Here is a 57671-nt window from a genome sequence, read left to right as displayed (position 1 = left end):
CCTGTGCTGGTTCGTCGGCATCGGCGCCATCCTCGGCGGCGAGATCGGCTGGCATAGCGGGCGCTGGCTCGGCACCCGCGTGACCCTGCCGCGGTCGGGGGCGTTCCTTAGGGCGCAGGAGCTGATCCGCAGGCGCGGTGGCATGGCGCTGGTGTTGGGCCGGTTCCTCGGGCCGGTAGCAGGGTTCGTGCCTCTGGCTGCCGCGCTGGCGGGGATGGAGCGGGGCCGCTTCCTCCGCTGGAACATCGCGAGCGGCGTGGTCTATGCGCTGAGCCATGTGGCGATGGGCTATGTGGCGGGGGACGTGCTGGCGCGGATCTCGCCCTGGCTGCCGAGCCTGCTGCTGCCGCTGGGCCTGCTCGCGGCGCTGGCCGCGCTCACTTGGATCGTCACCCACCACCTGCGGCGCGGCTGGCCGGTGCTGAGCGGCTGGGCGGCAGCCGTGCGCGGGAGGCTTGCCACCTGGCCGCCGGTGCTGCGCCATCCGCGCCTTGCCGCCTTCGTCGCTGCGCGGCTTGCGCCGGGCAAGGCGCTGCTGACCACGGCGGCGGTGGTCCTTGTCCTCTACCTCGCGGGGGTCTTCGTCGATGGGGCGCTGGACCTGGCCTTCGTGCCGGGCACCGCGCTGCTCGACCAGCGATTTGCGAACCTGATGCACATGCTCTGGACACCGGGCGGGCTGTCGCTTGCCGCCTGGGCGACGCAGGCCGGTCACGTCCCGGTGGCGGCGCTGGTCGCGCTCGGTGCCGTGCTGGGCCTTGCGCTCTGGGGCAGACGCGCCAGCGCCATCGGCCTTGCGGTCGCCGTGCTGGGCAATGCCGCGACGGTCACGGTGCTGAAGCTGGCCTTCGGACGTGCGCGCCCGCCGCTGGCCTATATCCTCGAAAGTTCGAACAGCTTCCCCTCGGGCCACGCGGCGATCTCGGTGGCGCTTTACGGCACGCTGGCAGCGATGCTCTGGCGCGAGAAGGTGATCGGGCCGACCGTGGCCGTGACCTTCGGCGTAGCAATGGCTGCGGGGATCGGCTTCACCCGGCTTTTCCTCATCGAGCATTACCTGTCGGACGTGCTGAACGGCTGGGTGATCGGCAGCATCTGGCTGGTCATCGGCACCGCCTTTGCCGCGACAAGGCCCAAGCGCGGCAGTGCTCGCCCGATGGTTGCGGGGCTTGTCACGGCGGCCTGCCTCGCCGGGGCGCTAGGGTTTGCGATCCACGATCACCCCGCCGCCGCTCCGCGTCCCCCTGTGCCGCCGGTCACCATCGCCGACAGCGCCGCTGCCCTCGCCGATGGCACGCTGCCCAAGGCGGTCGTCACGCTGGACGGTGCGCTGCTGCCGCCGGTGAGCATCGTCTCCGAGGGGCCTTCCGTCCCCGACATCTCCCGCCGCCTCGTGTCGGCTGGTTGGACCGGGATCGCCCAGCCGGGCCTCGGCTCGGGTCTCGCAGCGCTGCGGCAGGAACTGACCGACGCGCCCCGACCGGACGCCATGCTGCCCCCAGCCTTCCTTGGCGCACGTCCCGCCGGGGCGACGCTGCGCAGCCCTTCGCCCGCCAGCACGCTGCGGCTCTGGAACATCGGGCAAAGCCCCGACGGTGCGCCGTTGACCGCCTGGGCCTTCGAAGGCACCGCGCCGCAGGGCATCCCCGCGCTTGCCGGGCTGTCGAACCTCACCTCCGCGCCGGGCACCGACGTGCTCATCGCGCGCCCCTGATCACAGGACAAAAAGATGAAGAAACGCACCCTGATCGCCGCCCTGGTCGCGCCGCTGCTGCTGGTGACCGCGCTTGAATCGCAATGGATCGGCTACGCGGGCCTCCTCGTCCGCAGCGCCACCGCGAGCGGCCCCGAGGGCGACAGCCCGATGCAGCAGACCATCGACCGTGCCTTTGACCCGGCGACCGGCAGGCTCGAGCTGCTCGCCATGGGCGACATCGCCAACTGCCCCGAAGCGCCCGGCCTTTCGAGCGCCTTCCCCGTGACTTCGCGTTTGCTCGGGCTTCCCAGCCCCTTTGACCCCGAAGGCGCCGCTGCCGTTCCGGCGGTGGCCCTGGCAAAGGCCGACACCGCGCCGGTGCTGGCACTCGGCGACCTGGTCTACAGCTCCGGCAAGCCCGGCGAGTTCGCGGATTGCTTCGATCCGCTCTGGTCGCAGCTTTATAACCGCACCCTGCCGACGCTGGGAAACCACGAATACAACACGCCCGGCGCATTCGGGTACTACGACTACTGGCAGGACCGCGCAGGCCCGGACGCGCGGGGATATTACGCGGTGACGGCGGGCAACTGGCTGATCCTGTCGCTGAATTCCGAGGTCGATGCCTCTGCGGGCTCGGCACAGGCAAGGTGGCTCGAGGCCGCGCTTGCGGAACGCCCCGATGCCTGCCTCATGGCCTTCTATCACCGCCCGGCCCATTCGCTCGACCCACGCAAGGGGCGCGGCAATGCCGAGGCGCTGTTCGCAAGGCTGCAACGCGCCGGGGCCAGCTTCGTGCTGAACGGGCACAATCATTTCTACGAACGGACGGTGCCGCTCGACGCCGAGGGCAACGCCGCACCGGATGGCACGACGAGTTTCATCGTCGGAACGGGAGGAAAGACATCCGGGGCGCATCCGCTGTCGGCAACAACTGCGGCCGCTGCTTTCGGACAGCGGGGGCTTCTGCGCCTGAGTCTCAATGCGACCGGCTATGACTGGCGCTACGAGGATGCCGGCAACGGTGCGATCCTCGACGAGGGACAGGCAAGCTGCCGGGACCGTCAGATCTGAAGCGGGCCGCTGCTGATGCGTTTGTGCAGCTGGAAATCGCGAAGGCGGCAGCTCAATCCCAGAAAGGTCAGAGCCCGCGCACAGATTGAGCAGACCAGCCTTGACGAGGGGCAGAAACGACTTGCGCAGACATAAAAACCGTCATTCAGGCGTAGCGGTCCTTCATGTGATGCGCGGCGAATGACGGTTCTCCGCCGGTGGTGTGGAGCCCGGTCTGACGCCGCGCGCGGGCCACGAATGTCGTGAAGGGCTGCGACCGGACGAATGCACCTGCAGCGAAGCCCCCGCGCGAAACCGGTCACTTTGGGCTCGAAGCGGACCTGCGGCGGCGCGGCAAGCCCCTCGCCCTGGTCCGCCAGGCCTGCGGACGCTGACGGCCCTGAGCGGCCGTTCACCCATCCTCGGTCACGCCGCGGTGCGGCGCGTCAGAGTGGCCATTCGCTGCAACTGCAAAATCTGCGAGGGGCGAACTCACAGACTGCGAAACTTTACTGCCGTTCGCTGTAAATGCATCGTTCGTCACGAGCAGCGGCAGCAATGCACAAATAGCGGATGCCGATCTTAACACGTTGCTTCCCACGAAGTCGTGAGCTTCCAGCAACTGGAAGGCTCTTTCCGACTTGACGACTGACCCCCCGGAAGTGTTTATCGTCGGTGGACTAAAGGAAACTGTGTGCTCGGTCGGGTCTTCATCGTTCTTATTGCATTGCAGCTCGTTGTGACGAGTGCATTTGCGCATGTGATGCCGATGGCCGAACATTGTGCAGAGCCTGCGGTTCAGCATGTGCATAGTGACGAAATATCCGTTCTTCAGGATCAGATGGTCGACACTGCCTTCGAGACTGAGCAGCAGCCCAAGCCAATGGGACTGCTTCATTGTGCCAGCGTTGCTTGCACAGATCAGTATGGCAATACGTCTGCTGTCGACCTGCACACAGATTTCCGGATCGCGGACCTGAATCCAGCCGAACCGAGCATTGCTCTGCAGTCCGTTCTTCTCTCCTTCCTTCGGCCTCCTCTGGCCTGAGCGCGCCTGTACGGCGTTGATTGCGGCGTGCCCGAGCGGCTACGTCCGGCAATCCGATCATTTGCGGTCTTCTTCAGGTTCGATCCTCTGGCCCAGATGATCCTTCTCCCTCCCTTCACTGCTCGGCAGTGATCTCCTCTTTGCGAGGCCATCTTTTTGGTCCGCGCTCACGGAAAACAGATGAAACACATGAATCTCCTGCGGCCTCTCGCCGTAGTGCTGGGGCTTGCCCTCGGCCTGCCCGCGCAGGCTGGCACCTATGACATCACCGTCGACAAGGTCCGGATCGACACCGGAACCTTCAAGAAGAACGGCATTGGCTACAATGGCAGCCAGACCCCGACCATCCTGCACTTCCAGGAAGGCGAAGACGTCGTCATCCGCGTGAAGAACAACCTGCGCGAAAGCACGTCCATCCACTGGCATGGCCTGATCCTGCCGTTCCAGCAGGACGGCGTGCCGGGCATCAGTTTTAACGGCATCAAGCCGGGCGAGACCTTCACCTACCGCTTTCCGATCGAACAGGCCGGCACCTACTGGTTCCACAGCCATTCGGGTTTCCAGGAGCCTGACGGTGCCTATGGTGCCATCGTGATCTCTCCGAAGGGCGGCGAGGCCGTGCCGACGGACCGCGACCACGTGGTGCAGTTCACGGACAAGCATCCGCACAGCGGATCGCGTATCTTCCGCAACCTGAAAGCCTCGGCAGACTACTACAACCGCGCGCAACGCACGGCGCAGGACCTGATCGAAGACGCGGGTGCCGAGGGCTTGAAAGCCGCCCTTCAGGATCGGAAGATGTGGGGGGCCATGCGCATGATGCCCACGGACATCGAGGATGTTCAGGGATTCACGCCACTGATCAACGGGGCCAGCACCCAGCAGAACTGGACCGGCATCTTCAAGCCCGGCGAGAAGGTGCGCCTGCGCCTGATAAACTCTTCCGCGACGACCTATTTCGACGTGCGCGTGCCCGGTCTGAAAATGACGGTGGTGCAGGCCGACGGCAATGACGTGAAGCCGGTCGTGGTAAACGAGCTGCGCATCGCCGTCGCGGAAACCTATGACGTGATCGTCCAGCCGCGCGAGGCCAAAGCCTATTCGATCATCGGCGAAAGTGCGGGCCGCACCGCGATGGTGCGGGGCACGCTGGCACCGTCCGCAGGCATGGTCGGCCCCTACTACAAGATGCGACCTCAGCCGCTGCTGACCATGGCAGACATGGGCGGCATGATGTCCGGGATGGATCATTCGGGAATGGACATGGGCGGCATGGACATGTCCGCTGGCATGCCCGTCGTTCCTTCTGAAGGCGCACCGGGCGCTGCCTTCTATGTGCCGGGCAGCGGGCTGATCCCGACGGCGGCCAATGGCGGTAAGTTCCTTGGCTACGAAGACCTCGCGGCGCGCAAACCGCTCTACCGTGATCGCCCTGCCACCCGCGAGATCGAGATCCGGCTCACCGGCAACATGGAACGCTACATCTGGTCCATCGACGGCGTCAAATACGAGGATGCCGACCCGATCCGCCTGAAGTATGGCGAGCGCGTCCGCTTCAAGTTCGTGAACGAGACTATGATGGCGCATCCGATGCACCTGCACGGGATGTGGACGATCATCGACACTGGCAAAGGGGCACACGATCCCGTGAAGCATACGGTCAGCGTCGCACCCGGCACGACGCTCTACACCGAGACCGAAGTCGACGCTCCCGGCCAGTGGGCCTTCCATTGCCACCTCTCCTACCACATGGCCGGCGGCATGTTTCGCAAGGTCATCGTCGAAGGCGGCCCGTCCTGATGGGCGCGTATTCCAAGGAAACCAATCACATGAAAAAACTGCTGCTTGGAACGGCCCTCGGGCTTCCGCTTGCGCTGACTTTCACCTCAGTCGCGATGGCCGAGGTGGGCGTTTCCCCGACAGTCTGGGGCGTGCGGATCGACAAGCTCGAATACCGGATGGGCGATGAAGAAAACTCCTTTGCTTGGGGGTTCGAGGCCTGGACGGGCAATGACGAGCTGCGGCTCGTCTGGAAGAGCGAAGGCGCGAAGATCGAAGGTGGCGATTTCGAAGAGATGGACAACCAGATCCGCCTCCAGAAGCCGATTACCGATTTCTTCGATGGCTTCATCGGGATCGCCGCCTCCACGCCGGACGGCGCGCCCGAGCGTTACTATGGCGCTTTCGGCGTCACCGGCCTCGCGCCGCAATGGTTCGAAGTCGAAGCGGCGCTCTACGTTTCCGAATACCCCTACCTCGGGGCGGAGGTGGAGTATGAAGGCCTGCTGACCAACCGGCTGATCCTGACACCGTCCATCGAAGCCAGCCTGCCGCTGGCGGATGATCCCGAGCGCGAAATCGTGGCAGGCGGCGGCTCTGTCGAGCTGGGGCTGCGTCTGAGCTACGACCTGATCGGTCGCAGCGTCTCTCCTTATATCGGCGTGAACTACGAACGCGCCTTTGGCGGAACAGCCGACATCCTGCGCGATCATGGCGATGAGCTCGACGAACTGACCGGCGTGGTCGGCATCAACTTCATGTTCTGATTTTCCTGCGCCCCTCTCGGTATCTGCTTTTGAAAAGCGATGCACATCCGCAGGGGCGCAACTTTTCAACCTGAACCAACCAAGGGAGCACCCCAATGAAACTGCGTACCATACTCACTGCCGCCGCTTTGTCGGTCGGCCTCGCGCTGAGCGCAGGCGCTGCATCGGCACATGGCAAGGGCATGATGACCATGCCGAGCAACGGCCAGACCATCGGCGCAAACACCAAGGTTATTCACCTGATGTTCAAAGACCCGATGCAGATCACTACGGTCACGATGAAAGCGCCGGACGGTAAGACCTACAAGATTAACGGTCCTGCTGCGAATGAGTCCGTGAAAACCTGGGAAGGCAAGCTGCCCAAGCTCGCACCGGGAAATTATAAGGTCGACTGGCGCGGCATGTCGCCGGACGGCCACCCGATGAATGGCAGCTTCGCGTTCAAGGTCGCGAACTGATCATGGGCGGAGTTCTTGCCGCACTGGAGCCGGTGCAGATCGCCTCGATCCTCGTCAAGGCGGGGATGTACGTCAGTGTCCTGCTTGCGGCGGGCTCCGTCATCAATCTCTGGCTCCTGACGGAGCTGGATGCCGCTGCAGGCCGTCGCCTCAGGCGGCTTGCAGCATGGTCAGCCGTCGTTGGGATTGTGTTCAGCGCGCTGAACATTCCGCTGCGGGCGGCTTTCTTCTACGGGGGCTTCGGCGGCGCGCTTGATCCGATGATGCTCCAGATCGCCCTATTCAGCCCACTTGGGCTGTCGGTTGAGGCCGACATTCTTGGCCTGCTCGGCATCGCGACCATCGCGATCAATCGCAGTTGGACACGACCTGTGGCGGCCCTTGGTGTTGTTCTTGTCGCCATCAGTTTCGCGCTGCGTGGACATGCAACCGGAGATCCGAGGTTGGCGCTTTCGACGCTTTTCGTCATCCACATCCTTGCCGCGAGCTTCTGGATCGGGGGCTTCTATCCGCTCTATGACATGGCAGAGCGCGGCAACGAGGCAACCGTGCGCACTGTCGAACGGTTCGGTCAGGCGGCGCTTGTCATGGTCGGGCTGCTTGTTGCAGCAGGCGTCGTGATCCTGGTGATCCTGGCGGGCGATCCGATCGCAGTCCTGACCCAACCCTGGGGGCAGTTCCTGACGCTGAAGCTGGCGGTCGTGGCCCTGCTTCTCGGCCTCGCCGGGTTGAACAAGCTTCGGCTGACCCCGGCCCTGGCCGAGACCGGAAACGCCGGCCCGCTGAGGGCGTCGATCCGGTGGGAGGTCGCGGCCTTCCTCGTGATCCTGCTGGTCACCGCCACCTTCACGTCAACGGTCGCGCCGGAGCACGTCGGCTAAGCCATAATCACGATGGGCAGGTCGGCTAAAAACCGGGGCGTCACGACGACGCCCCCGTTTATCATCTTATACCCCGAGCGCGCGCAGGCCCATCCAGAGCCCCATCACGATCATCATCAGGTTCTCGGTCAGGGAAATGAAGCCGAGCGGCACGTTGGAGTTCCCGCCGACGCAGGCACATTTCAATTCACGCTTGTCGATGTAGACGGCCTTGAACACGCTGACCGCTCCGATGGTCCCGATGACCAGTGCAACGGGCGCGGAAATCCATGTCAGGACGCCTGCAGTCATCAGGATGCCAGCCAGTGCCTCGCCGTAGGGATAGACCTTGCCGTAGGGCACCCAGCGTTTCGCCAGCAGGTCGTAATTCAGGAACATGGTCGAGAACTGCTCGACGTCCTGAAGCTTCTGGATCGCAAGCACGGTCATGGACAGCGAGATGAACCACTGGAAGCTCTGCCAGGTCAGGATCGTCCCGTACTGATGCCACGCCAGCCCGAGCGCCAGCAGGGCACAGACCGAAAAGATCGCGATGACAGGTCGATACGTCGTGTCGCTCTGTTCTTCCTTGGGTGGGTCGATCCCGAGGAAAATGCGGAGATCGTCATGACCTCCAATCCGTTCCCCGTCGATGAAGGTCTGCGGCGTGGTCTTGACGTCATGCTCGCGCTTGAAGGCCTCGGTCTCGTCCTTGGTCTTCAGGTGGTGATCTTCGACGACGTAGCCCTTGCGCTCCAGCAAATCTTTGGATTTCAGACCAAAGGGGCATGTGTGCTCGGGCATGACCATGCGGTAGAGAACGGCGGTTTTCGTGGTATCCTTTGGCATGATCATCTTCCTCAATTCGCGCAGCGGTACTGGCCGCGGAAACCGGCCTCGTAGTCGGGACCCGCGCTGATGACAAAGTCCTGAAGGCCATCATCTTCCGTGTCGCGCACCTCAATCGTGATCGGGTCAGCCGCGAAGCTTTCTCCGCCGCCCTCAAGCTGGACAAGATCCCCGCTGATCTTGACCAGAGCAGTGTCGCTCCCCGACACGAACACGGGCGGGCTCGTTTCAGTGTAGGTGAAGCTGCACGCGGCCCCATCCGGGAAGACCTGGGCGATATCTGCCTGCGTCAGGAACTCCGGATCGACCATGGAAACGACCTCGCTGGACAGGGCGTCCTGAGCGGGTTTCAGCTCGGCAGCCGGTTCCTCCCCGGCAGGTGTTGCCTCTCCATTCGCCGATATATCCGCGATCAGATAGCGCATTTCCGCGATTTCCTTATCCTGGGCGTAGATGATGTCATCGGCCAAAGTGCGTACCCTGGGATCGGTGATTTCCGCACGGGACGACGTCATGATGGCGATTGAATGGTGCGGGATCATCGCCCGCATGTAAGCCCGGTCCTGCACCGTCACCTGGCTGCGCACCAGCCAGAGCGCCCCTGCGAAAACGATGATGGAGCCCGCGAATATCGCGATATTGAGCGTGCGGTTCTTGTACATGCCGAGCATGAAGGTCAGCATGACGAAGGCCATAACCGCCCCCATGACGATGGCCATATAGGCGCGTGTTTCTGACCAGAAGATATGGCTGATCAGATACGTGTTCAGGTACATCAACCCGAACATCAGGACCGTAGACACGGCAATCATCAGGAAAAAGCGGGAATAGGCCATCGTCACCTCCAAGTGCGTTTAAGGGAACAACAACCTTCCAGTGGGTGGATGTTCCCTAGGGTCAGGATGCATTGATTTTGGTCGCGCAGCGTGATTCACGGCTCGGAAAACGGAGCAGTGACATGAGCGATCTCTTCTGGCTGACCGACGCGCAAATGGCCCGTCTGACGCCTTTCTTCCCCAAGTCCCATGGTAAGCCTCGGGTCGATGACAGACGCGTGCTGAGTGGGATTATCTTCATCAATCGCAATGGCTTGCGGTGGCGCGATGCCCCTGCCGCCTATGGCCCTCACAAAACGCTCTACAGCCGGTGGAAGCGGTGGAGCGAAAAAGGGATTTTTGCGCGGATGATGGTCGGGCTGGCGGCGGAACACGGCGAGAAGACGACAGTGATGATCGATGCGACATACCTGAAGGCGCACCGAACGGCGACCAGCATGGCCGCCAAAAAGGGGGGCGTGGTCGCCTGATTGGTCGCACCAAGGGTGGCATGAATACCAAACTACACGCCATCTGCGACAGCCAGGGCAGGCCAATCGATCTGTTCGTCACCGCCGGACAAGTGAGCGATTATATCGGCGCACGCGCGCTGCTCAGCGGCTTGCCAAACGTCAAATGGATTCTCGCGGATCGTGGCTATGACGCTGACTGGTTCAGAGAAGCATTGCAGGACAAGGGGATACGCGCCTGCATCCCTGGTCGGAAGAAACGCAAGAAGGCGGTCAAATACGACAAGCGTCGCTACAAACGGCGAAACCGCATCGAGATCATGTTCGGCAGACTGAAGGATTGGAGGCGCGTCGCCACGCGCTACGATCAATGCCCAAAGGTGTTCCTTTCAGCCATCGCCCTCGCTGCGGTCGTCATCTATTGGTTGTGAATCCTGACCCTAGTTCATGAGGTGGGCTGACTGCAGAACCCTTGCCGGGCCTACTAGGGTCTCTGACCTCGAATTGTTGGCGAGGTGTGCCTACGTAGAGGCGCCCCCGATTTCGCTTACTGGATGAAGGCGACCATGATTTGTTCAGACGCCTTCGGGTAGCGTCCGGGCCCATGTCGACCCTGAACGGGTTAAGAGGTTTGTGGAAAGTGCGCCGCTGCATCTCCTCGAGGAGTTGAAGGCGAAGCGCCCGGTCTGTCAGTGCTGCGGTGCGCCACTCAGGCTGCAAGGTGAGCAATCGTGAAGGTTCTTCCTGTCTGGCCAGGCGAGGTATCAATGGCATCGCTGATCAATCATTCATGGGCGCCATGCCGAACGGCCGCTACGGGACCTACAGCCTCGGTCAAGTTTGCAGTAGCGCGGCAATAAAAATTGGCGGGCCGCATGGCTCATGCTCTTGGCGAAGTGCGGGCGCCGCCCAGGACACCTACCAGTCAGCCGGCCTCGCTTTTGCGAAAAACCAAATCCACTTTTTCGCAATAATATCATAACATTAGAATCACTTGCGGTGGTTCGGGCGCTATGGCATGGGCTCGCCGAGTAATCGTCCACTCCCAATGGAATGGTGCGTCCTTCCCATGTCTGTCCTCTGCGAGTGCCCGATGATACCTTCGCCACATACCCTTAGCTGACACTGAATTCTTCCTGGCCGGCCAGCCTCCGGCTCAGAGAGATGTTCGACGCATAGCGAATTCAGCCTTCCCTCCAATCCGAGGCTCTGCCCGCATGTCCGCCATCATGGCGGCTGGCGGAGCTATGACGAAAGCCCCCATCCATGCCCAAAATCCGCTTCATCCCGAGCAAACAGCCCGATCCGGCACTCGACGAGGCCGCCATCATCAAGCGTCTCAAGGAATTCTACACCGCCTTGCAGGACAAGCGGCAGATTTCCGATGGCATCCCCCAGGACGAGCGCGCTGCCCACAACGAACTATGGCGCTACGCGCAGAATGAGCTCCCGAAAGCGCTCGAGATCCGGATCCGGCGATGGGCGCAGAAGATCCACCGCCACCATCTGAAGGAAGTCGAGCCAACGCGCCTGTCGCGAGAAGACCGTGCCATGCTGCAGGGCTGTCGCGATGGCGCCGAAATCTTCGACCTGCGCTCTGCGCATCATGTCGACGAGATCGCAGCAGCACTTCATGCCGAGTTTCCCTGGGTCTCGGAAGCGACAACCCATATTTGGCGCAGCCTTCATCATAATCGTTCAAGTGGCAGCCCTGGCGCCCGATTTGCGCCAATTCTTCTCGATGGCCCGCCGGGCATTGGCAAAAGCGCCTGGGCAAGGCGTCTTGCGCAGCTGCTGGGAACGCCGGATATGACCCTGGATGCCACTGGCGAGAATGCCAGCTTCGGGCTCGTAGGAAGCCAACGCGGCTGGGCAAACGCCGGCCCCGGTCGGCTCGTGAGCCTGATGCTGATGCTGATGCGGCAGGTTGCAAATCCCCTTGTCATTATTGACGAAATAGAAAAATCCGGCACGCCCAAATCCGACAAGGGACGGGCTTTCAGTCTTCCCAATGCCCTCCTGCCGCTGCTCGAAGACCTGACGGCAAGCCGGTGGACCTGCCCCTATTTCCAGAACCAGTTCGACATGTCGTTCATCAACTGGGTCTTTACCTCGAATAGCTTGCGTGGCCTGCCGGAACCGCTTTTGTCACGGATCCGCGTCGTCAGCGTGCCCTCTCCCACGCAGGGGCAGATCAATGACCTCGTCCTGCGCGAGGCCGCGAAGCGGCAGCTTTCCCCGATCATCACCGCGGCCATCACGACCGCGCTGGCTGAGGCGTTCGAGGCAGGCCATCAGATCAACATCCGGACTGTCAAACGGATGCTGGAGCTGGGCTCGGACCAACAGGGCCGGCCGATGCTCCATTGACTAGGTCGGCCCAGATTATCTTTATGAATCAGATGTTTACATGAGTTTTCCACATTCATGAAGGCTTGGCGACCCGTTTTCAATTGGGATTTTCGCCGACTTCGCGGAAAATGAGCGCATGGCCCACCCAAGCACTACCGGGTGGGGCAGGACGGAATTTCGCCCAAGAAGCAGAGGTACTGCCGCATCATCACATCTGTCACGCTACCGATAGCGGTTGAGCGTGGCAAGAGTGGCATGTCCTCTTGAAAGGAAACAAAAATGCACCCGGCGCAACGCTGTTCCGGGAACGGAGAAGTCATGTCTGCCGATCACACTATTGATCATGACAGCTGGAACTATTCGCCGGCGAAGCTGCCCAGGCAGTCCAAGATCGAACTCGGGCGGATCCACGGTGTCCTGCCTTTCACCAGCGTTCGCAATCCCGGCTTCCGGAGCTCGAGCTCGCATCGGGTGTGGATGACCTACCGGACCGCGGCCAATGATTACCGGCCTGAGGTCGGCATCGCTGAAAGCGCGGCCGAGGCCGCCGTCGCCCACGAGCTGCTGCTCTCGCCTCTCCTCTATGATCTGCAATTCCAGCCGCTGAAGGTCTATCTGCGTCCTGGTGACCGCAAAGGTCCCAGCTATACGCATGACCTGCTTGCCACTTTCGTGGATGGACGGCGCACGCTCATCTTCGTTCGCAACTCCGACAGCCTGCAAAAGCCTCGGACGCGGCGCGATATCGAAGCGATCCAAGCGGCGACACCCTCGCGCGCTGCAGACAGCATGATCATCGTCGATGCTGGCCGCTATTCGCGGCAGCGACGGGAGAACCTGTTCCGGCTGCATGAGGCCATCCAGACACCCGATCCGGAAATCGACGACATCGTGCTCTGGACCGCCTGCAACCATCGTTCGCTCTGGCTGATGCGTGATCTTTTTCCGCTGCTCGATTTGCCGCAGAAGACGGTCTTCAAATCTTGCCATCGCCTGATCGCACGCGGCGCCTTGACCGCAAACCTTGACCATGTGGTCGCGGAATGGTCGCGCATCGAGGTTGCGTCATGACGATCGCGCCTCGCTACAACTTCGAAGCCGGAACCGAAATCGTCGTCCAGGGGCGCGACCTCCTGCTCCGCAAGGTCGGTTCGCAAGGCTATGAGCTGGCGGACCCGATGGGCGGCCAGATGAGTATTCTTGGGTTTTCGTCCTTCGTCGAATTGATGAAATCCGGCGTCGTGACTTTCGCCCCTTCGCAGCTGTTGCCGGAGGGCAGTGCCAAGCTCAGGCTGGGTGGTCTGAGCGTCGCGGCCCAACTCTCCGATGAGCAACAGACTTATGGCCGCTTCCACTACGCGGTATGCAGGGCGATCGACGAGCTCCATCGGCACCGGACCATTGTCGAGGGCAATGAGGACTTCCGGATTTCCATCGGCGCCTTGAACGACCCCGCGAACAGGAAGTTCTTGCGTCCGCTCGTCGAAGCCTTTTTTGGCGAGCGCGTGCATCTGGGTGCAGCCACCTTGAAGGGCGGTCGACAGAGGAGCTGGTTTCTCTACAAAGGGCGGACGCTGAAGAAATACTACGGGATCTATCAGGGTCTCCAGGACGGTGATGATGTCATCGCTGGGCTGGCAACACTTGACCACCTCAAAGGCAACGAGACACCGCGTCTGCCCTTGCGTCTGAAAGAACTCATGACAGAGGCGTGGGAGGAGATCGGCCTGGATCTCAAGGGCCCGTCCGTGGCGAACGTGCATGGCTACCTTGCAGCGCTGATCAACAGGGAAAACCTGCAGCGGGCGATCAACGACCTCCCCACGCTCCCGGTCCCATCCCATCAATCCGTTCTTCGTCACCGCAAGGAGCTGCTCACGCCGACCGAATACATGGTCGCGACGAAGGGCGAGCGCCACGCGCGCAACAAGCGGGGCCGCGGCAGTTCTGACGTGCGGGCGCTCATGATCGGCGAATTCTGCGAGATGGACGAATGTCGGGCGTCCCTGATTACCTCGGCCAAGGCCAAAGGCTATTGGCATACGCTGTCTGAAGATATGAAGAAGGCTATGGAATGGGCGGATGACGAGATCCGCAGCCGCCTCAGCATCCTTGTCATGATCGATGTCGCAACACGCATGCCGTTGGCCTGGGTTGTCAGCGACCAGCCCAAAGCGGAAGCCACGATGCAGCTGCTGCGGATGGCAACACGCGACAAGACCCGCGAGAGGCGCATCTATGGTTGCGAAGGCGATCCGATGCCGGCCATGGGGCTCGGCATGGTGCGCAACGACAACGGTACCGGCCTGCGGAACGCCGAGGTCAAGTCCGCGCTCATGGGGATCGCATCGGCGAATACTGACGTGCGTACCCACGCCTCCGCCGACAAACCCTATGTCGAGCGCATGTTCGGCACCACCGAATCCGTCTTGCTGAAACTGCTCCACGGCTACACGGGTCGCAAAGCAGGAGAGCTGCCCGGATATGACGCCAAGGCATCAGGCGTCCTTGACATCGATCTCCTCTATGAAATCCTGACCAAGTTTTTCATCGACGAGTACCCGTCCCTGAAACATATGGGCGTCGGTATGAGCGGGCGCCGCCCAGCAGAGGTCTATCAAGAACTGAATGAGACCAGGGAGACATTTCGTCTTTTGGATGAAGATCTCCGCCGCGTCCACTTGGGCTGGCCATTCAAGTTGCAGCCCAACGATGAGGGTGTGCGGGTGCTTGAAGGCCTCTTCTATGCGTCAGACGAATTCCAGGCCGCCCGCGAACACCACAAGGGCAAGGTCACCGTTTATATCGATCCGGACGATCTGAGCTTTGCGACCGCAGTGATCCCGCGTGATCGAAAGACATACAGGCTGGCACTCCAGACGACGGTCTTCGCCGATCTGACCGCATCCGAATTCCTGGAGCTGATGACGCACTACCGGCGTGAAAACCCCGAGGTGACAACACTCTACGAAGACCGGATCGCAAAGGTTCGCCTCGAGAGGCATGATCAGCTCAAGAAAATCGGCGTCGAGCGGCGTTTGCCGAGGAGCTATGTCACTCAGGCCGAAACCTGCAAGAAGGCCAAGAGCCTGTTTGCCGCATCTCGGCTGGTCACCACGCACGTGCCGCTCGATACGGTCGCCCCAGGTACCCTGGCCACCGCGACCTCGGGGCCGGGGATCCTGCCACTCGGCGGAGCAAGCCTCATCGATCACGCGCCTGCGAAGCCGACCTCTACGCCAGCAATACCAACCACGAAATCGAAGCCCAAGGCAGATAACCCGCCTTCGGAGCCCCCTGTCAGGCTCGGCCGCCCCGCCCAGAAGGGCGAGCTCTCGTAACTACCGCCACCTCAACGACGTCCAGCAATTCAAGGATACCCATGGGTTTCATCGACCAGAACCGCGTCAACGCATCGGTTGCTCTGCAGCGCGGCCATTATACCTTTCCGCGCGCGGCAAAGCTCCGCGAAGCTTTCGAAAACTGCCTGCACGACTACTACGTCAAAGCCGCCATCGGCGGGCACTTCGAAGTGCGCGGCATGCTGGTCACCGGCGAATCCCGGGTCGGCAAGACTTCCGAGACAGTCAGGCTCATAGAGGAATTCAACGCCAGCATGACGGAAATGCCCAACGGGAAGGTTGGCAAGATTATCTACTGCAAGCTGGATGGGTCGATCACTTGGAAGGATCTGGGTCACAAGACGCTCGAATCTCTCGGTTACCCCGCGAACCCCCGGCGCACCCAGGGTGAACTCTGGAACATGGTTCGCCACCAATGCCGCGAACAGGGCGTCATCGGCCTCTACTACGACGAATGTCAGCACGCCTTTACTTCTGGCGAAATTTCCAATGCAAAGCTCCTCGACCGCTTCAAGGCGCTGATGAAGGAACCGGAATGGCAGCTGATGCTCATCTTGTCAGGCGTCCCGGTTCTGGCCAGTCATGTGAACTCTGAAGAGCAGATCGCCCATCTCCTCTCCCACATCCATTTCGATGAGATCCACCTGGGCAAGTTCGCTGATCCGACAAGGGATCCGGACATGATCGAACTGAACAAGCTCGTCTACACCTATGCCGAACGCGCCGATATCGATGTCGAAGACCTTGTCGACGTCGATTTTCTGCAGCGCCTCGATTTTGCCTGCGCTTCCAGGTGGGGCCTCGTCATCGAGCTGCTGATCCGCGCCTTCGGCTTGTGCAAACTTCATGGCCAGAAGAGCGCCACAATCAAAATGTTCTCCAAGGCCTATGCCCAGAACTCCCGCCTGCCTCAAGGCCTGTGCCCCTTCACCGCACCCGGTTATCGCGACATGATCGACGGCGACAAACTCATGGAGATGGTGCTGGACGAATAGCAGCTGGCCAATACCGGTATGAACGTTTCAGGGCAAGCATTGCGGGCCCTTTTTTTGACCGCAGCCGTGCATGCTTATGTGTCTACTGTGCATGCTTATGCCTTGCGGGGGGAAAGAGCCTCATGGCAAGCATCTGAAATAAATAAGAAAATTTTACACCACGCAGTCGCGGAATCATCTCGGTGTGCAAGCTTATGGTACATTGGCAATCGTGACGAAAAGCGCGAATTAAACCGCCAGCTTTACGAGTGGTTGGGGACGTAGACCCGTGACCGTCCAATCAGGAAGTTGCGGGTTCGTGTCCTCCCGGGATCGCAAATTCTATAAATTATTCCCGAAATCTAGTGAGTTTTCGCCAGTCAATGATGATCACTCGGGATCAGCGACCAACATGCCAAACTGTATTTTGAGCGCGTCTCTACCAGTCTTGCGCAAAGAGACGGAAAGGCTGCTACGGATTTGAGACTGCGTTGCACCGACAAGATGTTCCTGCAAAACCCCAACCAGAATAGCCAGGCAAATAGGCTACTCCCCCTCTCTTGGACAGGATCTGGCGTGATTCAGGCTACTGTACTGCCCCTGCTGGTCAGTTTCGATCTGGTTGAAGCAGACCACGGCGGACGGCTGTCCGCCATGGGCGGCATGAGGCCGCTGGTGATGGTAGAAAGTGATCCATCGGCCAACGCCGGCCCTGGCCTGTGAACCGGTCTCCCAGGCGTGCAGCTAGACGCACTTATACTTCAGGGGTCGCCGGAAACGCTCGATGAAGATGTTGTCGAGGCAGCGCCCTGTTCCGTCCATCGCGATCCGTGTGCCGATCCGTTTCAGCCGGTCGGTCCAAACAAAGGACGTGAACTGCGAACCCTGATCGGTGTTCAATATCTCGGGCGGCCGAAGCCGTGGTCCGCCTCGTTCAACGCCTCAACGCAGAAATCCGCCGCCAGCGTGTTCGAGATGCGCCAGGCCAGGACCTTGCGGGTGAACCAGTCCATGACCAAGGGGAAGACGCCCCGCCGCATCGGCAGAGAGGTTGTGTTGGCGCACCGGACCTGATGAAGCCGATCAACCCGCAGTCCGCCCGGAAGACAGGGGTCGGTCTTGTGTGAACCGCCCCGAGTTTGTCGGAGACCTATTGCTTCAATTCGCGCGACCATATCCAGCACGTCGCGCTGTGCATAGACGTTCTCTTCAGCCTCTGCTGGCGGGATGTTTCCGATGGGCCCAAGCAGCCGGCGGTTGTTGAACCAATCGACCCAGCCAAGGGTGGCCCGACAGACCCCGGGGCGGTTCATGGCCCTGTCGCGACCGGGGTCGGACGGTCGATGACCGGGCGCCGCAGGACATCGCCGTTTTCGCCCGCGCCATCGCGCCCGATCACGCGCCCGATCACGCGCCCGATCACGCGCCCGATCACGCGCCTGTCGGGCGCCCCCCGGCGGGGCCCCGACCTGACGCAAAACGGATGCGCCCCCGCCCGGCAAAGCGTGCGCGGGGCGCGGAAATCCCTTGCGCCCTGACGCGCGGCTCGCCATTCAGGTCTTTGTGAACCATGCAACAGACCCCGTCTCGCCCGTGTTGACCTCCCTCGGCTGGGGGCCGTTCTTCGACGCCCAGCTTGCCCCGGACGACTCCGCACTTGCACCCATGCGCATCGCCACCGTGCACCGGTCGCGGCTGACCGCCCAATCGGTCACCGGGGCGGTGCGCCTGTCCCTGCCCGCCCACGCCAGGACCACCGACTTCGCCGTCGGAGACTGGGCGCTGGTCGACCCCGCGACCCAGATGCTGTCGCGGCGGCTGGACCGGCGAACCCTGCTGCGGCGCCGCACCGAAGGCGGGCGCCCCGACCAGCTGATCGCCGCGAATGTGGACACGCTGTTCATCGTCACCTCCTGCAACGACGATTTCAACCCGGCCCGGCTGGAACGCTACCTGACCCTTGCGAACGAGGCGACCACAAGGCCCCTGATCGTGCTCACCAAGATCGACAAGGCGGGCGATACCGCGCCCTATGTGGCGCAGGCCGCAGCCCTTCAGCGTGGGCTGGAGGTCGTGCAGATCAACGCCAGGACGCCGGAGGCGGCGCAGACACTTGCCCCCTGGTGCGGCCCCGGCCAGACCGTCGCGCTGATCGGCTCGTCCGGTGTGGGCAAGTCAACCCTGCTGAACACGTTGACCGACAAGCAGGGCGACGACGCCCAGGCGACCGGCGCCATCCGCGAAGACGATGCCAAGGGGCGCCACACCACCACCGCCCGCTCGCTGCACCCGATCAGCGGCGGAGGTCTGGTGATCGACACCCCCGGCATGCGCACGCTGCACGTCAGCAATATCTCGGACGGGCTGGACATGGTGTTCGCCGAGATCGCCGAGCTGGCCCCCGCCTGCCGGTTCAACGACTGCACCCATGACCACGAACCGGGCTGCGCGATTCAGGCCGCCATCGCCGACGGCACGGTCGATGCGGGGCGGCTGGACCGCTGGCGCAAGCTGCTGGATGAAAACCGGTCCAACACGCCGGTCGAGACCGGCCCGCGCAACAACAAGATCCGCAAGACTCCGGGCAAGCGGCGCTAGTCAGTCCCAGCCGCGCGCCTGCGCGATGGCCGCGCCGATACGCTGCGCCAGCCCGCTCGGCACGCCGTGATCGCGCGCCAGATCGGGCCAGGTGGCCAGCGCCGCGTCGATGTCGCCAATGATGGCGTCGCGCTGGCGCGGCTTGATCCCCGCAAGGCGCGCCACCTCGGCCAGGGCGGCGCGTCCGGGCGCCCTGCCCTCGCCCGCGATGGCCAGGGAATGCTCGCCCCCGGGACCGTCGGAAAACGACACGTCATAGGCGGGCGCAAGCCGCCACTGCCCCGCCCGGCCCATCAGGAACGCATGGTTGCGCACATGATCGTCGCGGTTGAAGGCGCGCACGTTGAACACCATCCGGCGAAACACCTGTTCGACGGCGCGCGCGTCGCGGCACAGGTGCTTGGCCAGCTTCACAAGGTCGGTGTAATCCACCGCGCCATGCACCATGCCGCAATCCAGCAGCCCGGCAACGGTCGCCATATGCAGCCGTTCCGCGCCGGGCCGGTCAAAGCGGTCGGTGGCAAAGAAGGGCTCGCGCGCGCCATCCATCCGGGCCATGGGGCTGGTCTCGATGCCGGCGCGGCGCATCGCGGTGCCATAGGCCAGTTCGGCCTGTATGCTGCCCGGCGGATCGGACGCGGCGCGCGCCTTGATCAACACCTGCCGCCAGCCGGGGTCAAGCGGCGCACGATGGCTGCGCAAGGCCCCGGTGGCATTCATCTGCGCCACGAATTTCGGCCGCGCGCCCTGACTGCCGCCCGAAATCGCGCGCAGCCGGGTCAGATCGTCGGCGCTGGCCCCGTCTTCGATCCGGGGAATGATGTCTTCGAACCAGCCAAGGTCGATGGCCCCGCTGGCCTGATCGCCGGTTTCGGGGGTGTATGACAGCGCGCCGGTGCCGTGACGCCCGACAAAGGCCAGCCGTTCCAGATCGCCGATGGTTGCGCGCGAAATGCCCCGCGCGGCCATTTCACGATCCAGCAACAGGCGGCCCCACCCGTCGGGCAGGCTGTCCTCGAACAGCCCCGGCAGGCTGGCGCGGCGCGTGGCATCGGGGCGCAGCAACCCGTCATGGCGGTGCCCCAGGGGCAGGATCGGCAGCGGTGCGCGCGCGAAATCGCCATCCCATTCCAGCACCGTCGTCCGCGTCGCCGGATCGCGCCCAAGCCGGCCAACACGCACCGCGGGGCCGCCGTCGGCGAAATCCAGCCGCACGTCCAGCCGCCGCGTCATTGCGCCCGCCGCCCGCTTGCACGCCGGCGGGGGGCGGGCGCGTCCAGATCATCCAGCGTTTGCGCTTCGGGCAACGGAAACAGCGCGCCGAACCCATCGAGCGCGCCAAGCGCCTCGGCAAGCGCAAGCACCGTTTCCAGGCTGGCGGGGCCGCCGCCCTCGAACCGGCGCAGAGTGGCGATGGACACGCCCGACCGGTCGCTCAGCGCCTTTTGCGTGAGGTTCAGGGCAAGGCGGCGATCCCGCGCGGCGGCGGCGATCTGCTGGCGCAGATCCTCGGCCGTCTTCAGATTGTCGAGCAGCGGCATGGGGCGAACATCCGGGTGGCGCAATGATGCGCCCATTATATGCGATCAAATATGATATTGAAACTGCGATATTCGCCGACAACATATCAAAAATGATCGTTTAACAGCCCAGGCCCCGCCAAACGGATGCGCGGGAATTACCCGCCAATGCCAGCGGCCCAGCGCCCCCAGGGCGACATGCGCCGCGCCCGGTCGCGGCTCCGGGCGCGCGGGCCACGCCGCCCGGGCCGGACCGCGAATTGCCCCGCGTCATACGACTGCGACCCGCCCCCATCAGCCCCAGGGGCCGCGCGACACCTGCCGTGCCGGGCGCGGCGCGGGCCGCGCCGTCGCTCCGGCCAGTTTACGCAGTTCCGCGATGCGGTTTTCGGTCGCCGGGTGGGTCGCGAACAGGCTGTCGCGCGCGTGGGCGTGCAGCGGGTTGATGATGAACATGTGGGCCGTGGCGGGGTTGGCCTCGGCCGCGTTGTTGTCGATCCGCGCCGCACCCTGCTGAATGCGCGCCAGCGCCGAGGCAAGCCACAGCGGATGCCCGCAGATCTCGGCCCCTGCCTTGTCGGCGGCATATTCGCGGGTGCGCGAAATCGCCATCTGCACCAGCCCCGCCGCCATCGGCGCAAGGATCATCATCGCCAGCGTGCCGATGATGCCCATGCCGCCCTCGCGCCGCCCGCCAAAGAACATGCCGAAGTTGGCCAGCATGGTGATCGCGCCCGCAAAGGTCGCGGTGACGGTCATGATAAGCGTGTCGCGGTTGCGGATATGTGCCAGCTCATGCGCGATCACCCCGGCCAGTTCCTCGGGAGAGAGGCTGCGCATCAGGCCGGTGGTCACGGCCACGGCGGCATTGGCGGGGCTGCGCCCGGTGGCAAAGGCGTTGGGCTGCGCCTCGTCGATCACATAAACCGCAGGCATCGGAAGCCCCGCGCGCTGCGACAGATCGGCCACCAGCGCCGACAGCCCTTCGGGGTCGCGGTGCGGCACGGGGCGGGCGTTGTGCATGCGCAGCACCATGCGGTCCGATCCCCACCAGGCGAACAGGTTCATCCCCGCCGCCACCACCAGCGCGATCAGCGCGCCGCCGCTGCCACCCAGCAAATACCCCACGCCCATGAACAGCGCGGTCATCGCTGCCATCAGAACCGTCGTCTTGATGTATCCCATCGCGGTGCACCTCTTGATTGGACACGCAGCCCTATCGCGAAGATATGGGCATGGTTGCGCCCGATGCAAATGCCACGCCGGTCAGGTGGCGGCGGCGCGCAGGCGGGCCGCTTCGGCGGCGATCTGTTGGGGGCTGCTGGGTTTGGCCACGAACCCCGCCGACGGGCAATGCGCGCCAAGCGTATCGGGGTCGCCGTGCCCGGTGTGAAAGATCACCAGCGTGCCGGTCGCCTCCAGCCGGGACGCCAGCGCTTCGGAACTGCCGTCGGGCAGGTTCACGTCCAGAATGGCGATATCGAAACGCCCCGCATCCACCGCATCGCGCGCCTCGCGCAGCGAAAAGGCGCAAACCGTGCGGGCAGCGCCCAGATCCTGCGCCGTCAGCTCAAGATCGAAGCTGATGATCGCCTCGTCCTCAAGAATAAGCACAGTCGCTCCGTCAAAGGCATTGTTCATTCGGTGCGGTCCCTGTGTTTCGTCGCGTGTCGTCGCGTAACTGTCGCATTGCGAACCCGGCACGCAAGCAGGCGGTTCCCTGCCCCGGCACAAAAATCCGGCGCCGTGCGCAACCGGTCACAACGACAGGGCGGCGGATCATCCGGCGCGGATCAGCACAAGCTCGGCGGTGATCGACACCCGTCCCTGTCCGGGGACAAGCGCGCCCGCATACTCCGCCCCGGCGCTGTCGATCACGGCGATGTCGATGTCGGCGCGGGTCGGGCCGACCGTGCCCGCGCGCACCACAAATTCGCTGGCGTGGTCGCGCATCACCGCCCCCCCGGCAAAGCCCGCGCCGTTCAGACTGCCCAGCCCCTCAAGACGCGCCTGCGCCCAGCCCAGCCTGTCGCACAGGCCCATGCAGGTTTCCGCCACGTCCTCGTCCGGACGCAGCGTCAGCGCCACGGCATCCGGACTGGCCACGCCCGCGCCGATGGCGGCGAACAGGTCGAACCCGGTTTCCGGGTCGGCGCGGCGATCGAAATCCGCCCCGTCGAACACCCAGCCCCGCAGCACCTGGCCCGGCTCGGGCATCGTGCGCGGCCCCAGCAGATGGCCAAACCGCGCGCCCGCCGCGGTGTCCCAGCTGCCATGACAATGCAGGCCCGCCCCCGCGCCCTGCCGCCCGACCGACGCATAGGCCGCGCGAATGACCGCACGGCCCCCCTGCCCCTGCGGATCGGAATACCACGCCAGCCGGTCAGGCCGGGTGGATTGCGCCGGGATCACATAATCCAGCGCGGTGCAGCCAAGATCGGTGATGGTCACGAACCCGGACGCGCCCGCAAACGCGGCACAGATCGCGGAGTCCAGCGGCACCAGACCATCCAGCGCGATGTCCACCGCGCGCAATCCCGCCGGAACCGCGCTGACCCGCGGCAACACCGGCGCGCCGGGGTGACACAGCCGCGGGTTCACCCCCGCCCCGGTCATGGCGCGATCACGCCCTGGGCCGTCAGCGTTTCGCGCAACAGCTTCTTGGTGATCTTGCCATAGCTCGTCTTGGGCATCTCGGGCAGGAACACCACCCGGCGCGGCAGCTTGTAACTGCTAACGTCGCCCTTCAGATGCGCGATGACATCCTCCTCGGTCAGATCGGCATCGGCGCGCGCCACGCAAACCGCAAGCCCCACCTCGCCCCAGGTGGGATCGGGCACGCCCAGAATCGCCACTTCGGTCAGGGCGGGATGGGTCAGCAGCTTTTCCTCGATCTCGCGGGGGTACACGTTGGACCCGCCCGAGATATACATGTCCGAACTGCGCCCGGTGATATAGATGAACCCCTCGGCGTCCATATGCCCAAGATCCCCGGTGCGGAAAAACCCGGCCCGAAAGCTTTTGGCATTGGCCTCGGGGTTGTCGTAATAGCCCGCGAACACCGCGGGCCCCGCAACGCAGATTTCGCCGGTTTCAAACGGTTCAAGCTCGGCGCCGTTCTCGTCCTGAACCGACACCTGCATGCCGGTGCGTTCATAGCCGCAACTGCCGATCCGCATCCGGGCGTCATCGACGTGATGTTCAGACGGAGGCAGCACGGTGATGTTGCCCGTCACCTCGCCCAGCCCGAAATACTGCACCAGAACCGGGCCAAGCACGTTCAGCGCGCGCACCTGATCGGCGCGATACATCGGCGCGCCCGCATAGATCACATGGCGCAGGCTGCTGCGGTCGTGATCCTGAACCGACGGGTGCTCGGTCAGCATCTTCACAATCGTGGGCACGGTGAAAATATCGGTGACGCGGTGCGCGGCCACCAGCCGCCACGCCTCCGCCACGTCGAACCTGCCCGGCGGCATCAGCAGCGTGGCGCCCCCCACGGCCGCCTTGACCAGTTGATGAATGCCCGCCCCGTGCGACAGGGGCGCCACCACCAGCGACACATCCCCCGCCCCGGAGCCCGGCATCAGATCGTTGAGATGGCTGAGGATCACGAACGCCAACTGCCCATGGGTCAGCACCGCCGCCTTGGGCCGCCCCGTGGTGCCCGAGGTGTAAAAGAACCAGCACGGATCGTCGCGATCCACCGCCGTATCCGCCACCCGCTGCCCGGCGTAATCGGCGACCAGCGCGTCGAAATCCCCGCCCCCTGCCCCGCCGATGGTGATGACCTGCGCAATGTCGCAGGCGGCGACATGGTCGCGAAACTCCGCCCCCGCGATCATAACGGTCGCACCTGATGATTGCGCCAGATAGGCCACCTCGTCCGGGGACTGGCGAAAGTTGGTCGGCACCCAGACCGCGCCCAGCCGGAAACAGGCCCACATGCTTTCGAACATCTGCGCGCAGTTTTGCGATTGCACCAGCACCCGCGTGCCCTTGGTCACGCCAAACCGGTCGCGCAAGGCGGCGGCAAGCGCATGCACCCGCGCGTCCAGCTCCGCCCATGTGCGCGCCCCGTCGTGCCACAGGATGCCGGGGCGATCGGGCAGGCGGCGTGCGTTGCGGGTCAGGAAATGGCCCAGGTTCGCCACGCGGGTGGTTTGCGGTGTCAGCCCGCCTTCGGGGGGCGTACGAAAGGATACGTCGTTCACTTCACACGCTCCAGAATGGAACAGTAATTGGCCACCGCGGCACCCCCCATGTTGAACACGCCCGCCATGGAGGCGCCGGATTTCTGCATGCCCTCGGGCGCCTCGCCGGCCAGTTGCATCGCGGCCATGACATGCATCGACACGCCGGTGGCGCCGATGGGGTGGCCCTTGGATTTCAGCCCGCCGGACAGGTTTACCGGCAGCTTGCCGTCGCGCGCGGTGATGCCCTCGCGGATCACATCCGCCCCGCGCCCCGGCGCGGCAAGGCCCATCGCCTCGTATTCCAGCAGCTCGGCGATGGTGAAACAATCGTGCGTTTCCACAAGGTCCAGATCGTCAAGCGTGACCGCCGCGCCCTCCAGCGCGCCCGCCCAGGCCCGCCGCGCGCCGTCAAAAGCCGCCGGTTCGCGCCGCGACAGCGCCAGCACGTCATTGGCATGGTGGCGGGCGCGGAACCCGATGGCGCGCTCCAGATCCGCCGCCACATCCGGGTGCACCACCACAAGCGCCGCCGCGCCGTCGGAAATCAGCGAACAATCCGTGCGCCGCAAGGGCTGGGCCACATAGGGGTTGCGGTCGGTCACGGTGTTGCATTGTTCAACGCTGAACGGCTTTTGCATATGGGCCAGCGGGTTGTGGGTGCCATTGACGTGGTTCTTGGACGCGATCATTGCCAGGGCTTCGGACTGATCGCCGTATTTCTGGAAATAGCCCTGCGCGATGCGCCCGAACAGCCCGGCGAAACCGCCCGCGACATCCGCCTCTTCGCGGTGATAGGACGCGCCCAGCAGGATGTCGCCCACCTGCGCCGTGGGCAACGCGGTCATCTTTTCCGCGCCCACCACAAGGGCCACCTTGCCGCGCCCCGCCTCGATGAAATCCAGTGCTGCGAACAGCGCCGCCGACCCGGTCGCGCAGGCGTTTTCCAGCCGCACCGCGGGCACGTTCGCCAGCTCGGCCGCGACCATGCCGGGCAACGCCCCGGTGAAATCCTGCGGTGAAAAGCCGTTGTTGAAACAGCCGACAAAGATCCCGTCCACGTCTGTCGCGGGCACGCCCGCGTGATCCAGCGCCGGGGCGATGACCTCGGCCATCAGGGATTCGACATCCGGCGCCTCGGATTTGCCGAACTTGCTGTGCGCCCATCCGGCGATCTGTGCTTTGGTCATGGTCTGTGTTCTCCCAAGGGTGTTCATTAGGCGATGGCGCGGGGCATGTGGCGGGCATAAAGCCGGGCCAGCCGGGCCTCGACCTCGGTGACGGCGGTATCAAGCTGCGCGGCGATGTCGTGCTGGCGCTCCGGGCCAAGCCGGGAGTCGATGGCGGCCACCGACAATGCCCCCACCACGCGCCCGTCTGGACGGCGCAGCGCACGCCCCACCGCCCAGCTGTTTTCCAGCACCATCCCCGGATTCAGCGCCCAGCCCCGCGCGCGGGCCTCGGCGACGGCGTTGAGCACGGCGGGCTGCGTGACGCGGGGATACTCGGTCGCCAGCAGACGGGCGTTCTGGGCAAGCATCTCGTCGACCTCATCGTCGGGCAGCGCGGCAAGTATCGCCAGCGACCCCGCCCCCACGCCCAGCGGATGGCGAAACCCCACCTGCAAGGCCTGGGTGCGGATCGGATAGGCGCCCTCTTCCTTGTGCAGGCAGACCGCGAACCCGTCGCGGCGCATCGACAGATAGGCCGTGTCGGCGGTGCCCTGCGCCAGCCGCGCGATCGCCTCGTGCGCCATGTCGATCAGCCCGAACCGCTGGGCCGCAAGGCTGCCCAGCACATAGGTTTCCTCGCCCAGAAGGTATCGTTTGGTAAGGGCGTCCTGTTCGGCCAGCCCCGCATGGATCAGCGACAACAGCAGACGGCGCGCGGTGGGGCGGCTTAGCCCGGTGTACGCAACGATCTCGGGCAGCGACGCACCGCGCTGGGGGTCACGCCCCAGCAACGGCAACAGCTTCAGCGCGCGCGTCACGCTTTGCGCGCCCGCCACCTGAGGCGGATCCCGGTCCTGTACCCTGCGCGACTGCGGCATGCTGCTCTCCTCTGCCCGGCCCTTCAGCCGATTAGTCCACTATATGGACACCCCACATGATGAAAGATGATGCCCCATCCCGTCAAGTGCAATTTTTTTATCGCGTATATTCAATGCACTATGCCAAGTATCGGCGACTCTGCCCGAACCGGACACGTTTCCGCTCTTGAACCAAGATCTACTTTATGGACACTCTGGGGCCACGGCTGTTGGAGGATAGCCGATCACACATATGGGGGAGGAAACCCGATGACCATCCTGCGCACCGTCGTCTTTGCTGTCGCCACCGCAGCACTGACCACCACCGCATACGCCGAAACGCTGCGCCTGTCGCACAACACCGGCGATCAGACCAGCTGGCAGAAGGGCGCCGACAAATTCGCCGAGCTGGTCAACGCCGGCAGCGACGGCGACCTGTCCATCCGCATCTTTCCCAACGCCCAGCTCACCGGCGGCGACCAGATGAAACAGGCCGAAATGGTCGGGCGCGGGTCGATCGACTTTGTCGTGACCTCGGCGATCAACGTGACGCCGCTGGTGCCGGAAATGGCGGTGTTCTCGCTGCCCTACCTTTATGCCAACTACGACCAGGTCGACGCCACCACCGATGGCGCGCCGGGCGAAAAGATGGCCGAGATCCTGGCCGAGCACGGCCTGCACCTGCTGGCCTGGGGCGAAAACGGCTTTCGCGAGGTCACCAACAACAAACACCCCATCAAGACGCCCGACGACCTCAAGGGTCTGAAAATGCGCGTCGCGGGGCCGATGTATATCGACGTGATGAACGCGCTTGGCGCCAACCCCCAGCAAATGCAATGGACCGAAACCTTTTCGGCGCTGCAACAGGGCGTGGTCGACGGGCAGGAAAACCCCATCGGCGCGGTCATCATTCCGCAGCGCGTCTATGAGGTGCAGAAATACATCACGCCCTGGCACTACAGCTATGACCCGATCTTCATCGCCACCTCGTCCCAGAACTGGGACAGCTGGGATGCCGACACCCAGGCGATGATCGCCGACGCCGCGCAGCAGGCCATGACCTATCAAAAGGACATCACCCGCGAGGCCACCGCATCCGGGCTGGAAATGCTCAAGGCCGAAGGGATGGAGGTCTACACCCCCACCGACGCCGACCTCGCCGCCTTCCGCGAGGCCACCAAGGCGCCCTTCGACACCTGGGCCGCCAAGGTCGGACTCGATCTGGTAACCCTGTTCCGCGACACCATCGCCAGCAGCGCGGCGTCACAGTAAAATCCACGCGGCGCCCCGGCAACCGGGGCGCCCGACCGGAGGCCCCCCCTTGAAAACCCTGATCGACAATTTCGAAGGCTGGATCTGCGCGATCCTGTTCCTTGGCATGACGCTGCTTGGCTTTGCCAATGTGGTCGTGCGCTACCTCACCAGCTATTCCTTTGCCGCCACGCAGGAACTGCTGCTGACCGGATTTCTCCTGATAACCGTCTTCGGGGCATCCCTCGCCGCGCGGCAGGGCCAGCACCTTGCGGTCACCTATTTCGCCGCCCTGCTGGGCCCCCGCGTCGAACGCGCGATCAAGATATTCGCCACCGCCGTCAGCGTCGTGCTGTTGCTGCTGGCGGCCTGGTACACGCTGGACCTGCTGCGCAACCAACTGGCCACAGGGGTCTCCACGCCGGGGCTGGGCCTGCCCGCGTGGTATTATTCCGCCGCCCTGCCCTTTGCCTTCGTGCTCATCGCCATTCGGACGGTGCAATTCGCCCTGTCCGATGTGCCCGCCCCCGACCGGAGCCTTCACGATGCTTGATATATCCGCCGGCAGCCAGATGCTGATCCTGTTCGCCCTGCTGCTGCTGTTGCGCGTGCCGGTGGCGTTTTCGCTGGGGATGTCGTCGCTATACGCCATGTGGCAGATGGGGTTCGGGCTGGACCTTGTGGGCGATCTTGTCAGCTCGGGCATCACGAAATTCTCGCTGCTGGCGATCCCGTTCTTTATCCTTGCGGGGATGCTGATGGGCACCGCCGGACTGGCCGACCGCATGGTGCGGTTCTTCCGCATCCTGATCGGAGGCATGCCCGGCGGCATGGGCGTCGTCGGCGTCGTCGTGTCGCTGTTCTGGGGCGCGGTGTCCGGGTCCGGCCCCGCCTCGGTCGCCGCCATCGGCCCGATGATCATGCGCGGCATGGTCGAAGACGGCTATTCGCGCGCCTATGCCGCCGCCCTCGTCTGCACGGGTGCCGCGCTGTCCATCGTCATCCCGCCCAGCATCGGGCTGGTGGTCTACGGCGTCATCGCCGAAGTGTCGATCGGCGCGCTGTTCATCGCCGCCATCCTGCCGGGGCTGGTGATGGGGGTGATGATGCTGGCGACCCTGCCCTTTGCCCGGCGCGGCCTGCCCGATACCCAGGGCCGTCTGGCCCGCCAGAACGCCGAAGAGCTGGCGCTGAACGATGCGCCATGGCTTACGCAGCTGTGGCACAGCTTCCGCGCCGCAATCTGGGGCCTGTTCACACCCGTGGTGATCCTTGGCGGCATTTATGTCGGCATCTTCACCCCGACCGAGGCCGCCATCGTCGCCGCCGTCTACGCCATCATCCTTGGCTTTGCCTATCGCTCGCTGACGCTGGAAACGCTGATGGGCGCGGTCCAGGACGCGGCGCGCGCCTCGGCGGTGGTGATGATGGTCGTGACCTTCGCCAGCCTGTTCGGCTGGGTGGTTACCGTCGATGACGTGGTCGGCAAATACTCCGCCCTGCTGCTGAGCTTTTCGCACGCGCCGTTCCTGGTGCTGATGGTCATGGCGCTGGTGTTGCTGATCGCGGGCATGTTCATGGATGCGATCACCATCATGTTCATCTGTCTGCCGATATTCCTGCCTGTGGTGCATGAAATGGGCTGGGACCCGGTGTGGTTCGGTATCTTCCTGTCGATCAACCTGGCCATCGGGCTGTTCACCCCGCCGGTGGGCATCAACCTGTTCGTCGCCGCCAACATCACCGGCCTGTCGCTGGAACGGATCGCAGGCGCCGCACTGCCGTTCCTGCTGAGTTCCGCCATCGGCATCGCCATCGTCGGCGTCTGGCCCGAGCTGACGCAATACCTGTTGGCATGGATGAAATAAGGCGCGCGCTGCGGTGACGTTTCGGCAAGGGATGACCGGCAGACCGCTTGCGCCGATCAGCCCATCTTGCCCCCGCGCAGGCAAGCGATTACCTGCCTGCGCATGAGTCTTCGCATCTTTGTCATGGACGCGCGCGACGACGGAACCGCGCGTCTTTCTCTGGCCTCCCGAGGATCCGGTCGTGGCATCAGCCGGATCGCCTGCGACCTGTCGCAGGCCGATGTGCTGCAACTCGTGCTGTTTTCCGAAGCTGCCGGGCTGCGCGACGCGGTGGGCGATTACGCCCGCTCGACGCTGGATCTGGACGGGCTGACGCTCGAAGACGATCCCGGGGCGGATCGCCTTTTGCTGAGCCGCCGCACCGGCTATTCCGAGCAAACCGCAGAGCTGGGGCGCGAGCTGTTTCAGGCCGAGATCGCGTGCGTGGTCGACATCTGCCTGACCCGTGCCGAAGAAAGCCGCCACGGCGAGATTCTCAGGGACATGATTGCGACCGTGCCGATCCCCCTGCCGCTGTATCCGCGCCTTGATCCCGATACCGGCGACGCGCTGAAACATCGCCTGCGAGAGATGTCGCTGATGCTTCTCAGCGACATCGCCATGACCAGGGGCACCGCTCTGGGCCGCTTGCTGCGGGGCAAAAAGACCCACGGCCAGGCACAGGAAGAGGTCACCGCCCTGGTCGGGGCCCTTGTACGCAGCCTGTTCCCGCGCACCGTCTCTTCCGGATAAGCCATGGTTCACAGCTGTGAACCCGTCGTGTGAGCTCAGGGCGTTCACAGTTGTGAACCGCACCGGGCGGGACGGTTGGACAGCGCCAAGACCATGGGCAAGACGCTGAACGCCCGCTCCTGGGCCTTGCGTGTGAGATGGCGCAGATATCCGCCCGGGGATCGGATTTCCGAGAATCGTTCAAGGATGGCCGAAACCACGACCGAGGCTTCGATTGCGCCCATCACGGATTTCGCATCCTCCCAGGCCGATGCGGAAATGCCGGTCATTGGGCGCACTTTCTCTGCTGCCGTGACCAGCCCGTGCCAACCGGCGATGGGTTCTCCGGCATAGACGGCGATCTCGGTGCATGTCTGCGCGACAAGAGCGAAGGGGAGCGGAGCAGTCGTGACGCGGATGTTTCTGGATTCAATATTATCTTTCTGTGAACTCTGATGGTGCTGCTCATTTTGGCTGTCAGTGGTGACCGGATCGTCGGTTGCGGCCGGATCGAAATCGGTCGAAAGCATCGTCGCGGCGGTGGTCAACGCGCGTTTCAGCATGGTTTCAAGCGCCTCCAGCGCGGGTTCGTCCAGCTTGCGCCGCAGGTCGCGCGCCGCAAGGGTTGCGGTGTCGGACATCTGATCCCAGACGGCATTGTCCGGGTTCCGGTCTTTGCCGAAGACCGCCAGCCCGGCCAGATCCCGACGCATCAAGCTGACCGTTTCGCGCAAGGCGGCAATCCGCGCGGCGGCGGCGCGGACATCGCCGGCGGCCATTCCGATCTCGGCCGCGCGAACGAGCAGGGGGGTCAGATCGAATCCGAAGGCGATCTTGCTGCCCGCGATCCGCCGGGCGTAGCGCTTGCCGTTGGGGCTGTCGCGCCGGACCAGCAGGCCCGCATCCACCAGCCGCGCAAGGTGGCGCCGCATGGTCGAACAGGGCATCCCATGCGCCCGTTCGCAGATCGCCGCGTTCGACGGGTGGACCACAAGCGGCGCGCTGCCGCCAAGCTTGGTTTCGGGGTGAAAGCTAAGGAGCGCCTGCAGGACGCTCAGGTCCCGGTCGCTTAGCCCATAGCGGCGGCGGGCCTGCCCGAGTTCGCGCAGCAACTGCCACTTGTCCACCGGGGAACAGTCTGGGGGGGACATGCGCGACGGGGGCAACGGCGCAGCCTTTACCGGTCGCCCGAAAGGCGTGATGGGGGAATAACCCATGGTCAATTTCACGAAGACAACGAAATACCCGCCCCGCGAATCACTTTGGACTTGCGGGCCGTGGCTCCGGAGACTAACTTGAGGGTGCTAAAACCAAGTCAGGGTCTCGTGGAGCATCGTCTTTGCGGGACTCTTTCCTTGTCGGGCTCGTGCCTCCTTTTGCTCTGCTCGTTGCTTTAGTCTTCCGACGCGTCTTTCCAGCGCGCATGAAGTTCCTGCATGACCGTCTGGGCGTTGTCGTCCAGCCAGTCGGTGAAATCCGTGTCGTTCAACGTCAGCGCCAGCCCCTTGGCCGTGCGCTTGACCGATCCCGCCGGGGTGCCGCCCAGCGTCAGCGCGCGCCGCGCGCCGGGGTCGGTTGTGCGGGGGGGGGCAGGGCGCCTGGGCGCGGGGGCCGTCAGATGCGCCAGTACCGCGTCGAATGCGGCGACCGAGGCGTCGTCGGGCAGGTCTTCGCCGCGCACCATCGACACCTGCGCACTGACATGCGTGTCGTTGGCCAGCGTCACCAGTTCATCCCGCGGGATGCCGGTTTCGTCGATGGCGCGCGCCAGTGCCTCCCAGCGCGGACGGCCGACGCCATGGGCGGGGCCGATGGCCTCGATCAGGTCGCGACCGACCGCCCCGGCGATGCCGATGGCCATGGAAACCGAGCTTTTGGTGACGGTCAGCACCTCGGCCACGCGGGCCTGATTGCCAAATCCGCTATCCACAAGCTCTTGGGCGAAAAGCGCTTTTTCGATAAAAGACAGGTCGCGCCGGGCCATGTTTTCGGTGATCTGCACAGCCGTCGCGGCGCCGTCATCAAGGGTGGCGACCAGCGCGCGCACCTTGTCGACCTTGTCCGACAGCCGCACCGCTTCCAGTCGGCGGCGGCCATAGACCAGCAGGTAGCGCCCGTCTTCGGACGGGTGGCGGCGCACCAGAATGGGCACCGACTGGCCGGTGGTTTCGATGGACTCGCGCAGGTCGTAGACATCGGCCGGGTCGAGCCGGTCGCGGGTGCGGTCGTCGTCGATCTGCGACGGGTCCAGATCCCAGACCCGGTGCCCGTCGACCGCATCGCGTGCCGAGCGCAGCGCACGGTTCTGGGTCATCATCGCGCCGGGCTTCCCCCCCGCGCCGGCGGCGGCGAGGCTGTCGAGCATGGACATCCGTTTCTTGCGCGTGTCGCTCATGGGTCCTTCCTCGGATCTGGCCGCCGATCTGGCCGCCGATGTGGTCTTGGGGCAGGCGGCGTCATTTGCGCCCCCAGGTTTGCTGGATCAGGTCGGCGATTTCGTCGTTCACTGCGTTCAGGCTTTCGATGGCGCGGTCGTAGGTGGTGCGGGTAAAGGCGCTGCGGTCGACCTCGTACAGGGTCTGTTTGGTCAGCCCCGCATCCGAGATCGCGGTGGATTTCAGCATCGGCGCGTTCAGCACCTTGTCGCCATACATGGTGCGCAAAAACGCAACGATCCGTGTCTGGGGCGCGTCGGTGGGTTCATATCTGGTTAACAGATAGCGCATCCAGTCGTGTTTCATGTCGGCGCCGGAGTCGGCGATCACGTCCATCAGGTCGGCGGTCATGCGCAGGAATTGCGACATCGACATCACGTCCAGCATTTCGGGGTGGATCGTCACCAGCACGCCCGTCGCGGCAGACAGCGCCGACATGGTCAGGAACCCCAGCTGCGGCGGGCAGTCGATGACCACCACGTCATAGTCGGAATCGACCTGCGCCAGCGCCTCGCGCACCCGGAAGAAGAACAGCCCCGCATTGCCCTGCGCCAGGGCGCGCGGGGTGTCGTGTTCGAATTCCATCAGTTCCAGATTGCCCGGAATGAGGTCGAGGCCGGGGATATATGTCCGCCGGATCACATCCGCGATGGGCACGGGGTCGTCATAGCGGATGGCGTCATACAGCGTGCCGCCGCCGGCAAGGTCGTATTCGGGCTGTACGCCGTGCAGGGCGGTCAGCGAGGCCTGCGGATCAAGGTCGATCGCCAGCACCCGGTAGCCCAGCAACGCCAGCCGCTGCGCCAGATGCGCGCTGCTGGTGGTCTTGCCCGAGCCGCCCTTGAAGTTCATCACGCCGATGATCTGCATCGGGTCGGTATGGCCGCCATCCGGGGCCACGCGCCGTCCGGGCAGGTAGTCGCCGGGCTTGCGGGCGGTCTTTTCCAGCAGGGTGCGCAGGTCGGCGATGTCCTGCACGGAATACAGCCGCCGGTTGCCTGGCGTCAGTTCGGGCGAGGGCCCCTTGCCATCCAGATGCAGCTTGCGCAGGTAACTGTCGTTGACGCCCAGCAGGGACGCGGCCTCGCCAGAGGTGAACTTGCGCATCTGCTTGCTGGCGTCGGGGGGAAACATGCTTTCGGCCTGGGCATGCAGCTGCGCGGCGAGCCATTCGGAATGCGCGCGGATGACGCTGTTGAGGTCCTCCCGAGGGGGGGTATCTTGCATGTGCCTGTCGCTCTGCTTGGCTCCGGTTGACCCGGGGCGCGTGGTTCGGGGCGCCCGTGGCGGGCGGGGTGCCGTGCCCGTCGGGGGCTGTGCGGCGGCCCGCGCGGGGCTTTGGCCTGGCCCGAGTGGGGGCGCGTCGTGTTCACGGAAACTGGCGTTTGTCGCCTCTTTTCCGTGACTATTGGCGCAAGCGGTGGGGCCTTGCAAGAGTTTTTGCAACGCCGGGCGACCGACGTTCGCGCTGTTCCTTAAATTTTATATGATATATCAATGTATTGATGGGCACAAATGAATCACAGGCGCCTGTGGATAACTGCGCGGCCCGCGGCTGTGTCCCGTCGCCGCCCGCCCCGCGTGCGGGTGGGGCTGGGAAAAAATCTTCGTGGCACGGCGGGTGTCGGGGGCGCGAATCTGCGCGCAGAAGATTTTTGCAGCCGGCATCGTCCGGCGCCGGATCCGAGGCGTGACAGGATCGGATCGCATGCCCCCGACCGGCCCTTGCCGCAGCGCCGCTGTCAGATGCCCGCCGCCGACCATGCCAGGTTTCATGCGCTCTTTCCTTTTGCCACGGCTGCGGCAACTCTGCCCGAAACACACCGCGAAAGGAAACCCGATATGACCGATCCTTGCGCGCCCGGGATGCTGGCGGCGGACCGGGCCATGGCCGATCCCTCGACCGCCGGGCTGGGGCGAGGTGCGGCTCGGGCAGGCTGCGGCGCGATGCCGACGGCTTGGCCCGGCTTTCCGATGCCACCCCGGCCCCCAGTGGGCCGCGCGCTGCGGCGATCGGCAACATCGGGCGCGCGGTCGGCACTGACGACGGCGTCGGGCGGGTGGATGTGACGGACCGGATCGCGCGATGAGACCGCTGTTGATGAACCCCAACAGCAGCGCCGCCACCACGCGCGCGATGCTGGCCATCGCGCGGCGCATTCTGCCGGAACTGATGGGCTGGACCGCCCCCGAGGGGCCGGAAATGATCACCGATGCGGACGCCCTGGCGCGCGCGGCGGTGCGGGTGGGGGGGGCGGATCTGCCGCCCGTGGCGGGGATCATCGTATCGGCCTTTGGCGATCCGGGGCGGGCGGCGCTGGCGGCGCGGCTGACCTGTCCGGTGGTCGGCATCGGCGCCGAGGCCGCGCGCGCGGCGGGGCAGGGCGGGCGGCGGTTCGCGGTGGTGACGACGACGCCGGGCCTTCGGGCGGGCATCGACGCGCTGATGGGCGAAGCGGGCGATTACATGGGGTGCTACATCACACCGGGCGACCCGCGGGCGCTGATGGGCGATGCGCGGGCGCTGGACGCGGCGCTGCTGGCGCAGATCCGGCGCGCGGCGGCGGCGGGTGCCAAGGCGGCGATCATCGGCGGCGGCCCCCTGGGCGAGGCCGCCGACCGGCTGGCGGACCGGTCGCCCATCGCGCTGGTGGCGCCGATCCCGACGGCGGCGGCGGCGTTGAAGGCCCGGCTGAATCTGCGCTGAAAGATACGTCAATTGCTTATTTTGAAAGCACCCTATCGTTTGTCGACCAACAAATAAGCAGACCTTTGCGCGCGCCCCGCTTTGCCGCCGCTTTGACACGTTTCGGGTCTGGTCTCTGAAAAGCGGCGCTTGGCAAAGTCACCCCTGGGGCCTGCCCGAAAAGCGGCGGGACCACTATAAACGCCGACAAAACAAACCGTTGGCTCGACACGGAGGTGACAATGTCCAGATTCTCACGAGGGTTCGCGGCCCTTGCCACGGCGGCTGCCATGGCATGCGGCACGCTGGCCCAGGCGCAGGGCACCCTGCGCATCGGCATGACGGCTGCCGATATTCCCCTGACCACCGGCCAGACCGACCAGGGCGGCGAAGGCATGCGGTTCATGGGCTACACGGTTTACGATTCCCTGATCGAATGGGACTTGTCCAGCGCCGACAAGCCGTCGGTTCTGATCCCCGGCCTGGCGACCGACTGGTCCGTGGGCGAGGACGAGCTGACCTGGACCTTCACCCTGCGCGACGGCGTTACCTTCCACGACGGATCGCCCTTTACCGCCGAAAGCGTGGTGTGGAATTTCGACAAGCTGCTGGACGATTCCAGCCCGCAATACGACCCGCGCCAGTCCGCTCAGGGCAAGTCGCGCATCCCCGCTGTCGCCAGCTACGAGGCGATCGACGATCTGACGCTGACCATCACCACCAAGGAACCCGACGCCACGCTGCCCTACCAGCTGGCCTGGATCCTGATGTCGTCCAGGGCGAACTGGGAAGCCATGGACATGGACTGGGAAAAGGTCGCGATGTCGCCATCGGGCACCGGCCCCTGGAAGCTGGAAACCTTTGTGCCGCGTGAGCGCGCCGAACTGGTGCCCAACACCGAATACTGGGACGACACCCGCATCCCCGAGCTGGACAAGCTGGTGCTGATCCCGCTGCCCGAACCCAACGCCCGCGCCGCCGCGCTGATGTCCGGTCAGGTCGACTGGATCGAAGCGCCCGCGCCCGACACCATTCCCGCGATGCAAGGCAACGGCTTTGTCATCTCGTCCAACGCCTATCCGCACAACTGGACCTGGCACCTGAGCCGCCTGGAAGGGTCGCCCTGGAATGACATCCGGGTGCGCAAGGCCGCGAACATGGCCATCGACCGGACAGGCATGATGCCGCTGCTGGGGGGCCTGATGGTGCCGGCCAAGGGCTTTCTTCCGCCCAGTTCGCAGTGGTTCGGCGAGCCGACCTTTGATCCGTCCTACGATCTTGACGCCGCCAGGGCGCTGATGACCGAGGCCGGCTTTGGCCCCGACAACCGCCTGACGGTCAAGGCGCTGATCTCGCCGTCGGGGTCGGGGCAGATGCTGCCGCTGCCGATGAACGAATTCGTTCAGCAAAGCCTTGCGGAAATCTGGATCGACGTGGAGTTCATGGTCGTCGAGTGGAACCAGATGATAAACCTGTGGCGTGCCGGCGCGGCCGATCCGGCCGTCGAGGGCGCGCAGTCGATCAACTTTACCTACTTCATCCAGGACCCGTTTACCGGGCTGATCCGCCATCTGGACGAAAACCTGATCGCGCCGAACGGCACCAACTGGGGGCATTATTCCGACCCCGAGATGCAAGAGCTGTTCAACCGGATCAAGACCACCTTCGACCCCGAGGAACAGACCGCCGTGCTGCAGCAGACGCATGAGAAATTCGTCGACGACGCGCTGTTCCTGTTCGTCACCCATGACGTCGCCCCGCGCGCCATGGCCCCCAAGGTCAAGGGCTTTGTGCAGGCACAGAACTGGTATCAGAACTTTTCGGGCATCACGATCGAAGAGTGATCCCGGTCACGACACCGCGGCCCTGCCTTTGGGCGGGGCCGTATTCACAGCAAGGTCAGACGCGTGCTCAGCTATCTTATCCGCCGTTTAATACTGGTTCTGCCGGTGGCCTTCGGGGTCTCGGTCATCTGCTTCCTGCTGGTGCAGATCGCGCCGGGCGACCCGCTGACCGCCATCATGCCGATAGATGCCACCGCCGAGGAACAGGCCGCCATGCGCGCCGCCTACGGGCTGGATAAACCGCTTCCCATTCAATACGCGGTGTGGATCGGCAACCTCGTGCAGGGCGACATGGGCAAATCCATCGCCAGCGGCCGCCCGGTCGCGACCGAGGTGTTCGGGGCGGTGAAAAATTCGCTGCTGCTGGCGGCAAGCGCCGCCGTGATCGCCTTTCCAATCGGGGTTTTCCTGGGGTTCCTGGCGGGGTATTTTCAGGAAAGCTGGGTTGACCGCTGCGTCACCGCGCTGTCGATTACGGGTGTGTCGGTGCCCAATTACTGGCTGGGCATCGTTCTGGTCATCATCTTTTCGGTGAATCTTGGCTGGCTGCCGTCCATGGGCGCGGGGCCGGGCGGGTCCGGGGCGTGGGAATGGGACTGGCTGCACGTTCGCCACCTGGTCCTGCCCGCCGTGACGCTGGCGGTGGTGCCCATCGGCATCGTGTCGCGCACCGTGCGCGCGCTTTCGGGCGACATCCTGACCCAGGATTTCGTGCAGGCGCTATACGCCAAGGGCATGAGCCGCGTCGATGTGCTGCGCCATGTGGCGCGCAACGCCGCCGCCACCGCGCTGTCGGTGATGGGCTTGCAGCTGGGCTATCTGCTGGGCGGGTCGATCCTGATCGAGACGGTGTTCAACTGGCCCGGTTCCGGTTTCCTGCTGTCGAACGCGATTTTCCAGCGCGACCTGCCGCTGTTGCAGGGCACGATCCTTGTGCTTGCGCTGTTCTTTGTCGCCATGAACCTGATCGTCGACGTGGTGCAGGCCGCCATCGACCCCCGCATTCAAAGGACCTGACATGGCCCTTGCCGAAACTTCCCCCGTCGCGCCCGTGCAAAAACCCCAAGGGTATTGGGCCGGGGTGGGCGCGCGGCTGGTGCGCGACCCGCTGACGATGATTTGTCTGGGCGTGGTGCTGTTGCTGATCCTGTCGGCGGTGTTCGCGCCTTACCTGGGCCTGCCGGACCCTTACAAGGGGTCGATGATCGCCCGGTTGAAACCGCTGGGCACGCCGGGCCATATCCTTGGCACCGACGAACAGGGGCGCGACATGTTCGCCCGGCTGATCTATGGCGGGCGGCTGACGCTGTTCATCGGTCTCAGCCCGGTGGTGCTGGCGTTTTTCATCGGCGGGGTGCTGGGCATCGTGGCGGGCTATGTGGGCGGGTTCGTCAACACCGTCATCATGCGCACGGTCGATGTGTTCTTTGCCTTTCCGTCGGTGTTGCTGGCGATTGCCATTTCGGGCGCGCTGGGGGCGGGGATCGTCAATTCGCTGGTCTCGCTGACCATCGTGTTCATCCCCCCCATCGCCCGTGTCGCCGAGGCGGTGACGTCGGGCGTGCGCGCGCTGGATTATATCGACGCGGCGCGCGCCACGGGGGCCTCGGCGCTGACGGTGATCCGGGTGCATGTGATCGGCAATGTGCTGTCGCCGATTTTCGTTTATGCCACGTCGCTGACCAGCGTGTGCATGATCCTGGCGGCTGGCCTGTCTTTCCTTGGCATCGGCGTGCGTCCGCCCGAACCCGAATGGGGGCTGATGCTGAACACGCTGCGATCCGCCATCTATGTCAACCCGTGGCTGTCGGCGCTGCCCGGCGTGATGATCTTTGTCACCTCGCTGTGCCTGAACCTGCTGAGCGACGGTCTGAGGAGCGCGATGAATGTCCGTGACTGATGTCATCCCCGCCGCCGATCCCGGCGGCCCCGCGCAACCGCTGATTACGGTCAGCGGCTTGCGCAAGTATTTCCCGGTGCGCGGGGGCATCCTGGGGCGCACGCAGGCGCAGGTCCAGGCGGTCGACGGCGTCAGCTTTGCCGTCGCCGAAGGCGAGACGCTGGGCATCGTCGGCGAATCCGGCTGCGGCAAATCCACCACCGCCAAGCTGCTGATCGGGCTGACGGAACGGGACGCGGGCGAGATCGTCTTTGACGGAGAGGCCCTGGGCGAGCGGCTGTCGCTCAAGGATCTGCGGCGCGGCGTGCAGATGGTGTTTCAGGACAGCTATGCCACGCTGAACCCGCGCATGACGATCGAGGCATCGGTGGCGTTCGGCGCCCATGTGCAGGGGTTGGACGACCCCGAGGGGCGCGCCCGTCGGCTGATGGATCGCGTCGGCCTGGACCCGGCGCGCTTTGCCCATCGCTATCCGCACGAGCTGTCGGGGGGTCAGCGTCAGCGGGTGAACATCGCCCGCGCGCTGGCCATGTCGCCGCGCGTCGTGGTGCTGGACGAGGCGGTGTCGGCGCTGGACAAATCGGTCGAGGCGCAGGTGCTGAACCTGCTGTCGGACCTGCGGGCCGAATTCGGGCTGACCTATATCTTCATCAGCCACGATCTGAACGTGGTGCGCTATATCTCGGACCGGATTCTGGTGATGTATCTGGGCGAGGTGGTGGAAATCGCGCCGGTCGATTCCATCTGGGAGGAACAGGCGCATCCCTACACGCGCTCGCTGTTTTCCGCGATGCCGTCGATGGACCCGGACAACCGTACCGAAAAGCCGCCCCTTGCGGGCGATCCGCCCAACCCGATCAACCCGCCGTCGGGCTGCCGGTTTCACACCCGCTGCCGCTTTGCTTCCGCTGTGTGCAAGGCGGCGGTGCCCAAACTGGCGGGACTGGATCGCAACGCCGCGCATATGGTGGCGTGCCATCTGTATGACCCGGCCTCCGGACACCCGGATGCGGGGCAGGGGGGCTTGGCATGATCCTGTCCGGCAAATGCCCGCGGCGTGAGGTCTTCTGGACCGCGCCTTCCCCCGCCCCCAACCCGGAGGACGGCCGGTGACCAAGCTGCTTGATATCCAGAATCTGTCGGTGAAGTTTTCCGGCAAGCGCAACGTTCATGCGATCAACGACGTGTCGCTGGCGATGGAGCAGGGCGAGACGCTGGCCCTGCTGGGCGAATCCGGGTCGGGCAAGTCGGTGACGCTCAAGGCGCTGCTGGGCTTGTTGCCGCCCAAGCGCACGCGGATCGACGGGTCGATGCGGGTGAACGGCACCGATGTGCTGTCGCTGCGCGGCAAGGCGCTGCGCAAGTATCGCGGCGGCGAGGTGTCGATGGTGTTTCAGGAACCGGCGCTGGCGCTGGACCCGGTGTACACGGTCGGCCACCAGATCGCGGAATCGGTGATGCGCCACAAGGGGTTGGACAAGGCCAACGCCATGTCCGTCGCGCTGGACATGCTGGACCGGGTGCGCATTCCGTCCGCCAACCGCCGCCTGCACAGCTACCCGCACGAACTGTCTGGGGGGATGCGCCAGCGGGTGATGATCGCGCTGGCGCTGGCGTGCCGTCCGCGCCTGTTGCTGGCGGATGAACCCACGACGGCGCTGGATGCCACGGTGCAGATCCAGATCCTGCTGCTGCTGCGCGAGCTGCAAAAGGAATTCGGCATGGGGGTGATTTTCGTCACCCATGACATCGGCGTCGCGGTGGAGATCTCGGAACGGGTCGCGGTGATGTATGCCGGGCAGATCGTCGAAGAGGGCACCACCCGCGAAATCATCAACGATGCCCGCCACCCCTACACCCGGGGCCTGCTGGCGGCGAACCTGCACGACGTGGCGCGCGGCACGCGGCTGAACGCCATCCCCGGCGCGCCGCCCGCGCTGGACTCCGCGCCCGGCGCCTGTTCGTTTGCGCCGCGCTGCCCCATCGCGCTGCCCGCGTGCCGCGCCGTGCTGCCCCCCGTCTTTGCGCCGGGGCCGCGCCGCCGGGTCGCCTGTTTGCGTGCCACTGAACCAATTGCTGCGGAATGAATCATGCTGATCGAACACGATCCCTATCATTGCTACATGCCCTATCCGCCGGTGCCGGTGGAAAACGCCCCGGACGGTCCGCTGGCCGGGCTGACGCTGGGGGTCAAGGATATCTATGACGTAGCCGGCTACCGCACGGGCTGTGGCTGTCCGATCCGGCTGGCGATGTCCGACATCAAGACCGCCACCGCCCCGGCCATTCAGGCGCTGCTGGATGCGGGGGCGGCGTTCAACGGCAAGCTGCACACCGATGAGCTTGCCTGGTCGATGTACGGCATGAACGCCCATTTCGGGATGCCGGTGAACCCCAACGCGCCGGGGCGCATTCCGGGGGGGTCATCGTCAGGATCGGGGGCGGCCTGCGCGGGGGGCCTGGCGGATATTACCGTCGGGTCGGACACCGGCGGATCGGTGCGCGCCCCTGCCAGCTTTTGCGGCACCTGGGGGATCAGGCCGACGCATGGGCTGATCTCGCTTGATGGCGTCATGCCCCTGGCGCCGAGCTATGACACCTGCGGGTTGTTCGCGCGCGATGGGGCGACCCTGCTGCGCGCGCTGTCGGTGCTGCTGTCCGACAGCGCGCCCTTGCCCGATGCGCCGCGCCTGTTGAAATCGCCCGAGATGTTCGACCATCTGGGCGCCGACCAGCGGGCCGCAACCGAAGCGGCCTTTGACGGGGTGACGGCGCGGGATGTCGCGCTTTACCCCGACGGCATGGATGCGGCCTATGCGACGTTCCTCGCCTCGATGGGGGGCGACGCGCAAAAGCACATCGTGCCTTTCATTCGCGACTCCAACATGCCGCTGGTGCGCGGCATCGACGGGCGCGCCGCTGCCGCCGAGGCGCTGAGCGCGGGTGACATCGCGCGGGCCGAAGCGCAGCGCACCGCCTTTGCCGCCCATGTCGATGCCGCCCTGGGCGGCGATGGCGTGGTGCTGGCCCCGGTGGTGCATGACGTGGCCTTTGCACCGGATGCCCCGCTGGAGATATTCGACAATTTTCGCCATATCTCGCAGCGCATGCTGTGCGTGGCGGGGCTGGCCGGGCTGCCGCAGGTGACATGGCCTGCGGGGATGCTGAACGGCGCGCCCTGGGGCGTGTCGCTGATCGGGCCGCGCGGGTCCGACCTGTCGCTTGTCAGACTGGCAATGACGTTGCAGAAGGACACGGCATGACCTGCCCCATCGAGGCGAAACTGGCCGAAATGGGGCTTGCGCTGCCGCCATCGGCCCCGTCGCGGGCGCTGTACCTGCCCGGCAAGATCACCGGCAAGACGCTGTTCGTGTCCGGCCATATCTGCGAATGGGAAGGCGTGCCGAAATATTTCGGCCCCGCCACGCCCGGCGCGGATCTGGCAGAAGGCTACGCCGCCGCGCGCATGTGCGCGCTGAACCTGCTTTACAACATCAAGGCGGTGACCGGATCGCTTTCCGCGGTGGCGCAGGTGGTCAAGCTGAACGGCTATGTCGCCGCCACCCCGGATTTCGGCCAGGGGCCGGCGATCGTCAACGGCGCGTCGCAACTGTTCATTGATCTTTACGGCGAAGCGGGCCGCCACGCGCGCACCGCTGTCAACGTCGCCTCGCTGCCCGAATGCGCGCTGGTCGAGGTCGAGATGGTGGTCGAACTGCACTAGCCGATCGGTGCTGGCCTTCGGGGCTGTCCGTGCTAGGTGGGGTCGCAACGCCCGCGCGGCCTTGCGCGGATGACCGAAGAAACAGACAGACCGTGGTGCCATGACATTCGCGAAAACCTGGATCGCCTCGCTGCTGATCCTCGCCAGCCTTGTGCTGGGCCCTCTTTCCCCGACTGACGCCGTGGCCCAGGCCACCGGTGATGCGACCGACCCCGACCCCGACGCGGCCCGTGGCAATCTGGATCTGCTGTTGCGGGTGATCGAGGACGATGCCAGCCGCGCCGCGCTGATCGACGAGCTGAAGGCGGCGCAGACCACCGCCGAGACGCCCGCCGACGATCAGGTCGTCGAAACGCTGGCAGAGGCCAGTGGGCAAAGCGCGCCCGCGGAAAGCCTGTCGCTGAGCCGCCGCATCGCCGAGATCACCCAGGCGGTGGCGCAGGATCTGGCCTCTGGGCTGTCAGCGGGCTGGGAGCAGATCACCCGCGCGCCCGCCGTGTTCGACGGGTTTTCCGGCGCCGAAACCGGCATTCTGCTGGAGGCGCTGCAACAGCTGGGCCTGATCCTTGTCGCCACGGTTGCGGTGTTCCTGTTGCTGCGCAGCATCGGCAAGCGGATCTATGGCCGGATGGGCGCCAGGGCGGGCGAGTCGGGGATCATTCGCACCGTGGGGCTGTTTCTTGCCTCGGGGCTGATCGACGCGTTGATCGTTGTGGTGGCCTGGGCCATCGGCTATGCCATTGCCACCTTTGCCCTGGGCAATTTCGGACAGATCGGCATTCGCCAGACCCTGTATCTGAACGCGTTTCTGCTGGTCGAGCTGTGCAAGGTGGCGGTGCGGCTGATCCTCAGCCCGTCGGCGCATAACCTGCGCCCGATGCCGGTGTCGGACGGGGCGGCAAAATACCTGTCGCGGCGGCTGAATTTCATGGTCGGACTGGTCGGATACGGGCAACTTCTGGTGGTGCCGATCATCAATTCCAATGTGTCCTATTCCGCCGGGCGGGCGGTGTCGGCGCTGGTGGCGCTGATCGTCGTCGGGATTGCGATCTGGCTTGTGCTGCGCAACCGCAAGCCGGTGGCGGACTGGCTGGAACGCGGCGGGCGCACCCCCGAGGACGTCGTACAGGAAACCCGCCTGGAACAGGCCGAGCAGCCCGACCCCCCGCAACCCGACGCCCGCACCATCGGCACGCCCGATCCGGCGCCACGCAAGCGCGGTGCGCTTGGGGTGCTGGCGCGGCACTGGCACTGGCCTGCGCTGCTGTATCTGCTGGTGATGCTGGTGCTGGTTCTGGTGCAACCCGGAGACGTGGCGTTCCGGTCGCTGATGAATTCCGGGCAGGTGCTGCTGGTCGTGATCCTGGGCATTGCGCTGTCCGGCGCGATGACGCGGGTGATGGTCAGCGGTGTGCAACTGCCCGAGCGTATCAACCAGCGCCTGCCGCTGCTGGAGCGCCGGCTCAACACATTCGTGCCCAAGGCGCTGTTCGTGCTGCGGCTGGTGATCTTTGTCGCGGTGGTGGCGTTCGCGCTGAACGCCATCAACCTGATCGACCTGCGGGGCTGGATGGCCAGCCAGATCGGCGTCGATCTGACGGGCACGCTGTTCAGCGTGGCGGCGGTGCTTGTGGTGGCGTTTGGCATCTGGGTGGCGCTGACATCCTGGGTGGATTACCGGCTGAACCCGGAATTTGGCAGCGTGGCCACGGCGCGCGAAAAGACGCTGCTGTCGCTGATGCGCAACGCGGCGACGATCGCGCTGGTGCTGATTACGCTGATGTTCGTGCTGTCGGAAATCGGGCTGGACATCGCGCCGCTGCTGGCGTCCGCCGGGGTGCTGGGGCTTGCCATCGGCTTTGGCGCGCAAAAGCTGGTGCAGGACATCATCACCGGCGTGTTCATCCAGCTTGAAAACGCGATGAACGTGGGGGATGTGGTGGCGCTGGGGTCGACCTCGGGGGTGGTGGAACGGCTGACGATCCGCTCGGTGGGGCTGCGCGATCTGACCGGGGCCTACCACCTGATCCCGTTCAGTTCGGTCGATATGGTGACCAATTATGTGCGCGAATTCGGTTATGCGCTGTGCGACATGGGCGTGGCCTACCGCGAGGACATCGCGGATGTGAAGCAGGCGATGCTGGATGCCTTCGACCAGCTGCGCAGCGACCCCGAACAGGCGGCCAACATCATGGGCGATCTGGAATGGTTCGGGATCAATTCGTTCGGTGACAGCGCCATCGTGGTGCGGGCCCGCATCAAATGCCTTCCGGGGACACATTGGGGCGTGGGGCGCGCCTATAACGGTGTGCTGAAAGAGGTGTTCGACGCGCGCAACATCGAAATCCCCTTTCCGCATCAGACCATCTACCTGGGCGAGGCCAAGGACGGGACGACCCAGCCGTTCCGCATCCAGTCGGACGAGGGCGCGGCCTGAGATCATCGCGCCCGCAATCAGGCTGCCGCGTTCCGGCATCCCGACCGGGCGCGATCATGCGCTGTTTCCGGGGCGCGCGCCGTCAGGCCGCGTGGGTGTTCCAGCCCCGCGCCGCCCTGGCCAGCGTCACCATGTCGAGCGCCGGTGCATAGTGGAACCCTTGCAGCACGTCGCAGCCCATGTCGCGCAGGATATGGACCTGCTCGATCGTCTCGACCCCTTCGGCAACGGTCGCGATGCCCAGCGTGTCGGCGATTTCGATGATCGCGCGCACCAGATTGCGCGACCGGACGTCCCGCGCGACCGGCAAAACGATCCGCTTGTCGATCTTCAGCGCGGTGGGCGAAATTTCCATCAGGCCGATGATCGAGGCATGGCCCGATCCGAAATCGTCGATCTCGATGTCGATGCCGCTTTCGCGCACCAGATCCAGATGGAACCGGAACGCATCGGATTCTTCTTCGACCAGGATGGATTCGAGCAGTTCGAAGGTCACGCGGGTCTTGCCGGTCGCGACCTGCCGGCCCAGGGCGACCACGTCCGGGTCGCGCATCCGCCCGGAGCTGACGTTGAAGCTGATCTTGGGAATGAAGACGCCGTCGGCCTGCCAGAAATCAAGCGCATCGCGCGCCTTGAGCATCATGATACGGTCGATTTCAGGCACGATGCGCAGATGTTCGGCCACCTGCATGAACGATTCCGGGGTCAGGATCCGCCCATCCGGGCAGCGCCAGCGCAACAGCGTTTCGACCCCGACAAGCTGTTCGCCCTGGGCCGAGAATTGCGGCTGGAACCAGGGTTCGAATTCGTCCCGTTCCAGCGCCTCATGCAGATCGATGGCAAGCCGACGCTCGCCAAGGATGGTTTGGCGCAGCTCGGGGGTGAAAATCTCTAGCCGGTTGCGTCCCAGGTTCTTGGCCCGGTACAGCGCGGCATCGGCAAACACCGGCAGGTCGGTGGCATCCGCGGCCATGTCCTCGGACCGGGCAATGCCGAAGCTGGCGCCGAAACGGCATTGCCGTCCTTCGAAAAAGAAAGGCTCCGCCAGCTGCTTGCGGATGGTTTCGACCAGCGCGCAGACCGCCTCCAACGGCAGGGAAGGGTCCGGCAGGATGGAAAATTCATCCCCGCCGACGCGCGCGGCAAAATCCTCGGGCCCGATCCGGGCGCGCAGCACATCGGCCACGCGCTGCAGCAGCGCATCGCCTGCCTCGTGGCCCAGCGTGTCGTTGACCGACTTGAAATAGTCCAGATCGACGCGGATGATGGTGCCGGCCTTTTGCGCGGCGCTGCGGCGGGATTCAATCTCGCGATCATAGCTGCGGCGGTTCGGCAGGCCGGTCAGCCCGTCATGCATGGCCTGTCGTTCATTTTCGCGGCGCATGTCTTCGGCCAGGCGATGGGCGCGGCGCAGTTCGGTTTCGCGGTGAACATCGTCGGTCACGTCGATGGCACTGCCGAAGCCGATGATCCCTTCGCTGTCCTGCCCGTTGGGGCTGAGCGAGACCCTGAGCCAGCGCTCGCCTTTCAGCGGGTGATTGACCCGGTGGCGAAAGGTTCCCGGCCCGTCGCCGGTCATCGCGTCTTTTACCGCAGCCATGACACCGTCCAGATCCTCGGGCGGGACGTTGGCGTACACCGTTCTGCCATCGCTGCGCAACGGATCCAGCGGCAGGCCCATCAGTTCGGCCAGGCGGGGGCTGCAATACAGGAACCGCACCTTGCCCGTGGGGGTGATGCGAAATTCGACAATTGCGCCGGGCGCATTGTCCGCCATCACGAGAAACCGCGCATGGGCACGGCGCAGGTCTTCGGATGCCTGCGCGGCACGTTGTTCGGCCTGCATCTGTTCGGTCGAGTCGAACATGAAACCGAACCAGCGCACCACCCCGTTTTCGATCCCCACCGGCTGCGCCGTGGAGGTGACCCACCGCGTGCCGCCATGGGTGCGGAAGGTATGCGAAAACTGCTGAAAGCTGGTGCGGGACCTTTCCGTTTCGGCCACCACCGCAGGCAGGTCGTCGGGGTGGATCGCGTCGAAAACAGACTGGCTGTCGGCGGCGATGACCTCGGCCGGGACCCCCATCAGCGCGGGCATCCGGCCCGTGAAAAAGGGAAACGTCCCGTGCCCGCTGTCGTCCATGAGAAATTCGTAAAGCGCCGCCGGAGCGTTGCCCGCAAGGCTGTTGAGCCGTTCGTGCAGGTCGCGCACTTCTTCAAACGCCAGTTCGGCGCGGGCTTCGGTTTCTTCCTGCCGGGTGATGTCGAGCAGGTTGACGAACCAGCTGATCGCTCCGCCGCTCAGTTCGGCGGGCTGCGCCGACAACAGCATCCGACGCGTGCCGTGTTCGGGATGATCCAGCCAGAAGGCGCAGCTGAAAAGCGACCGCGCGCTGCGCGCCACGTCGAATTCCTGGTTCACGCGCGCCACCTCTTCGGGGGGAAGGTGACGCAGTACACTGGTGCAATCGCCGCGCAGATCCGTGGCGCTGACCCCGACCATGTCTGGCAGGCTGGCGCTGAAATAGGCAAAGCACTGGCCGCCGTCGACGCTTTCGCGGTATTCCCAGAGCGCGCCGGGCGCATTGTCCGCCAGATTGTTGAGCCGTTCGTGCGCGTCGTTCAGCGCTTCGGCGGCGCTTCGTTCGGCGGTGGTCTGCGCCGTCACATCCACCATGGTTCCGAACCAGATGGTCGACCCGTCCGGCTGGGGGTAGGGGCGCGTGGTCAGCAGGATCGCCCGCGCGCCGCGGGTCGGGTGCGCGACGCTCAGCACGCGTTCGATCGTACCGCCGGTTTGCACCGCATGGCCGATCTCTGCCACGATACCCTTGATTTCCGTCGCGTCGGCGTGCCTGAAAATCGACCGCGCGTCCCGCGCGATGTCTTCGGGTGACACGCCGAACAGGTCGGCCAGGCCGGCGCTGTGATAGGTATAGGCCCAACGGCCGCCGGCGGTGCGGACACATTCATAGACGGCGCCGGGAGCGTTGTCGGCCATCTGGTGAAACCGCGCCAGCTGGCGGCGCGCGGCAGAGACATCGCTTTCCAGCCGCAACCGGTGATCCTGTCGGGCGGGGCCGGTGGGCGGCACGAGCTGGGCAAGGATGCCGGAGGCACGGTCCCCCGGAGCCAGCCACGCGATTGTGCCGAGCAGGTCGATTTCGGCGCCGTCCGGCCCCGGCACCCTGACCCGGATGTCAGCCGAGGGTTCGCCCGCCTGCAAATCGTTCAGGGCGGCCGCGATGCGGCAGCCAAGCGGCCCCGCCTCTGCAATCTGCGTCCTGAGGCATGGCATCAGATCCCGCGCCGACGGGCTGGCCGCGACAACGGTCCCGTCGGCCGCGAACAGCCATACGGGGCAATCGAGCGTTTCGACAAGAGTTCGCATCATTCCACATACACCGGTCGCCTTGCAAACCGGCAACCATCCCTGGTGTCACGATGTTCGATATACCTTAAGGAAACCCTTCGCCGTGCGCCTTGTGCCCTGACGTAAGGGAGCGCACACCCCCCGGTCAGGGTTGCATGTCGCGCCAGGCTTCGACAAAGGCACCCGCCTTGCGCGCAACCGCCCCGACCGTGTCGCCGGGCTTGTAAAGCGCGCCGCCAAGGCCGAACCCGGCCACCCCCGCGCCGTGGAACCGCGGCATGGTGCCGGGCGAAATGCCGCCCACCGGGAACACCCGCGTGCCCGCTGGCAGGATCGTGCGAATCGCCTTGATTGCCGCAGGGCCGACAAGCTCTGCCGGAAAGATCTTGAGCGCGTCGGCGCCCGCGTGCAGCGCGGCATAGGCTTCGGTCGGGGTGGCGATGCCGGGCATGCAGATCAGGCCCGCCGCCTTGGCCGCCGCGATCACCGCGACATCGGCATGCGGCATCACCACAAGGTCGGCGCCGATGTCGTTCAGCCGCGCCACATCGGCGGGCGTGGTCACCGTGCCCGCCCCCACGAGCGCGTCGGCGGGCAGGGCGGCGCGCACCGCCGCGATGCTGTCGAAGGGTTGCGGCGAATTGAGCGGAATTTCGATCAGCCGGAACCCCGCGTCGTACAGGGTTTGCGCGATGCCGACCGCCTCGGGCGGGGTCAGCCCGCGCAGAATGGCGACAAGCGGCAGCGCCGTGCAGGCGGCATCAAGGCGGGTGGAACGGGCGGTGTCGGTCATATGGGATCTCCGGATTCGGATGTCAGAAGGCCCGCGTCGCAGGCAAGCCGGAACAGCCCCGCTGGCGCGGGGTTTTCGACGATGGCTTCGGCGCCCCGACCGGCAATCGCCGTCAGGGCGCGATCGTAGCGCGCGCACAGCGCCGGGCTGCCGACAAGCAGCAGCGGTCCGTCCGCGCGGGTCGCAAGGGCCGAGACGATCTCGTGCCCGATCAACAGCCCCGAGCAGTACTCCGCCAGCGCCGCCGCGGGAAGCCGCCCGGTGAGGCCCAGCGTGCGGGTTCCGAACAGCAGATGCGTCAGCCCGCCCGCGCCATCGCGCGCGGCCTCGGCCACGCCGTCCAGAAAGGCCGCGTGCCGCACGGTGTCGGCCAGGGGCGCGTCGCTCATCAGGCGCCCAAGGATGGACCGCGTGCGCAGCAGGGCAAAGAGTTCGCCGGTCATGTGGGTTTCAAAGCCGGTGACGGTTCCGCCCTCGACCCGTGCCCATTTCGAATGGGTGCCCGGCAGGATCAGCGTGGTGCCGGCCTGCCGGTCGGGATGGCCCGCGATGGCCCCGGCGATCTGGATTTCCTCGCCGCGCATCACGTCCGGGGGGGCGCCTGCGGGGTCATGGATCAGCCCCGGCGCGATCAGGATGTCCTGCCCGCCCGCGGTGGTGACGCGTCCGGCGGCGTGGGGCAGCGCGCCGAGGTCGGCGGGGCAGGGCAGGTAGGGCACCTCGCGCCAGCCCTGCGCGCTGCCGACCATGCCGCTGGCGACCACGGGCAGCGGCGCGCGGTCCAGCCAGGTGCCGCAGATCGCGGCGAAGGCGGCTTCGAACCCCGGCAGGCCCGGCTCTGGCAGGTGCTGGACGCCGTGGCCCGAGGCGCGGGTGTCGATCACCCGGCCCTGCGCCGTCATCGCAAAGGCGCGCAGGCTGGAGGTGCCCCAGTCGAGCGCGATCAGCGCGGGTGTGTCATCTGTCATCGTCGGGCCTCCGGCCAAGGGGGTTGCGAGATTTCCGTGGCATCGGCGCGCGCCAGCCGCGCGATCCGGTCATCGGGACGACAGGGTGCCGCTGGCGCCGCGACGATGCCGCCGCCGACAATGCCGCAGCGAACAAGGCGCAGGACCTTCAGCCCCCGTGCAAGGGTTTGCTCGCCGCGTGTCTGCGTGTGGCCATCGCGGGTCATGAGCTGCGGCGCCTGACGCCGGGCACGACCCCGGCTTGGATGGCAGGACATCGTTCAAGTGGACTCCCGCGCGATCATCTCGAACCCCAGATCCACATGCCGCTCTGTCACCGACCCCGGCGCGCCGATTTCGTCCAGCAGCATGGCGATGGCGCGGCTGCCGATCTCGCGCCGGGGGGTGGCGACGGCGGACAGGGCAGGAACCATGTGCCGGGCCATCTCGATGTCGTTGTAGCTGCAGATGGCCAGCTGATCGGGCACCTTGATATGGCGCCGGGCGGCTTCCATCAGCGCGCCCACCGCAAGGTCGTCGTTGTTGCACATCACGGCGTCGGTGTCTGGCGCGCGGGCCAGAAGCTGTTCCAGAAGATGCCCGCCGATGCCCACCGAAGACGGCTGCGGCGTGGTCAGAATGCGCGCTTCGTCCAGTTGCCCGCAGGCGGCGGTGACATCGCGAAACGCCCCCAGACGCCGCTGCGCGCGCGGGTCCATCCGCGCGCTTATAAACCCCGGCCGCCGATACCCGCGATCGCGCAGATGCCGCGCCCCGGCGCGCACCGCCGCCAGTTGGTCGAAGCCCACGCTCATGTCGATGGCGTCGCCGGTTTCCATGATCTGCACGATGGGGCAGGGGGCGGCTTGCAGCAGGCGGCGCCCTTCGGGGGTCTGGTCCATCGACGACACGATCAGCCCGGCCGGACGCTGGCTGAGAAAGGTGCGGATCAGGCCTTCTTCTTCCAGGGCGCTGTAGCGGTAGTTGCCGATCTGCACAAAGAACCGTGTGCCCTGCGCGCCATCGTAGACCCCGCGCAGCACGTCGGAAAACACGTTGTTGGTGAGCGAAGGCACCAGCAGCCCGATGGTCGAACTGCTGCGCGAGGCCAGCGCCGAGGCCGCCGGATCGGGGGTATAGCCCAGCCGGGCGATGGCCTCCTGGACCTTGCGCCGGGCCTTTTCCGACACGATCCCCGGCGAGCGAATCGTGCGCGAGACGGTGATCGCGCTAACACCGGCGGCGCTGGCGACATCGGCCAGGGTGGGGCGGTTTGAGCCGGCTCTGCTTTTTCGGGCCATCGGGGCGGGTCCTTTGCTTTGGCCGGAGTTTCGCTGAATTTTCGGCGTTCTTCAAGGAATTCCCGGCCTTGGGCACAGGCGGTGGGGCGCGACCAGGCCGTGCCGCCAGGTCGCGCCGAGGGTCTGTTGCCGCGCCCCCGCACAAAATGATTGCGCTGTCATTATCGCGCGCCTATGGTGCCGGCAGTTTCGGGGTGCCAATCGCGCCCCGAGCCAGCACAACTGGGAGGAGCCCCAAATGACCCATATCACCCGCCGTGCCCTGTTTGCCGGAACCGCGCTTGCGCTGACCCTCGCCGGGGCGGCACAGGCGCAGGACCACACCTTCCGCATCCAGTCGTCGGACCCTGCGGGCAACACCAACTTCCTGCTGCAAAAAGAGTGGGCCGAGATGGTGTCGGACAAGACCGACGGGCGCGTCGCGGTGGAAATGCTGCCCGTGGAAACCATCGTGGCGCATTCAGAAACGATGGATGCGGTCGCAGCCGGCATCATTGACGGCCATTTCACCGACACGTCATATGCCTCGGGCAAGGACCCGGCGTTCGGCCTGATCGCCAATCCCGTCGGCGCCTGGTCCGACCCTGCCCAGATGTTCGATTTCATGGCGAACGGCGGCGGCAACGCGCTGATGAACGAGATGCTGGAGCCCTACGGGCTGCATTTCATTGGCGCGACCACGCCGGGGCTTGAGGCGTTCGTGTCCACGGTGCCGCTGGACGGCGTCGACGACCTGAAGGGCCTGAAACTGCGCGCCCCCGAAGGCATGGTGCAGAACGTGTTCGCCGCCGCCGGGGCCGCGCCGGTCAACCTGCCGGGGTCCGAGGTGTTCACCTCGCTCGACAAGGGCGTGATCGACGCCGCCGACTACAACACCTTTTCCACCAACGCCGCGCAGGGTCTGCACGACGTGGCCAGGCACCCGGTCTACCCCGGCTTCCATTCCATGCCGCTGATCGAAGTGTCGGTGAACAAGGAAAAGTGGGACTCGCTGCCCGACGATCTGAAAGCCGCGATGGAGGAATCCGTCGCCGAGTTCGCCGTCTACCAGTCGGAAACCGTGCATGAGCGCGATATGCAGGCCGCAAGCGAGGCCGAGGCCAGCGGCGAGGTCACCATCCACGACTGGTCCGACGAAGAGCGCGCCAAGTTCCGCGCCATCGCCCGCAGCCAGTGGGAAGACGCGGCCGGAGCGTCGGCCAACAGCCAGAAGGTCTATGACCTGCTGACCGCCTATCTGGTCGACAAGGGGCTGATGTCCGAGGACTGATCCTTTCCGCTCAAACCACCTTGCCCCCGGCCCCGCAGGCCGGGGGTTTCCCGTTCCAGGACCGGAGCCACCGCGATGCCAGACATCATCGACGAAACCCTCAGCAGCCACAACGAAACGCCCGAGCCCGTGCCCGAGGCCGGGGTATTCGGTCAGGCCGTCAACGCCGTGGGCATTGTGTTCGCCATCGGCATCCTCGCTTCGGCCGGGCTGCTGATGTACGAGGTGGTGATGCGCTACGCCTTCAACGCGCCCACCAGATGGGTGCATGAAACGGTGGTGTTCCTGTCGGCGATCGCCTTTGTCTACGGCGGGCTTTATGCCGCCGCGATCGACAAGCACATCCGCGTGGTGATCTTTTACGACCGGTTTTCGGGCGGCGTGAGACGGGTGTTCGACGTGTTGATTTCACTGACCTGCCTTGTCGCGTCGGTGTTCTTTGCCTGGGCCGCCTGGCTCAGCGTGGCGCGCGCGGCCTGGACGCCACAGGGCGATTTCCGGCTGGAAACGTCCGGCAGCGCATGGAACCCGCCCTATCCCGGCCTGCTCAAGATCTTTCTGCTTGTCATCCTGATCCTGCTGGCGGTCCAGTTCGCGATCTTTACGGTCAACTACCTGCGTAAAAAGGCCCGGTGATGGAATTTCTTCCCGATTTTCAGGCGATGGGCATTGGCGGCGCGACATTCGCCATGTTCGTCATGCTCATGGTGCTGCTGCTGACCGGCATGCCGCTGGCCTTCGTGACGCTGCTGGTGGCGCTGATCTTTGCGCTGGGGTGGTTCGGGCCGATGGCGGTGCCGCTTATCACCTCGCGGATCTTCAGTTTCGTGAACAGCTTTGTCTTTGTCTCGGTGCCGATGTTCGTGCTGATGGCGGCGATCCTGGACCGATCCGGCATCGCGCGCGACCTGTTCGATGCGATGAAGGTGCTGGCGGGCCGCATTCGCGGCGGCGTCGCGATCCAGACGCTGCTGGTGGCCGTGGTGCTGGCCGCCATGTCCGGCATCATCGGCGGCGAGGTCATCCTGCTGGGCCTGCTGGCGCTGCCGCAGATGCTGCGGCTGGGCTATGACCGCAATCTTGCCATCGGCGTGTGCTGCGCGGGCGGCGCGCTGGGAACCATGGTGCCCCCGTCCATCGTGCTTATCATCTACGGGCTGACGGCGAATGTGTCGGTGGGCGATCTGTTCAGCGCCGCGTTCATTCCGGGCCTGATGCTGGCGGGCTTTTACGCGGCCTACATCCTGATCCGCGCCTACCTGAATCCGGCGCTGGCCCCCATCGCCGAACCCGAGGACATCACCCGCACCGAAAAGCTGCGCCTGCTCAAGGGGCTGTTCCTGCCGATCCTGGTGGTGGTGTTCGTTCTGGGGTCGATCTATGGCGGCATCGCATCGGTCACCGAGGCCTCGGCCATCGGGGTCGTTGGCGTCACGCTGTCGACCGTCATCCGGGGCGAATTCACGGTCGGGCTGATGGCGGGCGCGGCCAAACAGACGCTGCGCACCGTCGGCATGATCGTGTGGATCGGCATCGGCGCGTCGGCGCTGGTGGGCGTGTTCAACCTGATGGGCGGCATCACCTTCGTGTCCAACCTCATCACCGGGATTTCCGATGAGCCCATCGTTGTGATCCTGTTCATGATGCTGATCCTGTTCGTGCTGGGCATGTTCCTGGACTGGGTGGGGATCGCGCTGCTGTGCATGCCGATCTTTGTGCCCATCGTGCGCGACATGGGCTATGATCCGGTGTGGTTCGGCGTGGTCTTTGCGATGAACATGCAGGTCAGTTTCCTGTCGCCGCCGTTTGGCCCGGCCGCCTTCTATCTCAAATCCGTGGCCCCGCCGGATATTTCGCTGGGCGACATCTTTCGTTCGCTGCTGCCGTTCATCGCCATGCAGGTGCTGGCCCTGGCGCTGCTTCTCGTCTTTCCCGGCATCACCGGCCACTAGGAGTTTTCCTCATGACCGATCCCCGCAAGCTGCGTTCGACAAGCTGGTTCAACGATCTTGGCGACCCCGAGATGACGGCGCTGTACCTGGAACGCTATCTGAACTACGGGCTGACCCTACAGGAACTGCGGTCGGGCAAGCCGATCATCGGCATTGCCCAGACCGGCAGCGACCTGTCGCCCTGCAACCGTCACCATATCGAACTGGCCAGGCGCACCCGCGACGGCATCATCGCATCGGGTGGCATTCCGCTGGAAATCCCGGTGCACCCGATCCAGGAAACCGGCAAACGCCCCACCGCGATGCTGGACCGCAACCTGGCCTATCTTGGCCTGGTCGAAAGCCTGTATGGCTATCCCATCGACGGCGTCGTGCTGACCATCGGATGTGACAAGACCACGCCCGCGCTGCTGATGGCCGCCGCCACGGTGAACATTCCCGCCATCGCGTTTTCCGTCGGGCCGATGCTGAACGGCTGGCACAAGGGCGAACGCGCCGGGTCCGGGGCGGTGATCTGGAAAGCGCGCGAGAAATACGCCGCCGGTGAGATCGACGGCGCCGGTTTCCTTGAGATGGCCGCCGCCTCTGCCCCGTCTGTGGGGTATTGCAACACCATGGGGACCGCATCCACGATGAATTCGCTGGCCGAGGTGCTGGGCATGCAGCTGCCCGGTTCGGCATCCATCCCCGCGCCCTATCGCGAGCGCGGGCAGATGGCCTATTACACCGGCTGCCGCATCGTCGACATGGTGCGCGAGGACCTGCGCCCGTCGCAGATCATGACCCGCGCCGCGTTCGAAAACGCCATCGTGGTCAATTCGGCCATCGGCGGGTCGACCAACGCGCCGATCCATCTGGTGGCCATCGCGCGGCATCTGGGGATCAAGCTGACCAATCAGGATTGGGAATACCTTGGCTACGACGTGCCCCTGCTGGCCAACGTCCAGCCCGCCGGGGCCTATCTGTCCGAAGATTTCCACCTGGCCGGCGGTCTGCCCGCGGTGGTGGCCGAATTGCTGCGCGGCGGGCTGATCCCGCATCCCGGCGCGCTGACGGTGACGGGCGAAACCTTTGGCGGGCTCTACGCCGGGGCGCCCTGCGAAAACGCCGATGTGATCCGGTCGCTGGACAAGGCGCTGACGCCGCATGCCGGGTTTCTGAACATGACCGGCAACCTGTTTGACACCGCGATCATGAAGACCTCGGTCATCACTCCGGATTTCCGCGCCCGGTACCTGTCGAACGACACCGACCCGATGGCCTTCGAAGGGCCGGTGTTCGTGTTCGACGGCCCCGAGGATTTCCACCGGCGCATCGACGACCCAAGCCTTGGCATCACCGCGGACAGCATCCTTGTGATGCGCGGCGCGGGTCCGCGTGGCTATCCGGGCGGCGCCGAGGTGGTGAACATGCGCCCGCCGTCCTATCTTATCAAGCAAGGCATTCGCGGACTGCCCTGCATCGGCGACGGGCGGCAATCGGGCACATCGGGGTCGGCCTCGATCCTGAACGCCTCGCCCGAGGCGGCGGCGGGGGGCAACCTTGCCATCCTGCGCGATGGCGACCGGCTGCGCGTCGATCTCAACACGCGCAAGGTGCGCTTGCTGGTCCCAGAGGCGGAAATCGCCGACCGCCGCGCCACGCTGGAGGCAGAGGGCGGATACAGGGTGCCCGAAAGCCAATCGCCCTGGCAGGCGATCTTTCGCGACCGGGTGCGTCAGTTCTCTGACGGGATGGTTCTGGACGGCGCCGACAAGTTCCGCGACATCGGCAACAAGGCGCTGCCGCGTCACAGCCACTAACGGCGTCCGGCCGCGGCGCACCCGGTCGGTGCGCAAAGCCGGGTTTTTCCCGGTCGGTTCCGGCATCGCACGCCATTGATAACGCGCCGGTTCTGGCCAACGCAGCGATGCCCGCACGGGGCGCGCGCCGATTCTCGTCAGAGGCAGCGCAGGGCGGTCGCTGACAGTCCGGTCCCGCCGCATTGTTGCAACCAGGTAGAAATGTCACTGGTTGCGCAAAGTAGAAATGTCCCGCTGGGGCGCTGACGGGAGCGTAGCCTGGCAGGGCGGAGGCCTCACATATCGCAGCCCTGGCTGGCTGCGCGGGCCTCTCGCTCGGCGCGTTTTCGGGCGTAATAGGCGTCGAGTTTTGATGGTCTTCCCGGCGGTTTGTGGCCGGTCGGTTCGTAGCGCGTCCGCTGCTTTCCCGCACGCGGTTTCCTGGGCGGCGCCTTGTCCTGCTCCTCCTTGAGGAACTCGAGCACCGCGCTCAGATGCTTGTTCTCGGTGATCGCGGCGTGGGTCACGCGCTGATCCTTGTCGAAGGCGGAATAGGGATAGGGATAGGGATAGGG

49 protein-coding genes and 2 pseudogenes (1 of these 51 running past the window's edge) are annotated in these 57671 nt (G+C 65.1%); 30 read left to right on the top strand and 21 right to left on the bottom strand.

The window, feature by feature from the left end:
• Together ATI53_RS12320 and ATI53_RS12315 are read left to right on the top strand one after the other, a co-directional pair.
• Nucleotides 1–1714 carry the 3' portion of a phosphatase PAP2 family protein gene (locus ATI53_RS12320; protein WP_111550517.1) on the top strand. 182 nt of this gene lie to the left of the window's left edge, so 1714 of the gene's 1896 nt are visible here — the last part of the coding sequence; its start codon lies beyond the left edge, outside the window; it ends in the stop codon at nucleotides 1712–1714.
• Nucleotides 1715–1729: 15 nt separating this feature from the next.
• Complete coding sequence (locus tag ATI53_RS12315) at nucleotides 1730–2770, top strand: metallophosphoesterase family protein (protein ID WP_111550516.1); 1041 nt, start codon at nucleotides 1730–1732, stop codon at nucleotides 2768–2770.
• 391 nt (nucleotides 2771–3161) lie between these two features.
• Here ATI53_RS12315 and ATI53_RS23280 read toward each other — a convergent pair whose 3' ends face one another.
• Nucleotides 3162–3704 (bottom strand): hypothetical protein, encoded by a 543-nt coding sequence (locus tag ATI53_RS23280; RefSeq protein WP_170134568.1) that lies wholly within the window; start codon nucleotides 3702–3704, stop codon nucleotides 3162–3164.
• A gap of 273 nt (nucleotides 3705–3977) precedes the next feature.
• Here ATI53_RS23280 and ATI53_RS12305 point away from each other — a divergent pair, with 273 nt between their 5' ends.
• The 4 genes from ATI53_RS12305 to ATI53_RS12290 all read left to right on the top strand — a co-directional run bounded on the left by ATI53_RS12305 (nucleotide 3978) and on the right by ATI53_RS12290 (nucleotide 7682).
• Complete coding sequence (locus tag ATI53_RS12305; protein WP_205912142.1) at nucleotides 3978–5597, top strand: multicopper oxidase domain-containing protein; 1620 nt, start codon at nucleotides 3978–3980, stop codon at nucleotides 5595–5597.
• 29 nt (nucleotides 5598–5626) lie between these two features.
• Nucleotides 5627–6343: a copper resistance protein B gene (locus ATI53_RS12300; protein ID WP_223865936.1), complete on the top strand. Its 717-nt coding sequence runs from the start codon at nucleotides 5627–5629 to the stop codon at nucleotides 6341–6343.
• A 95-nt stretch (nucleotides 6344–6438) separates the two neighbouring features.
• Nucleotides 6439–6801: a copper resistance CopC family protein gene (locus tag ATI53_RS12295; RefSeq protein WP_111550512.1), complete on the top strand. Its 363-nt coding sequence runs from the start codon at nucleotides 6439–6441 to the stop codon at nucleotides 6799–6801.
• 32 nt (nucleotides 6802–6833) lie between these two features.
• Nucleotides 6834–7682, top strand: coding sequence for a CopD family protein (locus tag ATI53_RS12290; RefSeq protein ID WP_223865937.1), 849 nt, complete (start codon nucleotides 6834–6836; stop codon nucleotides 7680–7682).
• 66 nt (nucleotides 7683–7748) lie between these two features.
• On the opposite strand, the gene ATI53_RS12285 is transcribed toward ATI53_RS12290, so the two are convergent.
• Nucleotides 7749–8510, bottom strand: a complete 762-nt coding sequence (locus tag ATI53_RS12285; protein ID WP_190325582.1) for a glutaredoxin family protein — start codon at nucleotides 8508–8510, stop codon at nucleotides 7749–7751.
• A gap of 11 nt (nucleotides 8511–8521) precedes the next feature.
• The gene (locus tag ATI53_RS12280) at nucleotides 8522–9346 is read right to left on the bottom strand and encodes a DUF6692 family protein (protein WP_205912143.1); all 825 of its coding nucleotides are present in this window, start codon (nucleotides 9344–9346) and stop codon (nucleotides 8522–8524) included.
• Between the two features lie 122 nt (nucleotides 9347–9468).
• Between ATI53_RS12280 and ATI53_RS12275 the strand changes: the two genes are divergently transcribed.
• From ATI53_RS12275 to ATI53_RS23275, 6 genes are all read left to right on the top strand, one after another.
• Nucleotides 9469–10226, top strand: a protein-coding gene (locus ATI53_RS12275; RefSeq protein WP_111550510.1) for an IS5 family transposase whose coding sequence is annotated in 2 segments (ribosomal slippage) — nucleotides 9469–9793 and nucleotides 9793–10226 — 759 coding nt in all. Because the reading frame shifts where the segments join, the coding sequence is not laid out codon by codon here.
• An 835-nt stretch (nucleotides 10227–11061) separates the two neighbouring features.
• Nucleotides 11062–12165, top strand: a complete 1104-nt coding sequence (locus ATI53_RS12270; RefSeq protein WP_111550509.1) for an AAA family ATPase — start codon at nucleotides 11062–11064, stop codon at nucleotides 12163–12165.
• Between the two features lie 300 nt (nucleotides 12166–12465).
• Nucleotides 12466–13218, top strand: a complete 753-nt coding sequence (locus ATI53_RS12265; protein ID WP_111550530.1) for a PDDEXK family nuclease — start codon at nucleotides 12466–12468, stop codon at nucleotides 13216–13218.
• Nucleotides 13215–15488, top strand: a complete 2274-nt coding sequence (locus ATI53_RS12260) for a TnsB C-terminal domain-containing protein (RefSeq protein ID WP_111550508.1) — start codon at nucleotides 13215–13217, stop codon at nucleotides 15486–15488. Before ATI53_RS12265 ends, ATI53_RS12260 begins: the two co-directional genes overlap by 4 nt.
• Nucleotides 15489–15529: 41 nt before the next feature.
• Nucleotides 15530–16504, top strand: coding sequence for an AAA family ATPase (locus ATI53_RS12255; protein WP_111550507.1), 975 nt, complete (start codon nucleotides 15530–15532; stop codon nucleotides 16502–16504).
• Between the two features lie 555 nt (nucleotides 16505–17059).
• A complete protein-coding gene (locus tag ATI53_RS23275; protein WP_170134567.1) occupies nucleotides 17060–17206 on the top strand; it encodes a hypothetical protein in 147 nt (48 codons plus the stop codon).
• 443 nt (nucleotides 17207–17649) lie between these two features.
• On the opposite strand, the pseudogene ATI53_RS24380 reads toward ATI53_RS23275, so the two are convergent.
• Nucleotides 17650–17772, bottom strand: a pseudogene (locus ATI53_RS24380) (IS3 family transposase); the annotation flags it as partial.
• Nucleotides 17773–18010: 238 nt separating this feature from the next.
• On the opposite strand from ATI53_RS24380, the gene rsgA reads away from it, so the two are divergent.
• On the top strand, nucleotides 18011–19081 hold the full coding sequence (rsgA, locus tag ATI53_RS12240) for a ribosome small subunit-dependent GTPase A (RefSeq protein WP_009506500.1): 1071 nt from the start codon (nucleotides 18011–18013) through the stop codon (nucleotides 19079–19081).
• On the opposite strand, the gene ATI53_RS12235 is transcribed toward rsgA, so the two are convergent.
• The 8 genes from ATI53_RS12235 to ATI53_RS12200 form a co-directional block, all read right to left on the bottom strand.
• Complete coding sequence (locus tag ATI53_RS12235; protein ID WP_111550504.1) at nucleotides 19082–20314, bottom strand: type II toxin-antitoxin system HipA family toxin; 1233 nt, start codon at nucleotides 20312–20314, stop codon at nucleotides 19082–19084. It abuts the gene before it with no gap.
• A complete protein-coding gene (locus ATI53_RS12230) occupies nucleotides 20311–20622 on the bottom strand; it encodes a helix-turn-helix domain-containing protein (protein ID WP_111550503.1) in 312 nt (103 codons plus the stop codon). Before ATI53_RS12230 ends, ATI53_RS12235 begins: the two co-directional genes overlap by 4 nt.
• A 273-nt stretch (nucleotides 20623–20895) precedes the next feature.
• Nucleotides 20896–21786 (bottom strand): zinc metalloprotease HtpX, encoded by an 891-nt coding sequence (gene htpX / locus ATI53_RS12225; RefSeq protein WP_111550502.1) that lies wholly within the window; start codon nucleotides 21784–21786, stop codon nucleotides 20896–20898.
• A gap of 81 nt (nucleotides 21787–21867) precedes the next feature.
• Entirely contained in the window at nucleotides 21868–22242 is a 375-nt protein-coding gene (locus ATI53_RS12220; RefSeq protein WP_009504667.1) for a response regulator, read from the bottom strand.
• 138 nt (nucleotides 22243–22380) lie between these two features.
• Entirely contained in the window at nucleotides 22381–23217 is an 837-nt protein-coding gene (locus ATI53_RS12215; RefSeq protein ID WP_009504666.1) for a hypothetical protein, read from the bottom strand.
• Nucleotides 23214–24815 carry an acyl-CoA synthetase gene (locus tag ATI53_RS12210; RefSeq protein ID WP_009504665.1) on the bottom strand — a complete coding sequence of 534 codons (1602 nt, stop codon included), beginning with the start codon at nucleotides 24813–24815 and terminating at the stop codon, nucleotides 23214–23216. The genes ATI53_RS12215 and ATI53_RS12210 overlap by 4 nt, the downstream gene beginning before the upstream one ends.
• Nucleotides 24812–25984, bottom strand: coding sequence for an acetyl-CoA acetyltransferase (locus tag ATI53_RS12205; RefSeq protein ID WP_009504664.1), 1173 nt, complete (start codon nucleotides 25982–25984; stop codon nucleotides 24812–24814). The genes ATI53_RS12210 and ATI53_RS12205 overlap by 4 nt, the downstream gene beginning before the upstream one ends.
• 26 nt (nucleotides 25985–26010) lie before the next feature.
• Nucleotides 26011–26844 (bottom strand): IclR family transcriptional regulator, encoded by an 834-nt coding sequence (locus ATI53_RS12200; protein ID WP_009504663.1) that lies wholly within the window; start codon nucleotides 26842–26844, stop codon nucleotides 26011–26013.
• Nucleotides 26845–27093: 249 nt separating this feature from the next.
• Here ATI53_RS12200 and ATI53_RS12195 point away from each other — a divergent pair, with 249 nt between their 5' ends.
• The 4 genes from ATI53_RS12195 (at nucleotide 27094) to ATI53_RS12180 (ending at nucleotide 30674) form a co-directional block, all read left to right on the top strand.
• Nucleotides 27094–28095: a DctP family TRAP transporter solute-binding subunit gene (locus ATI53_RS12195; RefSeq protein ID WP_111550501.1), complete on the top strand. Its 1002-nt coding sequence runs from the start codon at nucleotides 27094–27096 to the stop codon at nucleotides 28093–28095.
• A gap of 49 nt (nucleotides 28096–28144) precedes the next feature.
• Nucleotides 28145–28627, top strand: coding sequence for a TRAP transporter small permease (locus ATI53_RS12190; RefSeq protein ID WP_009504661.1), 483 nt, complete (start codon nucleotides 28145–28147; stop codon nucleotides 28625–28627).
• On the top strand, nucleotides 28620–29942 hold the full coding sequence (locus ATI53_RS12185; RefSeq protein ID WP_009504660.1) for a TRAP transporter large permease: 1323 nt from the start codon (nucleotides 28620–28622) through the stop codon (nucleotides 29940–29942). Before ATI53_RS12190 ends, ATI53_RS12185 begins: the two co-directional genes overlap by 8 nt.
• A 102-nt stretch (nucleotides 29943–30044) precedes the next feature.
• Nucleotides 30045–30674: a hypothetical protein gene (locus ATI53_RS12180; protein ID WP_009504659.1), complete on the top strand. Its 630-nt coding sequence runs from the start codon at nucleotides 30045–30047 to the stop codon at nucleotides 30672–30674.
• Between the two features lie 44 nt (nucleotides 30675–30718).
• Here ATI53_RS12180 and repC read toward each other — a convergent pair whose 3' ends face one another.
• From repC to repA, 3 genes are all read right to left on the bottom strand, one after another.
• Nucleotides 30719–31870 (bottom strand): plasmid replication protein RepC, encoded by a 1152-nt coding sequence (gene repC / locus ATI53_RS12175; RefSeq protein WP_170134565.1) that lies wholly within the window; start codon nucleotides 31868–31870, stop codon nucleotides 30719–30721.
• Between the two features lie 176 nt (nucleotides 31871–32046).
• Nucleotides 32047–33048: a plasmid partitioning protein RepB gene (repB, locus tag ATI53_RS12170; RefSeq protein WP_009504657.1), complete on the bottom strand. Its 1002-nt coding sequence runs from the start codon at nucleotides 33046–33048 to the stop codon at nucleotides 32047–32049.
• A gap of 61 nt (nucleotides 33049–33109) precedes the next feature.
• The gene (gene repA, locus ATI53_RS12165; protein ID WP_009504656.1) at nucleotides 33110–34315 is read right to left on the bottom strand and encodes a plasmid partitioning protein RepA; all 1206 of its coding nucleotides are present in this window, start codon (nucleotides 34313–34315) and stop codon (nucleotides 33110–33112) included.
• A gap of 859 nt (nucleotides 34316–35174) precedes the next feature.
• Between repA and ATI53_RS12155 the strand changes: the two genes are divergently transcribed.
• From ATI53_RS12155 to ATI53_RS12115, 9 genes are all read left to right on the top strand, one after another.
• Nucleotides 35175–35795, top strand: coding sequence for an aspartate/glutamate racemase family protein (locus tag ATI53_RS12155; protein ID WP_223865938.1), 621 nt, complete (start codon nucleotides 35175–35177; stop codon nucleotides 35793–35795).
• A gap of 221 nt (nucleotides 35796–36016) precedes the next feature.
• Entirely contained in the window at nucleotides 36017–37618 is a 1602-nt protein-coding gene (locus tag ATI53_RS12150) for an ABC transporter substrate-binding protein (protein ID WP_034452203.1), read from the top strand.
• A gap of 63 nt (nucleotides 37619–37681) precedes the next feature.
• Complete coding sequence (locus ATI53_RS12145) at nucleotides 37682–38635, top strand: ABC transporter permease (protein ID WP_009504145.1); 954 nt, start codon at nucleotides 37682–37684, stop codon at nucleotides 38633–38635.
• 1 nt (nucleotide 38636) lies between these two features.
• On the top strand, nucleotides 38637–39518 hold the full coding sequence (locus tag ATI53_RS12140; protein ID WP_009504146.1) for an ABC transporter permease: 882 nt from the start codon (nucleotides 38637–38639) through the stop codon (nucleotides 39516–39518).
• Entirely contained in the window at nucleotides 39505–40551 is a 1047-nt protein-coding gene (locus ATI53_RS12135) for an ABC transporter ATP-binding protein (RefSeq protein WP_034452205.1), read from the top strand. Before ATI53_RS12140 ends, ATI53_RS12135 begins: the two co-directional genes overlap by 14 nt.
• A 76-nt stretch (nucleotides 40552–40627) precedes the next feature.
• A complete protein-coding gene (locus ATI53_RS12130; protein ID WP_111550498.1) occupies nucleotides 40628–41605 on the top strand; it encodes an ABC transporter ATP-binding protein in 978 nt (325 codons plus the stop codon).
• 3 nt (nucleotides 41606–41608) lie between these two features.
• On the top strand, nucleotides 41609–42781 hold the full coding sequence (locus ATI53_RS12125) for an amidase (RefSeq protein ID WP_111550497.1): 1173 nt from the start codon (nucleotides 41609–41611) through the stop codon (nucleotides 42779–42781).
• Nucleotides 42778–43242, top strand: a complete 465-nt coding sequence (locus ATI53_RS12120; RefSeq protein ID WP_009505045.1) for a RidA family protein — start codon at nucleotides 42778–42780, stop codon at nucleotides 43240–43242. Before ATI53_RS12125 ends, ATI53_RS12120 begins: the two co-directional genes overlap by 4 nt.
• Before the next feature lie 100 nt (nucleotides 43243–43342).
• The gene (locus ATI53_RS12115) at nucleotides 43343–45679 is read left to right on the top strand and encodes a mechanosensitive ion channel domain-containing protein (protein ID WP_111550496.1); all 2337 of its coding nucleotides are present in this window, start codon (nucleotides 43343–43345) and stop codon (nucleotides 45677–45679) included.
• 82 nt (nucleotides 45680–45761) lie between these two features.
• On the opposite strand, the gene ATI53_RS12110 is transcribed toward ATI53_RS12115, so the two are convergent.
• From ATI53_RS12110 to ATI53_RS12090, 5 genes are all read right to left on the bottom strand, one after another.
• Nucleotides 45762–49073, bottom strand: coding sequence for a bifunctional diguanylate cyclase/phosphodiesterase (locus ATI53_RS12110; protein ID WP_111550495.1), 3312 nt, complete (start codon nucleotides 49071–49073; stop codon nucleotides 45762–45764).
• Nucleotides 49074–49197: 124 nt separating this feature from the next.
• Complete coding sequence (locus tag ATI53_RS12105) at nucleotides 49198–49845, bottom strand: 2-dehydro-3-deoxy-6-phosphogalactonate aldolase (RefSeq protein ID WP_111550494.1); 648 nt, start codon at nucleotides 49843–49845, stop codon at nucleotides 49198–49200.
• Nucleotides 49842–50813 carry a 2-dehydro-3-deoxygalactonokinase gene (locus ATI53_RS12100; RefSeq protein WP_009505040.1) on the bottom strand — a complete coding sequence of 324 codons (972 nt, stop codon included), beginning with the start codon at nucleotides 50811–50813 and terminating at the stop codon, nucleotides 49842–49844. Before ATI53_RS12100 ends, ATI53_RS12105 begins: the two co-directional genes overlap by 4 nt.
• Entirely contained in the window at nucleotides 50810–51019 is a 210-nt protein-coding gene (locus tag ATI53_RS12095) for a hypothetical protein (protein WP_111550493.1), read from the bottom strand. The genes ATI53_RS12100 and ATI53_RS12095 overlap by 4 nt, the downstream gene beginning before the upstream one ends.
• Nucleotides 51020–51073: 54 nt before the next feature.
• Nucleotides 51074–52093 carry a LacI family DNA-binding transcriptional regulator gene (locus tag ATI53_RS12090; RefSeq protein ID WP_009505038.1) on the bottom strand — a complete coding sequence of 340 codons (1020 nt, stop codon included), beginning with the start codon at nucleotides 52091–52093 and terminating at the stop codon, nucleotides 51074–51076.
• Nucleotides 52094–52331: 238 nt separating this feature from the next.
• Here ATI53_RS12090 and ATI53_RS12085 point away from each other — a divergent pair, with 238 nt between their 5' ends.
• The 4 genes from ATI53_RS12085 to ATI53_RS12070 all read left to right on the top strand — a co-directional run bounded on the left by ATI53_RS12085 (nucleotide 52332) and on the right by ATI53_RS12070 (nucleotide 57117).
• Nucleotides 52332–53363 carry a TRAP transporter substrate-binding protein gene (locus ATI53_RS12085; protein ID WP_009505037.1) on the top strand — a complete coding sequence of 344 codons (1032 nt, stop codon included), beginning with the start codon at nucleotides 52332–52334 and terminating at the stop codon, nucleotides 53361–53363.
• A gap of 75 nt (nucleotides 53364–53438) precedes the next feature.
• Nucleotides 53439–53999 carry a TRAP transporter small permease subunit gene (locus ATI53_RS12080; protein WP_009505036.1) on the top strand — a complete coding sequence of 187 codons (561 nt, stop codon included), beginning with the start codon at nucleotides 53439–53441 and terminating at the stop codon, nucleotides 53997–53999.
• Entirely contained in the window at nucleotides 53999–55315 is a 1317-nt protein-coding gene (locus tag ATI53_RS12075; RefSeq protein WP_009505035.1) for a TRAP transporter large permease, read from the top strand. The genes ATI53_RS12080 and ATI53_RS12075 overlap by 1 nt, the downstream gene beginning before the upstream one ends.
• A gap of 11 nt (nucleotides 55316–55326) precedes the next feature.
• Nucleotides 55327–57117, top strand: coding sequence for an IlvD/Edd family dehydratase (locus ATI53_RS12070; RefSeq protein WP_111550492.1), 1791 nt, complete (start codon nucleotides 55327–55329; stop codon nucleotides 57115–57117).
• A 275-nt stretch (nucleotides 57118–57392) separates the two neighbouring features.
• Here the strand turns inward: ATI53_RS12070 and ATI53_RS12065 are convergent.
• Nucleotides 57393–57671: pseudogene (locus tag ATI53_RS12065) on the bottom strand (hypothetical protein); the annotation flags it as partial.

It is taken from the genome of Salipiger aestuarii (assembly GCF_003259905.1).
GTDB lineage: Bacteria > Pseudomonadota > Alphaproteobacteria > Rhodobacterales > Rhodobacteraceae > Salipiger > Salipiger aestuarii.
The sequence above is the reverse complement of the archived record's forward strand: the minus strand, read 5'-3'. Positions and strand labels throughout refer to the sequence as shown.

Coding starts and splice junctions, on each gene's coding strand:
- ATI53_RS12315 (WP_111550516.1), top strand. CDS start 1,730: ATGAAGAAACGCACCCTGATCGCCGCCCTGGTCGCGCCGCTGCTGCTG.
- ATI53_RS12305 (WP_205912142.1), top strand. CDS start 3,978: ATGAAACACATGAATCTCCTGCGGCCTCTCGCCGTAGTGCTGGGGCTT.
- ATI53_RS12300 (WP_223865936.1), top strand. CDS start 5,627: ATGAAAAAACTGCTGCTTGGAACGGCCCTCGGGCTTCCGCTTGCGCTG.
- ATI53_RS12295 (WP_111550512.1), top strand. CDS start 6,439: ATGAAACTGCGTACCATACTCACTGCCGCCGCTTTGTCGGTCGGCCTC.
- ATI53_RS12285 (WP_190325582.1), bottom strand. CDS start 8,510: ATGCCAAAGGATACCACGAAAACCGCCGTTCTCTACCGCATGGTCATG.
- ATI53_RS12280 (WP_205912143.1), bottom strand. CDS start 9,346: ATGGCCTATTCCCGCTTTTTCCTGATGATTGCCGTGTCTACGGTCCTG.
- ATI53_RS12270 (WP_111550509.1), top strand. CDS start 11,062: ATGCCCAAAATCCGCTTCATCCCGAGCAAACAGCCCGATCCGGCACTC.
- ATI53_RS12265 (WP_111550530.1), top strand. CDS start 12,466: ATGTCTGCCGATCACACTATTGATCATGACAGCTGGAACTATTCGCCG.
- ATI53_RS12260 (WP_111550508.1), top strand. CDS start 13,215: ATGACGATCGCGCCTCGCTACAACTTCGAAGCCGGAACCGAAATCGTC.
- ATI53_RS12255 (WP_111550507.1), top strand. CDS start 15,530: ATGGGTTTCATCGACCAGAACCGCGTCAACGCATCGGTTGCTCTGCAG.
- ATI53_RS12235 (WP_111550504.1), bottom strand. CDS start 20,314: ATGACGCGGCGGCTGGACGTGCGGCTGGATTTCGCCGACGGCGGCCCC.
- ATI53_RS12230 (WP_111550503.1), bottom strand. CDS start 20,622: ATGCCGCTGCTCGACAATCTGAAGACGGCCGAGGATCTGCGCCAGCAG.
- htpX (WP_111550502.1), bottom strand. CDS start 21,786: ATGGGATACATCAAGACGACGGTTCTGATGGCAGCGATGACCGCGCTG.
- ATI53_RS12220 (WP_009504667.1), bottom strand. CDS start 22,242: ATGAACAATGCCTTTGACGGAGCGACTGTGCTTATTCTTGAGGACGAG.
- ATI53_RS12215 (WP_009504666.1), bottom strand. CDS start 23,217: ATGACCGGGGCGGGGGTGAACCCGCGGCTGTGTCACCCCGGCGCGCCG.
- ATI53_RS12205 (WP_009504664.1), bottom strand. CDS start 25,984: ATGACCAAAGCACAGATCGCCGGATGGGCGCACAGCAAGTTCGGCAAA.
- ATI53_RS12200 (WP_009504663.1), bottom strand. CDS start 26,844: ATGCCGCAGTCGCGCAGGGTACAGGACCGGGATCCGCCTCAGGTGGCG.
- ATI53_RS12195 (WP_111550501.1), top strand. CDS start 27,094: ATGACCATCCTGCGCACCGTCGTCTTTGCTGTCGCCACCGCAGCACTG.
- ATI53_RS12185 (WP_009504660.1), top strand. CDS start 28,620: ATGCTTGATATATCCGCCGGCAGCCAGATGCTGATCCTGTTCGCCCTG.
- ATI53_RS12180 (WP_009504659.1), top strand. CDS start 30,045: ATGAGTCTTCGCATCTTTGTCATGGACGCGCGCGACGACGGAACCGCG.
- repC (WP_170134565.1), bottom strand. CDS start 31,870: ATGGGTTATTCCCCCATCACGCCTTTCGGGCGACCGGTAAAGGCTGCG.
- repB (WP_009504657.1), bottom strand. CDS start 33,048: ATGAGCGACACGCGCAAGAAACGGATGTCCATGCTCGACAGCCTCGCC.
- repA (WP_009504656.1), bottom strand. CDS start 34,315: ATGCAAGATACCCCCCCTCGGGAGGACCTCAACAGCGTCATCCGCGCG.
- ATI53_RS12155 (WP_223865938.1), top strand. CDS start 35,175: ATGAGACCGCTGTTGATGAACCCCAACAGCAGCGCCGCCACCACGCGC.
- ATI53_RS12150 (WP_034452203.1), top strand. CDS start 36,017: ATGTCCAGATTCTCACGAGGGTTCGCGGCCCTTGCCACGGCGGCTGCC.
- ATI53_RS12140 (WP_009504146.1), top strand. CDS start 38,637: ATGGCCCTTGCCGAAACTTCCCCCGTCGCGCCCGTGCAAAAACCCCAA.
- ATI53_RS12135 (WP_034452205.1), top strand. CDS start 39,505: ATGTCCGTGACTGATGTCATCCCCGCCGCCGATCCCGGCGGCCCCGCG.
- ATI53_RS12125 (WP_111550497.1), top strand. CDS start 41,609: ATGCTGATCGAACACGATCCCTATCATTGCTACATGCCCTATCCGCCG.
- ATI53_RS12120 (WP_009505045.1), top strand. CDS start 42,778: ATGACCTGCCCCATCGAGGCGAAACTGGCCGAAATGGGGCTTGCGCTG.
- ATI53_RS12115 (WP_111550496.1), top strand. CDS start 43,343: ATGACATTCGCGAAAACCTGGATCGCCTCGCTGCTGATCCTCGCCAGC.
- ATI53_RS12110 (WP_111550495.1), bottom strand. CDS start 49,073: ATGATGCGAACTCTTGTCGAAACGCTCGATTGCCCCGTATGGCTGTTC.
- ATI53_RS12105 (WP_111550494.1), bottom strand. CDS start 49,845: ATGACCGACACCGCCCGTTCCACCCGCCTTGATGCCGCCTGCACGGCG.
- ATI53_RS12100 (WP_009505040.1), bottom strand. CDS start 50,813: ATGACAGATGACACACCCGCGCTGATCGCGCTCGACTGGGGCACCTCC.
- ATI53_RS12095 (WP_111550493.1), bottom strand. CDS start 51,019: ATGACCCGCGATGGCCACACGCAGACACGCGGCGAGCAAACCCTTGCA.
- ATI53_RS12090 (WP_009505038.1), bottom strand. CDS start 52,093: ATGGCCCGAAAAAGCAGAGCCGGCTCAAACCGCCCCACCCTGGCCGAT.
- ATI53_RS12085 (WP_009505037.1), top strand. CDS start 52,332: ATGACCCATATCACCCGCCGTGCCCTGTTTGCCGGAACCGCGCTTGCG.
- ATI53_RS12080 (WP_009505036.1), top strand. CDS start 53,439: ATGCCAGACATCATCGACGAAACCCTCAGCAGCCACAACGAAACGCCC.
- ATI53_RS12075 (WP_009505035.1), top strand. CDS start 53,999: ATGGAATTTCTTCCCGATTTTCAGGCGATGGGCATTGGCGGCGCGACA.
- ATI53_RS12070 (WP_111550492.1), top strand. CDS start 55,327: ATGACCGATCCCCGCAAGCTGCGTTCGACAAGCTGGTTCAACGATCTT.